Genomic DNA, 55,905 nt, shown 5'->3' on the forward strand with positions numbered 1-55,905 from the left:
GCGCCCTCGCCGCCCGCGGCGGCGCGCAGGCTGCCGTCGTTGAGGATGCCGCGCGACGAGCCGATGCGGATCAGGCCGCCGTCGCCGGCCAGCCGCTGGAGGCGCGCACCGCCGGGCGGCAGGTTGTCCTGCGCCGCGTCGACCTCGGCGTAGGCGCCCGAGGCGTCGAGCCGCGCGCCGGGCCGGATGATCACGTGCGCGCCGGTGGTCTTGAGGAAATCGCGGCTGGCGCGGGTGTAGTCCTCGAGGCCGATGCGGATCGAGCCGCCGTCGGGCGCGATGCCGTAGCGCAGGCCGTCGCCGTCGAAGGCGGTGTACGCGCGGCCGGCGGCGTCGAGCACCGCGTCGCCGCCGATCCAGATCGACGTACCGAGCGGCGCGAGGCCCAGGGCGGTCGTGCCGCGCGTGACGGCGCTGGTCAGCACGATGTCGCCGCCGGGCGCGACCACCCGGCCCTCGACCGTGAGCTGGCCCTGCGCCACCAGCCGCGCCTGGCGGCCGGGATCGACATCGATCTGCACGCCGCCCGGCAGCAGCAGCTCGGCGCCGTGCAGGCTCAGGTCGGCGCCGGTGCGCGCCGTCAGGCGGTGCCGCGGCGCATCCTCCGCGTACAGCGGCGGCAGCCAGCGCTCGAGCGCGCGCGCGGTGTCGGTGCCGCTCGGCAGCTCGCGCGCATCGGCCGCGGCACGCAGCACCGGCACGCGCGGCGCGAGGTCCTCGTTCACCAGGACGCCGCCGAAGCTGGTGAGGCGGTAGCGCGAGAAGCCGCTTTGCAACAGCGCCGGATCGAGCCGCTGCGCCGGCACGAAGTCGACGTCCTGCGCGAAGCGCGTGCCGCCATCGACGATCCGTCCCGGCGCATAGACCGTCGGGATCGCGGCGCGCTCGTCGGCCTGCTGGGTGAAGGTGTAGGGAAAGGTCGGGAGGCCGGCGGGAAAGACCGCCGACGGCAGCACGGTGCCCGGCACGAACTGGCCCTGGACGTAGTCGATGCGGGTGCCGGCGGGCATCCGGCTGCCCGCCTCCAGGGACCCGAGCGAGGTGCCGAGCGTGACACCCACTGGCACGACCCAGTCGGCGCCCGTCACGATCGGCGTCGTGATCTGGGCCGAGACGTAGTCGGCCAGGGCGACGTCCTGCACCGTCACGCTCAGCGTGGTCGAGGCGCGCATCGGCAGCCGCTCGCCGAGCCCGATGCGCACCTCGCGCGCGAGCACCACCGCCAGCGGCACCGCCGTGCCGGCCGCGAGTCGCCCGCTTTCGAGCAGGGCGTGCTCGCCGAACACCACGCTCGAAGGCGACTGCAGCGTCAGCGTGCCGCCGCCCAGCACGCCGCTGGCGCGCAGCTCGCCGTCCAGCCGCAGTTGCACGCCGGCGGGGTTCTCCTCGAGGTTGGTCTCGACGAATGCCGCGCCGGCCAGCAGGCTCGCGCTGCCGCCGCGCCCGCCCGCGAGCCGGCCGTTGCGCGCCAGCGTCGCGCCCGAGGACACGTCCACCACGCTGCCGCGCTCGAGCACGATGCTGCCGTGCGTCATGCGCACCGAGAGGCTGCCGCCGTCGACGAAGGCGGTGCTGGCCTCGCCGTCGACGTCGCCGCCCTCGCGCTGCTGGTTGCTCCACGCGCCGCGCAGGTCGAGCCGCGCGCCCTGCGCGAGCACGAAGCTGGACGACCCGTCCTCGCGCACCAGCAGCGTGCCGAGGCTCGGCGAACTGGTGGTCGCCACCGGCGCGATGTTGCCGACCACGATGCTGCCGGCGCGCGCGCTCACGTCGGCCTCGATGCGCGTGGTGGGCGCGACGATCTCGAGCCGGCCGCCGTCGGCCAGCCGCAGCGCGCGCTCGATGCGCACCTCGCCGTTGGCGACGATCTCGAGCCCGCCCAGGCCGAAGCCGGACAGCCGCGCCGCATCGAGGAAGGCGGTGCCGATGCGTTCGGCGGGCAGCGCGGCGGCCGGATCGCTCGCCAGCGCATCGGCCACGTCGGCGACCTCGCCGATGCGCACCCGGGTGTCGAAGGCGCCATCGACGCCCACGCCGCCCATGCGCCGCAGCGCCAGCGTGCCGGCTCGCGCCACCGCGAGCTGCGACTGCGCATAGCCGTCCTGCGCCGCGCTGCGCGCCTGCGTCTGGCGCGGGCCGCGGAACACCGTCGCCTCGACCTCGCCCTCGAGCACCGCCGTGGGCGCGCTCACCACCAGCCGGCCGGCATCGCGCCCCACCGTGTAGCCGTTCTCGAGCAGGCGCTGCGGGCCGATCAGCGGGTTGTAGAAATAGCCGGTGGTCTTCCTGCCCCAGCGCGCATGCGCATCCTCGAAGCCGCGGTACACGCCCTCGAACAGCATGTCGGCCGGCGCCTTGTCGAGCCGGTACAGCCGCCCGTCGCTGCCCTTGAGCCAGCTCTGGTTGAGATAGCCGGTGCGCACGTCGATCGAGCCGCCCGACAGGTTGATCGCGGCGCCGCGCTGCGTCACGACCTCGGCCGCGCCCAGCGAGACGGTGCCGCCCTGCGCCAGCCATTCGCCGATGCCGTGCGGCTGGTTGCCCAGGTAGCCGCCGACCTCGAGCAGGCCGCCGGCGGTGTAGTAGCGATCGCTGTCGTACACGCCCGGCTTGGCCGGCACGTAGCTCAGGCGTCGGCGATCGATCCAGACGTTGGCGTTGTTGAGCTTGCCGGTGTCGCGGTTCAGCGGCGCGTCGCGCTGCTCGTTGCCCTGGATGTTGACCTGGACGTTGTTCGACGCCATCGCCACGCTCACGCCGACGGCGCCCGCCACGTCGAGCCGTGCCTCGTTCGCCACCAGCACGCGCCGCGCCGCGCTCGCCGCGACCTGGCCGCCGGTCGCCAGCACCAGCGAGCCGCCCTCGAACTGCACGTCGCCGCCCGACACGATCTCCACGCGCGACAGGTCGCGGCGGTCCTGCTGGCGCGAGAGGTTGTCGAACACGCCGGGCGTGGCCTGGGTGCGCAGCCGGTCGAGGCGGGCCGAGTCGGCCATCAGCACGTCGCGCTGGCTGTCCAGCGCGCTGAATCGATCGTCCGCGTCGATCAGCACCGCCGTGACCGCCTCGCGGCCTGTGGCCACGCGTCCCTTGGCATCGGCCGCCGAGTTCAGCAGGTGCACCGTGCCGCGCGCGTTGACGGTGGTGGTGGAGAGCGCCACGCCGTCCTGGCGCACCGTGCGGCCAGCCAGCGTGATGTCGCCCTCGCTCGCGACGATCAGGCCGCTGTTGCGCACCAGCCCGGCCGTGCTGTCGGGCACGAACCGCGGCGCGATCTCGTTGCCGCGCGTGGTCGAGAAGGTGTTGGCGTCGGTGCCCACGCCCTTGCGGATCGCGAAGCTGTCGCCGGCCGCGAGCTGCGCCTGGCCGCGCGGCGTGGCGATGCTGCCGGCGTTCTCGACCTCGTGCCCAAGCAGCAGCACGTAGCCGCCGCCCTGCGTGACCGACACGGGCTGCCGGGTCGCGATGCGCGCGCCGGCCTGCACCTCGACCTTGCCCAGCGCATCGGTGAACACCGGCTGCGGCTGGCCGTTGACCTGGGCGCTGTAGAGGCCGTTGTTCCGGAACTGCTCGTCGCCGATGCGGGCCGCGGCCGCCACCAGGTTGCGCGTGTCGACTTGGCTGGTGCCGCTGAACACCACGCCGTTGCGGTTGGCGATCAGCACCGTGCCGTCGGCCTTGATCTGGCCCTGGATGCGGCTGGGCCGCGCCTGCGGATCGTTGACGCGGTTGAGCACCGCCCAATCGGGCTGCTGCTGGAACTCCACCGTGGTGTTGCGCCCGACGTTGAAGCTCTCCCAATTGAGGATGGCGCGGTCGCCGGTCTGGCGGATCGCGACCGTGGTGCGGCCGTTGGCCTGCGTCTGTTGCGGTGCCTGCGCGTTGAGCCAGCCCGCGCTGAGGCTGTTGCCGTCCACGCGCAGGCCGCCCTCGGCCAGGCCGTCGGGCACCGAGGCCTCGCCCTGCGCCGCCAGCCGCGCCGCGGCCTGGGCCGCCTGCTGGGCCGCGATGCCGCGCGCAGCCAGCTGCAGGTTGTCGAGCGAGCGCTGCAGCTCGGCATTGGCGCGCTGCTGCTGCGCCTGCGGGTGGGTCAGCAGCGCGGCCGGCTGGCCGTTGGGCAGCCGGCCGGTGGCGGTGGCGGTGGCCTGCGCCATGTTCTTCTGCGCCATCCAGCCGGCGCTGAAGGCGCGCTGCGCCTGCGCGCCGCCGGCGGCCAGCGCCATCGCGAGGCCGGTGATGGCCCAGGCGACCGGATGCAGCGGCTGCGCCTGGCGCGGGATGGCGCCCTGGGCGCGGGTTGGATGGTGCGGCGGGGTTCGGTCGGTGGCGCGTCGCGGGGTCGAAGACATGGTGGCGGGTCCGTGTAGGCGTCGGGGTCGGTCGTTGAAGTCCTGACCTAGACGTTGGCGCAGCGAAGACCCGCCAAGGAAATCCGACTTTTTTTGCGCGCCCGCGGCCGCGCTCAGCCCAGCATCACGATCCCGCCCGGCCAGCGTGTCGCGCGCGCGCCGAACAGCACCTCGATCTGCTCGATCGCCTCGTCGAGCGCGTTGATCCGGAAATGCCCGCTGAGCCGGTGGCGCGCGAGCGAATCGCTCGCCAGCACGACCCGGCCGTTGCGGTAGCGGTTGATCTCGTCCACCGCCTCGCTCAGGGGCGTGGCGCGGAACACCAGTTCGCCACGGCGCCAGGCCTGGGTCTGCGCCATGTCCACCTGCGCCACCGGCGACACGCCGGTCGCGCCGCACCAGATCTGCTCGCCCTCGCGCAGCGCGACGGTGCGCGTGGGATGCATCACCTCGACGCGGCCCTCGATGCAGCTCACGCGGTAGCGCTCGTCCTGGCGCCACACGGCGACATTGCCCACGCCGGGCACGATGCGCAGCTCGCCCGCGACCAGCTCGACGAAGGGCGCGCCGGGGCCGCGCCGCAGCGTGGCCTCGCCCGCGATCAGCCGGATGCGCTCGCCGCCGCCGGCCGCGGCGCCGGGCTGCACGGCGAGGCTGGTCTGGGTGTTGAGCATCAGCTCCACGTCGGCCGCCAGCGTCACCGTGGCCTGCTGGCCGGTGCCGGTGCGGTAGTCGGCCACCAGCTCGGACCACGAGGGCCACAGCGCCAGCGGCGGATGCACCACCGCCGCGATGGCCGCGGCGCCCGCGCTCGCGAAGCCCGCGCCGAGCAGCCAGCGCCGGCGCGTATCGACCGCCACCGCGGCCTGCACGGCCGCGCGGCCCGGCGCGGCGGCGGCCTCGGGAAAGAGCCGCTGGTGCGCCTGCGCCACGCCGCCGATCGCCTGCCATTCGCGCTTGGCGCGTTCGAAGGCCTGCGCATGGCCGGGGCCGCGCGCGCGCCACTGCGCGAGCTGGCGCGCGTCCTTGCGCGTGGCCGCGCCCGAGCGCAGCCGGCGCACCCAGGCGCGCGCCTCCTCGTCGAGACGGGAGGCAAGGACTTCGGAATCGTCGTCGGCCATGTTCGAGATCATCGGTGTGCTGCTGACTGGACGTTCGGCGCCGGGGCCGACCGCCAATTCAATCCTTGCGCGGCCCTCGCATCTGTTCGACGCAGAACTCGTGCGCCAGGTGGATCTCGCGCTCGACGCGGCGCAGCGAGATCGCGTAGCGCTGCGCCAGCTCCTTCTGCGGAATGCCCTCGACGCGCGAGGCGAACAGCAGTTGCCGGCGCAGCGGCGGCAGCAGCTCCATCGCGCGCGCCACCGCCTCGAGGTCGATGCGCGCCTCGACCGCGACCGCCGGGTCGATGGCCTTCTCGTCGGTCATCAGCAGCTCGTCGATCTCCTCGCCCGAGAGCTCGAGCCGGTCGGCGCGGATGCGGTCGATCGCGATGTTGACCGCGGTGCGCAAGAGGAAGCTCTGCGGGCTGTGCACCGGGCCGGCCGGCGCGCGCACCGAGAGCTTGACGTAGGTGTCGTGCAGCACGTCCTCGGCCAGCTCGACCGAGCCGAGCCGGTGCGAGAGCTTGCGGCGCAGCACGTCGTAGCGCTCGACCAGGAAGTTCAGCAGGCCGGCGCTCATGGGCGGCAGTCGCCGGTCTGCGCCGGCTGGCGCGGCAGAATCAGCAGCGCGATCGGCTGCGCCAGGCCCTCGGGCGGCGCCGACTCGAGCGCCAGGCCGGTGAGCCGCGCGGCGATGCGCGCATCGCGCCGCTCGTTGCCGGTGGCATGCAGCACCACGCGCTCGACCACCGGGGCCCCGGCATCGATCCAGAGATTGAGCGCCAGCCGGTAGCTGCCGGGCATGGTGACGGGATCGCCGCACAGCGCGGCGGTCACGCGGGCCTGCAGCTGCGCGTAGTAGGCGCGGCGCGCGGCGCTCGCCGCGATGGCGGTTCGCGTGTCGGCCGTCGCGGCAACGGGCGACGTCCCGGCGGCGGGCGCCTCGGGCCGCATCAGCATGAAGGCCGCCTGCGAGGTGTAGCGCACCACGATGCCGCTGCCCGCGAGCAGCTCGCGCAGCGCGGCCTCGGGCGTGTGCTCGCCCTGCAGCGGGCCGGCCATGCGGCCGTCGGCGATCGCGTCGTCGTAGAGCAGCGACTGGCCGGTCTGCGCATGGAAGCGGCTCAGCGCCGCAGCCAGCGGCAGGCGCGGAATGTCGAAGTGCATCGGCGCCGCGGGATCGGCCACGGCGGTCCGTGGCGCGTCGGCGCGCGCGGCCGGCATGCCGCCCAGGAGCACCGCCACCGCCATCAGTCCCGCCGCGAGCTGTGAACCCGCTGCGGGCATGCCGGATCGAGGAAGGAGGTGCAGGAAAGGTGCATGCGCGGCGTGTTCGGAGGAGCCGGGCCGTGGACGTCGGGACCATCGCAGCCTGGGCGAGCCGGATGGTGACTGCGCTGCGTGACGGATTCGTGTCGGTGCGATGACAGGCGGCGCCGCGCTGGCCGCCCGGCGCCTCAGCGGCTTGCGCCGGCCTGCCTCGAGCGGCCGCGCACGCGCTCGTAGCGGTAGACACGAAAGCCTTCGTCCTGCACGAAACCCACGGGCTCCCAGCCGCGCGTCAGCGCGCAGTCGGTGATCTGCGCCATCTGCACGCCGAGGTAGTCCTGCAGCACGTCGTCGACCGCGAGTTCGAACTTGCGCAGCTCGCGGTCCAGCGCCTCGATGGCCGCGATCGCGGCCGCGACGCTGGCGAAGGGCCGGCGCCGCGCCAGGCCGAGGCCGGGCGTCGAGGGCGGTGCCTCGCGGCGCGGCTTCGGACCGAAGTCCACGCTGATGCCGCCCTCGACGCTGTCGAGGCTGCCCATCAGTGTCACGTGGCCCATGATGTTCATCCCATGAACCCGATGTCGCGCGGATACGCGATGCCGTTGGCCGTGCGCCCGAAGTTCTTCAGGTTCGGCAGGATCCCGTCGAGCTGGCTGTCGGGCACGCCGAACCAGCGCGCGAGCGTGGCGGCGTACTGGTCGACCGAGGTGGTGGGCAGCAGGCGGCCCTGGCCCACGTGCCACTGGTCGGCATCGGCCGCGGTGTTGCCGATGCTCACGGGCGGTGGCGTGCCGTAGATCGCCCTGCCCTTCACCGCGCCGCCGACCACGAAGTGGTGGCCGCCCCAGCCATGGTCGGAGCCGTCGCTGTTGTACGAGAGCGTGCGGCCGAAGTCGGAGGCCGTGAAGGCCGTGACCTGGTCGCCGAGGCCCAGCGTCGCCATCTGGCGATGGAAGGCGGTCATCGCGTCGGACAGCCGCTGCATCAGGCCGGGCTGGTTGGCGATCAGGCTGTCGTGCAGGTCGAAGCCGCCCATCGAGACGAAGAAGACCTGGCGCTTCACGCCCAGCGAGGCGCGGCCGCGGATCAGGCGCGCGACCATCTTGAGCTGGCTCGCGAGGCCGTTGTTGGCCGGGAAGGCGCCGGCGGGAAAGTCGCTCTGGATCGCCGCCGTGACCTGGCCCTCGGCCTTGACCGCGCGCCGGACCACCTTGCTGTATTCCTCCTCGAGCGTGTGGCCGCGCGATTGCTGCGCGAGCTGCTGCATCGCGGCCTTGACGGTGTCGGAACCGAACAGGTTGCCGGTGTTGGTGCCCACGCTGTAGATGCGCACCGCGCCGCCGGTGCCGACCTGGTACTGCAGCGCCTGGTCGCCCGAGAGGAACACGGCATTGCCCGAGACCGACATGCAGGTGAACAGCGAGCCCGTGTTGCCCGACAGCACGAGGTCGCCGATGTTGCCGCCCCAGCCCACGGTCGAGCCCTCGGGCGAGGACGACTGCCAGACCGACTGCTGGTCGTTGTGCGAGAACAGCTTGGGCGGCACCGGCCAGGACTTGCGGTTGCCGCTGTCGTACTGGGCGCGCGTGATCGGCGTGATCAGCGGGCCGACGTTGAGCTGCACCGCGACCTTGCCCTCGTTGTGGAACAGGTCGGCCAGCGCGGTCATCGACGGATGCAGCGCGTACTGGCGGCCGCCCGGCAATGCCTGCGTGGGCGCGAGCAAGGTGGGCAGCAGCTGGGCGCGCGCGATCGCGATGCCGCCGCCGGCATCGCCGTTGCCGCCGCGGATCTGGCTGTACTTGCCGTAGCTGTCGGTGTCGTAGGTGACGACCGTGTTGGCGTAGTCGTTGCCGCCGTAGAGGAAGACGCAGACCAGCGCCTTGTAATCGTCGCCGGGCGCGGCCTGGGCTGCGGCCTCGCCCATGGTCGCGAGGTTGAGCGCGAACGGCAGCGCGGTGCCGGCCATGGCGAGCTGGCCCGAGCGGCGCAGGAAGGCGCGCCGGGTGTGGCGCGCGGGATCGATCAGATGCATGGGCGCCGCTCCTGGCTGGCCTTGTTCGTCGGGGTCATGGGGTTCATTTCTGCACCAGGTATTCGGGCGCGCCCATTACCAGCATCACGGCCGCGTAGACGCGATTGAGCCGGGCGCCCTCGCTGCTGCTGGCGTTGAGCGCGGGCGTGGCGAGCGCATTGGTGATCAGGCTCACGGTGGCGCTCGAGAGCTGGTTGCCGGTCAGCAGCAGGTTGAGCCGCTTCACGAGTGCCGCGGGGTCGAGCGCCAGCGCCTTCTCGGCCGTGTAGGCGGCGCGCACGTCGCCGTTGTCGATGCCGTAGGGCAGCGCGTTCTGCAGGAAGTTGAGGTAGCCGCCCACGCTGGACTCGTTGACGATCTGGAACTCGGGCGCCACCAGCTTGCGCTCGGCGATGGCGGTGGCCGGCGGCACGTAGCCGGGCCGGAAGTAGTTGAAGACCGAGGGCGAACGCAGCGGGCTCTGGCCCAGGCCGTAGCTGGCATTGCTCTGGTCGCCGATGCGCCAGGTGCCCTTGGTGGAGCTCGCGCCGAAGCTGCGGCCCCATTGCGCCAGCCGCAGCATCGGTTCACGCAGGCGGCCGAAGTCGGGATTGGCCAGGCCGGCCGGCGCGCGCGCCTCGTCGTCGATCAGCACGGCGGCGAACACCGCCTTCATGTCGCCGCGCACGCCCGCGCCGTTGTCGGCGAAGGCCGCGGCCACGCGCTTCACGTAGGCCGGGCTCGGGTTGCTCGTGACCAGCCGCTGGATCAGCTGCCGCCCGATGAAGGGGCCGACGTTCGGGTGGTTGAACAGCGTGTCGAGCGCGATCTTGAGCGCGGCGGCGCCGGGCGTGTTGGCGGGCACGGTGGCGCCGAGGAACTTCGCCTCGAGCATCGAGTGGCGGCTCGCGACGAGCACCATCGGCCGCGTGGTCCAGTCTCGGGTCTCGACGGTGTAGCTCGCGCCCGGCGGGCGGAAGCCGTTCTCCTCGCCGGGCTTGATGTCGAGGTCGTAGCCGGTGAAGACGCGCGCGAGCTGGGTCACGTCGTTCTGCGTGTAGCTGTCGAGCGGCTGGCCGTCGGCGCCGGTCTTCGGCGTGCCGTCGGCCTCGAGCTGCTGCAGGCCGATGCTCATGAGCTGCATGACCTCGCGCGCATAGTTCTCGTCGGGCTGGCGGCCGCGGTTGTTCTCCTTCTGGTTGCCGCGCGTGTTGAGGTAGAAGCCCATCGCGGGATTGAGCGTCACGGCCTCGAGCAGCTGGCGGAAGTTGCCGCTGCTGCCGGCGGCCAGCATGTCCCAGTACTGGGCCATCATGTGCGTCGGCCAGCTCGAGCCGATGTCGTTGGCCGAGACCACGAAGATCTCGCTGAGCGCGAGCGCCATGCGCTTGCGCACCGCGTCGCCCGACAGCATGAGCTGGCGCCAGACGGTGGCGTCGATGTCGGTGGCGTTGTAGGGCTGGCTCTCGACCCATTCCCAGGCGGTCTGGGTGCGCGGCGCGCTGAACTGCTGTTCGAGCCAGGGCAGGTAGCCGAGGCTGCGCACCGCGGCGATCTCCGGCTCGGAGGCCGAGAACTGCGCCTGCAGCAGGAAGCGCGCGGCTTCGGCGTCGCTCTTGGCCTGCAGGTAGTGGTAGGGGCCGGTGTCGGCCGGCGTGGCCGAATCGGGCTGCGGGTTGGCGCCACCGCCCGCGCCCGGGAAGATGCCGCCGCCCGCGCCACCGCCGCCTCCTCCGCCGCCACAGCCCGCGATCAGCGCCGGCATGGCGAACAGCGCCAGGCCCTTCAGCGCCTTGGCCGATCCCTCGTGGGCGGGCGTGCCGTGGCCGTCCCCGTCCCGCGCCAGCGGCGCATCCCCCGTCTCATGAGCCGCTGCCTGCTGGCCGGCTTCTTCCGTGTCGAACATGACCCTCGCTCCTGCGGCGCCCGCGCGCCGATGGGGCTCAGGAGGCAAGGGTCATGCCCTACCGGTTTCCGTGGATCGAGGGGCCGGAACCGGCGGACTTTCGGCTTAGGAATGTGAACTTGTGTGACTTTTTCGTCGTTAAAGAAACACAATTTGACAATTCCTGTCGCGGATTGTCTTCAGCAAGCGCTCAGGCGGACACGGCGCGCGTCAGTCGTCGTCCCCGTCGTCGTTGGGCGCGCGGTATGGGTAGCCGGGGCCGTAGTAGAGCCGGCCCGGCGGCGGCGCGATCAGCGGTGCCGGCCGGTAGTACACGGGCGGCGGCGGGCGGTAGTACACCGGCGGGGGCGGCGCGTAGTAGATCGGCGCGGGCTCATAGTAGACGGGCGGCGGCGCGTAGTACGGCGGCGGATAGCCCACGCCGGGCGTGCCGATCTCGATCGACCAGTGGCCGCGCGCGTTGGCGGCACCGGCCGCGAACAGCGAGGCGAGCGCCACGGCGGCGAGCGCGGCCAGGTGCAGGCCGCGGGACGAGGAAGAAGAAGGCTTGAGGTTCACTGAGGGCTCCCGGTCCAGGCTGGCTGGAAACGACCGCGAACGGCGGTCCGATGCACGAGCAACGCCCGGCCCCCGCGCCCCGTGCACGCCCGGCCACCGCTTCTGGTAGCCAAACGTGACGAGGCGGCCGCCCTTCAGCCGACCGAGCGGCGCGACAGCAGCACGTCGCCGCCCATGGTGTTGAAGGCGATGGTCGGCGCGCTGAAATCGCTGAGCGGCGCGCCGAGCCCGATCTCGCCGCTGCCGTGCAGCACGCATTCCTCGCGCCGCAGCGCGATCTCGCTGCTGGGCCCGGCATTGCCGTGGAAGCGCACCCAGGTGCCGTAGGTGCTGATGTCGGTCAGCACGCAACTGCCCTGGCGCAGCTCGATGCGCGCATGCAGGCGCGACACGCGCGGGTCGTTGACCACGAATTCGGCGTCGTCGACGCGGCCCAGGTGGATCGGCAACTGCTCGGTACGGAACATCGAGCGCACGTCGAGCCAGCTCAGCTCGATCTGGCCGAAGTTCGAATCGGCATGGCGGCTCGCCATCAGCGCGGCCGGCACCGTCAGCGAGGCGGTCACGTCCTCCTGCCAGTCGATGCGATGCACCACCGAGAGCTCGCTGCGGCCGCGGATGTTGATCGGGCCGAGGTCGCGGTGATGGACCGAGCCCTCGGGCAGTTGGGCGATCACCGACTCGGTGGCCCAGATCTGGCTCGGCCCCGCGAGATCGCTGAGCCGCGAGGCCAGGTTGACCGCGTCGCCGAAGCAGTCGCCGTCGACCTCGAGCACCTCGCCGCTGGCCACGCCGATCTGCAGTTCCATGCGCAGCGGCGCGGGCCAGGCCAGCAGGCGCTTCTGGTGCTGGCGCTGCAATTCGATCACCGACTGGATCGCGCCCGCGCCTTCGGCGAAGAGCGCGAACACGCCATCGCCCAGCGACTTCACCACCCGGCCGCCATGCTTTTCGCACACCGCCCCGATCCATTGCGTCAGGCGCGTCACCGTCTCGGTGGCCCGGGCATTGCCCATCGCCTCGAAGACCCGGGTGCTCCCGGTCAGGTCCGCAAACACCACAGTGGAGTTGACAACCATGTTCTGAATTCGGCCTCACCGCCGTTGTTTTGAGTTTTCTTATCTCCGACCGGACACGGAGAACGCCGAAATCCGGTCATCCCTGGACGGGTTTGTACCGTCAAATCCTTCACCAAGTCGCACTATTCTGAAGAGGAAGAGTGAGCTGTCGGATAAATACTGTGGGCCATGTAGGAAAAGTCCTGCATTTACCTTAATACTTTAGAAAACACTCCTCAGTTTTTTCTCGAACTGCTACGTAAAGTGTGTTGTTTTCAAACAAGAAACAATGTTCCACAACTTGTGTCTTGATCATCGCCCGATTAAGGTAACCGCCACCTTTGCTCCTGGTGTTACGTAACTCGCCATGTCGATCATCCGTCGTCTGCTTCGTCTGCTGCACCTTTCGGGTGGTGCCAGTGCGCGCACCAAGGATCTGCAGCTCGGCCGCATCCGCAGCGCGATGCTGTCGCTGCTGCCATCGCACGGCGGCCACTCGGTGCAACGCGTGAGTCAGCGCGTGCGCTTCGCCGCCGATGTCGAAACCCTCTGGTATCTGCGCCAGGACGTGATGACCGCGCTGAGCGCGGTCGACGGCGAAACCGCCGCGCGCCGCAAGATGAAGGGCATCAACAGCATGTTCGAAGGCGGATTGCCGGGCTCGATGGGACCGCGCACGCACCAGCGCATTCCCCACCACTGATGTAACGGACGGCAGGCGGTCGCGAGCTGCCTGTCGTTCGCTTCGAGGCGGCCTCCGGGCCGCCTTTTTTTTGGCGCGCTTGGCGCCTCAGTGCGCGTGGCCGTGGTCGGCGTGGTCGCCGTGCGCGTGGCCGTGATCGTGGCCATGCGCATGCCCGTGCGGCCTGGCGCTGCCGTGCGGGTGATGGCCCCAGACCATGAACACGTCGCGCCCGTCGGCCGCGAGCTCGACCTTCGCGCCCACCGGCAGCAGCACCTTGGTCGGCACGTGGCCGAACGGCAGGCCCGCGATCACCTGCACCTTGCGCAATTGCGCGCGCAGCCGGTCGATCACGGTGTCGAGGCCGAAGCCGCGGTCGTAGCCCGGCACCTTGCGCATGCCGGTGAACTGGCCGAAGACGATGGCGCGCTGGCGGCCGAGCACGCCGGCCATGCGCAGTTGCTCGAGCATGCGCTCGATGCGGTACGGGTGCTCATTGGTGTCCTCGATGAACAGCACGCCCTGGTCGACCGCCGGGAAGTACGGCGTGCCGAGCAGGCTGGTCAGCACGCAGAGGTTGCCACCCCACAGCACGGCGTCGTGCACGGGCTTGAGCTTGAGCGCCGCGTCGCGCACCGGCATGCGCCAGCCCGTGCCCTCGCCCTGCCCGTTCGCGAGGTCGTCGAAGCAGGCTTCCATGATGTCGTCGGGCCCGGCCTCGGCGCCGAAGTCCTCGCCCACCGCGGGGCCGGCCCAGGTCACGGCGCCGGTCTTCGCGAGCAGCGCGTTCTGCAGCGCGGTGAAGTCGCTGAGGCCGACGAACTCGGTGCCGCGCTCGATGGCCTTGGCCACCTTCTTGAACGGCACGCCGTCGAGGATGCGCGTGAGGCCATAGCCGCCGCGCGCGATCAACGCGATGTCGGCCCCGCTCGCGGCCGCGCGGCCGATGGCCGCGAGGCGGGTCGCGTCGTCGCCGGCGAAGCGCTGGTGGAAGGACAGCGCGGCCTCGTCGACCTCGACCTCGTGGCCCAGTGCCTTCAGGCGCGCCACGCCGCGCCGGAACGCGGCCTTGTCGCGCACCGCGCTGGAGGGGGAATAGATGTAGATGTGCTTGTTGCTCACGGCGTCGAGTATCCCATCGCGGCGCGCGCCGCCCCGGCCAGCGCCAGTGCCTGCGCGCGATCCGGTCCCGAGGACCGGGCCAGCGGGCCGAGCGCGCGCAGCGCGGCCTCGAAGCCGCGGTCGGGGAACGGCGCGCGCCAGGCATCGCGCACGCGCTCGCCGCCCTCGGGCGCGGCCAGCAGCGCCGCGAAGCGGCCCGCGGGCGCGGCCGCATGGAGCGCGGCCGCCAGGTCCGCGCCGGCCTGCGAGTGCAGCAGCACCATCGGCGCGGGCGGCAGCCGGGCCAGCCACTCGAGCAGCAGGTCGCGATGCCACTCGAGGCTGTGCGCGGCCTCGCGCTTGGGCTTGTCGCTCTTGCCGAAGCCGATCAGATCGGGCACCCGCACGCGCAGCCCGGGCAGGCCCACGAGATGGCGAAAGGCGTAGCCCCATTCGCCGGGGCCATGCAGGCACAGGCAGGTCGCCTCGATGGCGCCGCCATCGGCCGGCCCTTCGTCGACGTAGTGCAGGCGCCAGCCGCGCTGCGACGGCAGGTCCTGCACGTGGTGCGGCGCGAAGGCGTAGTCCGCCAGCGCCTCGAAGCGCTCGGGCGGCGTGCGCAGCGCATCGTCGCGCAGCGGCTGCGCCTGCTCGCGCGCGGCCGTGCGCCGGCGCTGGAAGAAGTCCTGCAGCAGCGCCGCGCAGTCGGACGCCAGCACGCCGCCTTGCACCTGCGTCTGGTGATTGAGCTGAGGCAGCGCGAACAGGTCGAGCACCGAACCGGCCGCGCCGGTCTTGGGATCGGCGGCGCCATAGACCACGCGCGCGAGCCGCGCATGCAGCATCGCGCCCGCGCACATCGCGCAGGGCTCGAGCGTGACGAACAGCTCGCAGCCCTCGAGCCGGTAGTTGCGCAGCGCCTCGGCGCCGGCGCGCAGCGCATTGATCTCGGCATGGCCGCTGGGGTCGTGGCCGCCCACGGGCGTGTTGCGGCCGGTGGCGATCACGCGGCCGTCCTTCACCAGCACCGCGCCCACCGGCACCTCGCCGGCCTCGGCCGCGCGCCGCGCCTCGGCCAGCGCGAGCGCCATGAAGCCGTCGTCGTTCAGGGGCTCACTCGTCATCGGGCATCTTGCGTTGCGACTGCTGCATCGCGGCGTCGAGGGCCTGCTTGTACTGGTCTTGCACCTGGCGCGCCTGGTCGCGCACCGTGGCATCGCCCCCGGTGGACACCACCGGCGCGGCCGCGCCCGCGAACTGCTTCTTCGCCACCAGCGCGACGATCGCGAGCGCGACCACGAGGCCGATCAGTCCGAGTCCGCGCATCTCAGGCCGCGCCCTTCGCGGGCGCCTCGGCGCCGGTCAGCCCGAGCCGCTCCATCCACACCGACAGCGCACGCTCGTCGCCCGACCCGGCCGCGTAGCGCTCGTGCATCGCCGCATGCGATTCGCGCCGGTGCTGGTTGAGCTTGATCTTGCATTGCAGCGCGGTCACGCGCAGCTCGAAGCCCACGATGCCGGCCAGCATCTTGAGCTGGAACTCCTCGCCGAGGTCGCGCCACTGCTGCGCATAGGCGGGCTCGTGCTCGCCGATCAGGCGCTTGAGCAGCGCATCCTTGGCCGGTGCGTCCTCGACCAGCCGGGCCTCGACCGTGCAATGCACCGCGAGGTAGTTCCAGGTCGGCACGCGCGCGAGGTCGGGATAGACCTGCGGCGACAGGTAGGCATGCGGCCCGAGAAAGGTCGCGACCGCGCGCGGCCGCGCCTGCAGGTAGCGCCAGTGCGGATTGGGCTTGGCGCAGTGGCCCCACAGCACCAGCCCGCCGCCCTCGCCCGTCCTCTGCTCGGCCACCAGGGGCAGGTGCGTCACGTACGGCAGGCCGTCGTCGTCGGTCGAGATCAGGCTCGCGAACGGATGGGCGCGCATCAGCTCGAGCGCGACGGCGGGATCCTTGGCGTTGAACTGCGGGGGCATGTACATGGGACGAATCCTTGGGACGGCGAGGCTCGATTGTCCCCGAGCCGCCCGGCGCCCGCGCCCCGCGTTCTGCTCAAGGCGCGCCGGCGGCCCGCAACTGGTCGGCCATCGCCGTGTAGCCGCGCGCCACCGCGAGCTGCAGCGGCGTGCGCCCCTGCCGGTCGGCCAGCGAGAGCCTGGCGCCGGCGCCGATCAAGGCCGCCAGCGTGCGCTGGTGCCGCGCGCCGCCGTCGCCCAGCACCACGGCCTCGATGGTGGCGGTCCAGTGCAGGTTGTTGACGTGGTCGAGCGGCGCGCCGGCCGCGATCAGCTGGCGCACCACCTCGTCGTGGCCCAGGTGCGCGGCCGCGATCAGCGCGGTGCCGTCGTAGCGGCTCGTGACCTGCTTCGCGCTCGCGCCCAGCGACAGCAGCAGCGCCAGCGTGGCCGGATCGTCGGCCACCGCGGCGATGGTCACGGCGTCGTAGCGGTCGTCCTCGAGCAGGTCGAGCGAGGCGCCGGCCTGCGCCAGCAGGCGGATCGCCTCGCGCTGGCGCGCATGCGTGGCCACCTGCAGCGCCGTGCGGCCACGGGCATCGCGCGCATCGAGCGACGCGCCGCCCGCGACCAGCGCGCGCAGCCGCGGCAGGTCGCCCTGCCAGGCCGCGCGGTGCAGGCCCTCGTAGGCCTTGGCCTCGGCCACGCTGGGCGCGACCTGGGCCATGGCCGCGCCCGGCACGCCCGCGGCCAGCGCGAGCGCCAGGCCGGCGGCGAGCCGAAGCGCGCGCGGCGTTCTCATCCCAGCAGGCCCTTGACCTTCTCGAGCGCGGCATTCGCGCACTGGTCGTCGAGGTGGCCGCCGGGCGCGCCGCCCACGCCCACGGCGCCGATCACCTCGTTGCCCGACTTCACGGGCACGCCGCCGCCCAGCAGCAGGAAGCCCGGCAGGTAGACCAGGTTCGCGGCGCCGGGGTTCTTCTGCGCGTTCTCCATCATGGCCTGCGTGGGGCTCTTGGCCGAGGCCGAGGTCCAGGCCTTGCGCTCGCTCGAGGCCAGCGTGTGCGGGCCGGCGTTGTCGGCGCGCTGCACGGAGCGCACGGTGCCGGCGCGGTCGACCACGGTGGCGGCCACGTTGTAGCCGTTGGCGGCGCAGGCGGCGACGGCCTCGGCGGCGATCTGGTTGGCCAGCGCGAGCGAGATGTTGCGCTCGGTGCGCACCGCGGCGGGCGCGGCGGTCTGGGCTTGGGCCAGGGTGGAGGCGGCCAGGCCGACGACGGCGGCAGCGAGGGTGGCGAGGCGAAGCGACGAATGCATGAAGGGGTCTCCAGTGAGTGGCGCCGGCCCGTTGCCGGCGGCTGCGCCACTGTAGGAAAGGCGCGCCGGCGCGGCCATTCGTACGGCTGCGGGCCGCGCTCCGTAGTTCTACGGAGCGCCGCTCAGGCCGCGTCGCCGTCGACCAGCAGCGCGTAGCGCCGGATCAGCTGCGCCAGCGAATCGCTCTCGAGCTTGGCGAACAGGTTCGCGCGGTGCGTCTCCACCGTGCGCGGCGACAGCGCGAGCTCGCGCGCGATCTCCTTGTTGGTGAGGCCGGCGACGATGAAGGCCAGCACCTCGCGCTCGCGCTCCGACAGCTGCGCGACCTGCTCGCGCGCCGCCTGGTCGGCCTGCGAACGCTCGCGCGAGCGCACGTGCTGGCGCACCGCCTGCTGCAGCGCCTCGAGCAGTTGCTCGTCGTCGACCGGCTTCTCGAGGAACTCGGCCGCGCCGGCCTTGAAGGCGCGGCGGCACATCTCGACCGTGCCGTGGCCGGTCAGCATGATCACGGGCTGGTCCACGCCCTGCACCACCAGCCGGTCGAGCACGGTCAGCCCGCCGATGCCGGGCATGCGCACGTCGAGCACGATGGCGCCGATGCCGCTGCGGTCGAAGCCCGCGAGAAAAGCCTGCGGATCGGCCCAGGCCTGCACGCGCAGGCCCACGGTGCCGATCAGCAGCGCGAGGCTGTCGCGCACGGCCTGGTCGTCGTCGATCAGGTGCACCAGCGGGGATTGGGGCTGGACGTTCATCGGGCGCTTTCTTCCAGCCGCAGCCGCAGGGTGAAGCGCGCGCCGCGCGGCAGTGCATGGGCCGCCTCGAGGCTGCCGCCCATGCCGCTGGCCAGCGTCTCGCTGAGGCTCAGGCCCAGTCCCAGGCCGCCTTCGCGCGTGCTGAAGAAGGGTTCGAACAGCCGCGGCAGCGCCTCGGGCGCGATGCCCCGGCCGCTGTCGACGATGGCCAGCGTGCCCTCCTCGCCCTGGCGCGCGAGCTCGACCTCGATGCGCCGTTCGCCCGCAGGCACGCCTTCGAGCGCCTGCAGGGCGTTCATCAGCAGGTTGTGCACGATCTGCTCGAGCGCCACCGGCTCGCCGAGCACGCGCAGCGGCGGCTGGGCCGCGGCATCGAAGCGCACCGCGACACCGCGCTGCTCGAACTCGGGCGCCAGCAGGTGCATCGCATCGCGCACCACCTCGTGCAGCGCCAAAGGGCGCAGCTCGCCGCCGGCCTCGGGCCGCTCGATCACGCGCCGCAGCCGCCCCACCACGCCGGCCGCGCGCCGCGCCTGTTCGACCGCCTGGCCCATGGCACCGCGCGCGGTGGCGATGTCGGGCGGCTCCTCGTCGAGCAGCCGGCGCGCGGCCTGCGCATTGGCGAGCACGGCCGTCAGCGGCTGGTTGAGTTCGTGCGCGAGGCCGGCCGACAGCTCGCCGAGCGCATTGAGCCGCGCGACCTGGCCGAGCCGCAGCAGCTCTTCCGCACGGCGGCGCGCCACGCGCTGGCGCTGCGCGGTCCACAGGCCCGCGACCAGCAGCGCCATCGCCAGCGTCCACAGCGCGATCGCGCGCCAGGGCAGTTCGGACCAGCCCACCTGGCGCTGCGCGACGAGGTCGAAGGGCTGGCTCGGCGAGGCCAGCACCTTGGTGAAGTCGAAGCGCCAGCCGTCCTCGCCGATGCGCCCCGGCTGCAGCACCAGCTGCTGGCCATCGCGCTGCAGGCTCAATCGAACCGGGCTTTGCTGCGGGTTCATCGGCCAGTCGCGCCAGGGCACGGTGCCCGCGAGGTCGATGGCCAGCGCATAGCTGACCGGGTCGGCGCCGATCGCCAGCAGGTAGCGCCCATGCGGCAGGTCGAGCGCTGCGTATTCGGCGCGGTGCAGTTCGCGCGAGCGCGCCTCGGCCCGCGCCAGCGCCTCGGCCTGCGGACCCGGCGGCCAGGCCTCGTCGCGCGCGCGCCGCTGCACGCCGAGGATCGACGCGTACACCGCGGGCAGCCGCTGTTCGGGACGGTCGGCCGCGCCGCTGCCGCTCGCGGGCTCGAGCAGCGCGAGCGTGGCCAGCACCGCGTCGTACTGCACCACCTGCTGGCTCATCAGGCGGTGCGCGATGCGCGCGTCGGTGTCGAAGGCCTGGTGCAGTCGCTCGATCTCCGCGCGCGCGAGCCAGACCGCGCCGATGGCCGACAGCGCCAGCCAGGCCAGCCACCATCCGCCGCGGGTGCGCAACCACTGTTTCATGGCGCGGATTGTGCCCGGCGGGCAAGCGCCGGCCGGGCGAGAATGCGCGCCCGAGGCATCAGTGCAATGCAGGACCATCTTTTCCCCGACCTCCCCGGATCTCCCCCTTCGGCGCCTCCCGCGCCCGCGGCCGATGCGCCGGCCCCGAAGAAATCGCGCGGCGGCACCGTGCAGCCGGCACCGGCCGATCCCGCGCTGGTCGACCTCGCGCTGCAGCTGCCGCCGCAGTTGCGCTTCGGCGGCTCGTCATGGAACTACCCGGGCTGGGCCGGCCTGGTGTGGGACGGCGAGTACGCCGAGGCCGTGCTGTCGAAGAACGGCCTCGCGGCCTATGGCCAGCATCCGCTGTTCCGCACCGTGAGCCTGGACCGCAACTTCTACCGCGCGCTCACCGCGAGCCAGTACGCGCGCTACGCGGCGATGGTGCCCGACGACTTCCGCTTCGTGGTGAAGGCACCGAGCGTGGTGACCGATGCCACGGTGCGCGACGAGAGCGGCCGCGGCACGCAGATCAATCCGGCCTTCCTCAGTGCCGACCTCGCGGTGCGCGAGTTCGCCGAGCCCGCGCTGCAGGGCCTGGGCCACCGCATCGGCGCGCTGGTGTTCCAGCTGAGTCCGCTGCCGCGGCCCGTGCTGGCCGATGTGCCGCTGCTGCTCGAGCGCCTCGCCGCGATGATCGCCGCGCTGCCGGCGCTCACGTCGACCGCGCCCGACGCGGTGGTCGCGGTCGAGGTGCGCGACCCGCAGCTCATGACGCCCGAGTTCGCCGCCATGCTGCGCAGCGTGGGCGCCACCTGGTGCCTGGGCCTGCACGCGAAGATGCCGCCGATCGAGGACCAGCTGCCGATGCTGCGCGCGCTGTGGCCGCGCCCGCTGGTGTGCCGCTGGAACCTGCACCGGCGCCACGGCCGCTACGGCTACGAGGACGCCGAGAAGCTCTACGGCCCGTTCGACAAGATCGTCGACCCCGATCCCGAGACGCGCCAGGCGCTGGCGCGCGTGATCGCGGGCACCGTGAAGGCCGGGCAGAACGCCTTCGTCACCGTGAGCAACAACGCCGAGGGCTGCGCGCCGCGCACCGTGGCGACCCTGGCGCAGGAAGTGGCGGACCTGCTGCTGCGCTGAATCAGTCGACCGCCACGGTCATCTCGACCTCGACCGTCGCATTCTTCGGCAGCGCATAGACGCCGACCGCCGTGCGCACATGCACGCCCGCGTCGCCGAACACCTCGTGCAGCAGGTCCGAGGCCGCGTCGGCCACCTCGCTGTGCTGCGTGAAGTCGGCGCTGCATTGCACGAACACGCCCACGCGCAGCACCTGGCGCACCGCGTCGAGCGAGCCGAGCTCGCGGCGCAGGATCGCGAGCGCGCGCAGCGCGCAGATCTGCGCGCCCTCGCGTGCCTGCTCCAGCGACACGGTATCGCCCGCGCGGCCCGTGACCATCACCGTGGTGCCCACGCGCGGCACCTGGCCGCTGATGTAGACGGTCTGCCCGTCGCGCACGGCCGACGCATAGTGGCCGCCGACGCGGATCTCGCCCTCGAAGCTGTGGCCGAGCGCGGCGGCGATGCGGTCGGCGGTCTGTTGGCGATGGGCGGAGGCGGTCATGGGCGGAATTTCCAGCTGAAAGAAAAGGCGCCATCTTCGCCGCACCGGCGCGCCGCGAACAGATACAGAGCCCGCGAAATGCAGCCGCAACAGAGGCCGCGCGCAAGCCCTGGTCCGAGGCTTCGAGGGGCTTGTCGAAGCGCTCGCTTTCACTCGTGCGAGACTCGTCGCTGAAGGAGAGTTACAGATGAATACATTTCTATTCGTGGTCGTTCTGGCGACCCTCGCCCTGCTCCTGTTCGTGCTGATCGCGCAGAAACGCAACGACAGCCGCGGCGGTTTCGTCGAACGCCCGCGCCCGCGCGCGCCGCTCAACGAACGCCAGCAGGCCATGTACCACCGCCTGGTGCAGACGCTGCCCGACCTCGTGGTGCTGCCGCAGGTGAGCTTCGGCGCCCTGCTCACGGCGCGCACCCGCGCCGCGCGCAGCGGCTTCGGCCGCAAGATCGCCGACTTCGTCATCTGCGACCGCAACTTCGAGGTGGTGGCCGTGGTCGGCCTCGACGAGAAGGCCGGCCGCAAGGAGCGCGCGCTGCGCGAGGCCCACGACGCGCTGCTGGTCGATGCCGGCTACCGCGTGCTGCGCTATGCGCGCGTGCCCGACGTGGGCCGCGTCGAGGCCGACTTCGATCCCTCGCTGGCCACGCCGCGGCTGCAGATCGGCCCGCGCTTCCTCGAGGCGATGACGCTCGAGCGACCGGCCTTCAAGCCCTCGACGCACCAGTGGCATCCGTCGAAGGCCAAGCGCCGGCGCCGCGAGCGCCCGCGCGAGCTGCCCGCCGATCAGCCCTCGAACGCGAGGTAGACCCGCCCGCCCTCGATCTTCACCGGGTAGCTGCGCAGGTCCTCGGTGAGCGGCGCGCACATCGCCTTGCCGCTGCGCACGTCGAAGCGGCCCTGGTGCAGCGGGCACTCGATCTCATGGCCCTCGAGGAAGCCGTCGCACAGCCGCGCATGGCCGTGGGTGCAGATGTTGTCGGTGGCATGGATGCCGTCCTCGGTGCCGTAGAGCGCGATGTCGCGGCCCTGCACGTCGATGCCGATCACGTCGTCGGCGGGGACGTCGTCCACCGCGGCGGCGTCGATCCAGGTGATCGTGGTCATGTTCTTTTCCTTCGTGGCGTGGGTGGCTGTCAGTCGGGCTTGAGGCCCGTGCGCTCGATCACCGGCTTCCAGCGCCGCAGTTCCTCGCCCATGAACTTCGCCAGCGCCTCGGGCGTGCTGCCCACGGGATCGAAGTAGGCGGTCTGCAGGCGCTTTTGCACCTCGGGGTCCTTGAGCACCGCGGCGATCTCGCGGCTCATGCGCTGCACGATCGCATCGGGCGTGCCCTTGGGCGCCATGTAGGCGAACCACGGCACGGCCTGGATGTCGGGCAGGCCCGATTCGCGCAGCGTCGGCAGCTCGGGCAGCAGCCCCGAGCGCTCGGCCGAGGTCACGGCGATGGCCTTGAGCCGGCCGGCCTTGGCCTGCGGCATCACCGACACGGGCGGCAGGCAGGCGAACTGCACGTCGCCCTGGATGATCGCGGTGACGGCCTGGCCCGAGGACGCATAGGGGATGTGGACCGCGAAGGACCGGGTCTTGAGCTTGACCAGTTCCACGCCCAGGTGCGAGATCGAGCCGTTGCCGGTCGAGGCGAAGTTGAACTGGCCGGGGTTGCGCTTCAGCGCCTCGAGCCAGGACTTGACCGACTCGACGTTCATGCCGTTGGACACCGCGCACACATTGGGCGTGGTGGCCGCGAGCGACACCGGCACCAGGTCCTTGAACGGGTCGTACGGCAGGTTCTTGTAGAGGATGGTGTTGTAGACCAGCGGCGCGTTGACCGAGAGCAGGAAGGTGTAGCCGTCGGGCGCCGCCTTAGAGGCCTGGTCGGTGCCGCTGTTGCCGCCCGCGCCGGGCTTGTTCTCCACGATCAGCGGCTGGCCGATGCGCGAGGCGAGCTTGTCGTTGACGATGCGCGCGAGGATGTCGGGCGAGGCGCCCGCGGCGAAGGGCACGATCACGCGCACCGGACGCTGCGGCCAGTCCTGGGCCTGGGCCGTGATGGCGATGGCGGCCGTGGCCGCGAGCACGAACAGGGTCTTCATGGCCGGGCCTCCACGTCCACCATGCCCAGGTGGTCCTGCTGCTCGCGCGCGATGAAGCCCGCGATCAGCGCGCGGTAGGCGGCCTCCACCACTTCGGGATAGGCGCCCTCCTGCTCGGCCAGCGCCCTCACCTTGGCTATCACCTCCTGCTGGCGCTGCGGCGCCGAGACCTGGAAGGCATCGCGCTTGAAGCGCGCCGCGTCCTTCACGTAGCGGCCGCGCTCGGCCAGCAGCGCGACGATCCTGCGGTCGAGCGCATCGATGTTCTCTCGCACCTCGGCGAGGTTGGCGCACAGCGGCCGGTAGGCCGGGTCGGTGAAGCGGCGCAGCGGCGCGCCGTGGGTCTCGGGTTCTTTGTCCTGCATGGCTCAGATCGGATAGATGATGGAATTCGGGATCATTTCGCTGTCGAACACGCACAGGCGCGACGCGAACTTCAGGCCTTCGGCCGTGGGCACGATGCGGTCGATGTAGCGGCCCACGTTGAACACGGTCGAGGGCCCGTCGAGCTTGGTGCGGAACACCGCATAGTTGGCCTCGCTGTGGATGGCGCCGTCGTCGTCGACGCCGTGCACCACCGGCAGGCCGACCACATGCCGCTGGTAGTACGGGTCGTGGAACAGCGTCTCCTGGATGCCGTAGACGCGGTCCTCGAGCATGCCGCGGCTCTCGAAGGACAGCGTGGCCAGCGGCAGGCCGCGCTCGTGGTTCTCGCGCGGCTGCAAGCGGTAGCTGCACTGCTCGGTGAAGAAGGCCGGCCACAGGCTCCACTGGCCCGAATCGACCGCATGGGCATAGGCCGCGTAGAGCCGGGCCAGGTCGAGGTAGGCGGCGGGGTCGAGCTGCTTCATGCGGCCTCCATCACTTCGCGCCAGTAGCGGTACATCCCGCGGATCAGCGTCTCGGTCACCATGTGGTCGGTGTTCTCGACCTCGCGCCCGCCGAGCTCGGCCAGCGTGCGGTGGTAGGGCTTCTGCTCGAAGCCCTGCTGCGAGAACTCGATCACCTCGCCGTCGTCGGCCGACACGAAGCCCGCCGGCCCGAACAGGTTGGCCTGGCGCAGGCGGCGCTGCGTCATCTCGGCGCTGTCGTCCTCGAAGCCGAAATGGGTCCAGACGAAATCGAAGGCATCGTGGCCCACGGGCTGGATGTGGCGCGTCGACACGCTGTTGACCTGCTGCTGCAGGATCAGGCTCGGGAACAGCGTCATCATCACCGCGGTCGGCCCGCCCCACCAGGGCTCGGGCACGATGTCGAGGAAGCGCGGGTCCTTGAGCTGCATGCTCTCCTTGAAGCTGGAGACCTGCGTCACCTGCGCGGCCTTGCCCGCGCTGCCGCGCGTGGAGATCATCGCGGCGTGGCGCCCGCGCGCATCCATCTTGAGCTCCGACTTGTTGTCAGCGCGCCAGAGCCCGAAGGTCACGAACCAGGTATGGAGCAGGCCCGGGTGGTACGGGTCCTTGATGTTCTCCTGCATCAGCTTCCAGTTGCCCGGGATGCGCTGGCGGCTGTAGCCGAGGATGGTGAGCTTGCGGCCGTCGAACAGCCGGTCGAAGTAGTGCAGGATCTCGGGGCCGAGGAAGTCTTCGAAGGACTCGATGTCGTGGTCGAAGGAGGCGAACACCACGCCGCCGCGCCGCGCGACCTCGAGCTTGTTGAGGCCGTTCTCCTCGAGCTTGAAGTCCCCCGGCATGCCGCCGTTGACCTTGCCATCCTGCTTCACGCCGCGGCGGAACGGCACGCCCTGCAGGTCGCCCTTGAGCGAGTAGTTCCATTGGTGGTAGGGGCAGACGAAGTCCTTGCGGTTGCCCTGGCGCTCGCGGCAGAACTGCATGCCGCGGTGCGCGCAGACGTTCTCCACCACGTGGATCTCGCCCTCCATGTCGCGCACCAGGATCACCGAGCGCTCGCCGACGGCGGTGCGCTTGAAGTCGCCGGGGTTCGGGATCTCGGCCTCGAGGCCGACATAGCACCAGTGCTTCTCGTAGAAGAAGCGCTGCAGCTCCTTCCTGTGCAGTTCCTCGTCGGTGTAGGCCTTGAACGGGATGCGGCTGGTCTGCTCGTTCTCCCAGCGCAGCTCGATGGGAAACACGGCTTGCGTTGTCATCGCGGGTCTCCTTGTCTTTCTCCGGATTCTTCAGGTGCCTTGCAGGTAGAAGGCATCGGCATGGATCTGCTCGGGCGCAAGGCCGCGGCCGCGCACCAGTTGCGTCACGGCCTCGACCATCGGCGGCGAGCCGCAGAGGTAGGCGCGCCAGCTCTCGAGGCTGCCGGGCCAGTCGGCGCGGATCGCGTCGGTGATCAGGCCCAGGCGCTGGCCGGCCTCGGCCGGGCCGGCGACCACCACCACCTGCACCGTCAGGCGCGGATGCAGCGCCTGCAGTTCACGCAGCTCGGCGAGGCCATAGACGTCGGCACCCGAGCGCACGCCGAGGTAGAGGTGGATCGATTGCTGCGTGAGCCCGGCCTCGATGGCGCCGCGCACGATCGACAGGATCGGCGCCAGCCCGGTGCCGCCGGCCGCGCAGAGCATCGGCCCGCGGTGCTTCGCGCGCAGGTAGGCGGTGCCCAGCGGACCGCTGACGCGCACCGCGTCGCCCACGCGCAGTTGCTCGAACACATGCGCGGTGACGCGGCCGCCGGGCACGCGGCGCACATGGAACTCGAGTTCGTCGTCGCGGCCGAGGCCCGCCATCGAGTAGGGCCGTGCGAGTCCCGGCGCGAACTGCAGTTGCGCGTACTGGCCGGGCGAGAACTCGAGCGGCTTGTTGGGTTTCAGGCGCAGGCGGCGGATGTCGTGGGTCAGCGTCTCGATGCCCGTGACCGTGGCCTTGAGCACCCGCGCCGGATGCACCACCACCTCGTCGGGCTCGGGGATCTCGATCGCGCAGCTCTCGGTCAGGGTGGCCTGGCAGGCCAGCACGTAGCGCTCGCCCTGGCCGTCGGGACGGATGGCATCCTGGCCCGCGTCGAGCACCTGGCCCGACACCAGCTTGCAGCGGCAGGTGCCGCAGCGCCCGGCCATGCAGCTGTACGACACCGGCACATGGTGCTCGCGCAGCACCTCGAGCAGGTTCGCGCCGGGGCGGACCTCGAGCGTGCGGGCCAGGGGGTGGATGTGCAGGTCCATCGGATGTTCTTCTCGTGGGCGGGCGCGGTGCGCCGGTTGTCTCGGGGACGGATGATGCGCGGCCGTCGCCGATTGACCAATAGAATTCCGTGAATCCTCTTCATCACCCAAATGAATAAAGGTCCGGCATGCAGCTCAAGGACATCGACCTCAACCTGTTGCTGGTGTTCGACCGCATGCTGGCCGAGAAACGCGTGTCGGCCGTGGCCGCATCGCTGGGCCTGTCGCAGCCCGCGATCAGCAACGCGCTCGCGCGGCTGCGCAAGCTGCTGGGCGACGAGCTGTTCCTGCGCACCGCGCGCGGCATGGAGCCCACGCCCTTCGCGCTGCAGCTGGCCGAGCCGGTGGCCTATGCCATGGGCGCGCTGCACACCGCACTCAACCAGCAGGTGGTGTTCGACCCGGCCACCAGCACGCGCGCCTTCGCGCTCGCGATGACCGACATCGGCGAGATCTACTTCACGCCGAAGCTGATGGCCGCGCTGTCGGCGGTCGCACCGGGCGTGACCATCAGCACCGTGCGCAACAACACGGCCACGAATCTGCGCGAGGAGCTCGAGGCCGGCCATGTCGACCTGGCGATCGGGCTGCTGCCGCAGCTCAAGTCGGGCGTGTTCCAGCGCCGGCTGTTCCGCCAGCGCTACGTGTGCCTGTTCGCCGGCAGCCATCCGCTCGCGAAGAAGCGCAGCGTGTCGCTCAAGGACTTCGTCGCGGCCGACCACGTGCTGGTGCAGGCCGCGGGCACCGGCCACGGCAAGGCCGACGACGTGATGGCCGCGCAGGGCATCCAGCGGCGCATCCGGCTGCGCGTGCCGCACTTCGTGGCCATCGGCCACATCCTGCGTTCGGGCGACATGATCGCCACCGTGCCCGAGCGGCTCGCGCAGAGCATCGCCGAGCCCTTCGGGCTGGTGTGGCGCCCGCACCCGGTGGCGCTGCCGCAGATCGCGATCAACCTGTTCTGGCACGCCAAGCTGCACCGCGACCCGGGCAACCAGTGGCTGCGCGGCCTGTTGTTCGACCAGTTCGCCGACGGCGACTGAGCACGGTCTTCGGGTTCGGCGTACAAACACGGCCATCGCCCTTTTTCGCATCACGATGGCGCCCTCCCCCCGCATCCGGATCGCTCCCGGCACCGAAGGCATCGAACGCCTCGAGGCCCATCTGCACGGCCAGGCCTTCTCGCCGCACCGCCACGACACCTATGCGATCGGCATCACGCTCGCGGGCGTGCAGCGCTTTCGCTACCGCGGCACGCAGCAGCAGTGCCTGCCGGGCCAGTGCCACGTGCTGCATCCCGACGAGCTGCACGATGGCGGCGCGGGCACCGACGACGGCTTCGGCTACCGCATCCTCTATGTCGATCCGGCGCTGGTGCAGAGCGCGCTGCAGGGCAAGCCGCTGCCCTTCGTGGCGCAGCCGGTGCTCGATGCGACGCGGCTGCGGGCCCTCGGCACGGGCCCGCGCACCGCGCGCGAGCTCTGGGACTTCGACGCCGCGATCGACGACGAGGTGCTGCGCACCGAGTTCGCGGTCGCGGTGGCGCAACTGCTGGCCAACGCCGCCACCGGGCAGCCCCAGGCCCCCGGCTCGCTCGAACTCGCGGGCCTCACGCGCGTGCGCGACCACATCGCCGCCACGCCGACCGAGCGCCCCGCGATGGTGGCGCTCGAACGCCTGGCCGGGCTCGACCGCTGGTCGCTCGCGCGCCAGTTCCGCGCGGCCTTCGGCACCAGCCCGAGCCGCTTCCGCACGCTGCGCCAGCTCGACGCGGTGCGCCAACTATTGCGGCGCGGCAGCTCGCTGGCCGATGCGGCCGATGCAGCCGGCTTCGCCGACCAGAGCCACATGTCGCGCCAGTTCAAGCAGGCCTACGGCCTCACGCCCGCGCGCTGGAGCGCGGCGCTGGGCTGATCAGCGCGCGCCGGCGTCGGTGCGCGCCTCGATCGCGCGCACCACGGCCGCCATGTCGAGCGCGCCCAGGCCCAGTGCCTGCGTCTCGCCATAGAGCGCGTGGCAGGCATCGAGCAGCGGCGAGGCCACGCCGGCCGCGCGCGCCGCCTCGGCCACCAGCCGGTTGTTCTTGAGCACGTCGGTGATCGAGGCCTGCACCTCGAAGTCCTGCGCGAGCAGCTTCTGCGCCTTCATGCGCGACACGGCGCTGGCCATCGGCCCGGCATCGAGCACCGACACCAGCTTGCCCGTGTCGAGCCCGTGGCGGTCCGCGAAATGGAAGGCCTCCGCGAGACCCGTGACCATGGTGATCAGGAACAGGTTGACCGAGAGCTTCATCAGCAGCGCCTGCGGCACCGGGCCGCAGACCACGGTCTCGTGGCACATGGGCTTGAGCAGCGGGCGCAGCGCTTCCACCGCGTCCGCGTCGCCGGCCAGCATCGCCACCAGTTGCCCGGCCTCGGCCGGCTTGCGCGAGCCCGAGACCGGCGCCTCGACATAGCGCCCGCCCGCGGCGCGGACCGCGTCGGCCAGCGCCTGCGAATACGCGGCCGAGGTGGTGCCCATGTGGACGATGGTGCGCCCCGCCACGTTGTCGGCGAAGGCCGGCGTGCCGCGGCCCAGCGCCTCGTCGATCGCCTCGCCGTGGGCCAGCATGAGGATCGCGATGCGCGTGCGGCGCAGCACCTGCGCGGGTGTGTCCGCGACCTGCGCGCCGGCCTCGCGCAGGGGCTCGGCACGCGCGGGCGAGCGGTTCCATACGACCAGCGGCGTGCCCGCGCGTGCGAGGTTGAGCGCCATGGGCTGGCCCATGACGCCGAGTCCGATGAATCCGAGGGGTCCGATGTCAGTCAACCGTGTCTCCGTGAATGCATGAATGGGTGGGGAATGGCGTGGCACCTTAGCCCTCGGTGCACGCGGCGTCTTGAAGCTTTGTGCAGCGGCCACCTTCACGAAGCCTTCAGGGGAGGCGCAGCCTTTCTTCAGGCTCGGTTTCGAGAATGAACGCAACCACCGGCGCACCGCGTGCCGCCGTTGGCTCCCTTCTTTTTCATCCCACTTTTCCAGGCATTCCATGCATTCGAACCCCGCCTCGCTTCCGAAGACCTCGTCCCTGCGCACCGCCCTCCTCCTGTCCGCCCTGCTGCTGGGCGCCGCCGCGTCGATGAAGGCCGGCGCCGCCGAGTACGGCAAGGAACCCACGCGCCTGTACGTCGGCGGCGCCATCGGCCGCTCGAGCTACAGCCTGCCCTCGTCCTCGCGCGTGCCCGTGCCCTGGGGCGGCGAGAAGAACAGCAAGAGCGGCACCGCGTTCAAGGTCTATGGCGGCTACCGCTTCACCGACACCTTCGGCGTGGAAGGCGGCTATGCGCGGCTGGGCCGCGTGAAGCAGTGGAACACCAGCTACAGCGCGTTCGGCGCGAACTCGGTGCTCGAGAACGGCACCGGCCAGGTGTTCTACGCGGCCGCCACCGCGCGGCTGCCGCTGGGCGAATCGTTCGCGCTCAACGGCCGGCTCGGCGTGGCGCATGGCCGGGTCTCGGCCGGCAACAACCACCGCCTGTTCGGCGGCGAGAGCATCGGCGGCAACGGCACAGGCCTCATGGCCGGCTTCGGCGCCGAGTACGCCGTGACGCGCAATCTCTCGATCACCGCCGACTACGACTACTTCGGCAAGGTCTCCAAGCACGCCAAGGCCGGCCTGCTGACCGTGGGCGTGCGCGCGAACTTCTGACGCTGGCGTCAGCCCGGCAGCGCCCAGCGGCCCAGCACCTCGTGCACGCCCTCGGCGCGCCGGCTGTCGATCAGCGCGAAGCTCGCGGCGGTCCAGCGCACCGGCTCGACCGTGGCCGGCTCCATCGCGCCGCGCATGTACGACACCGTGAGGTGGGGCGTGAAGGCGCGCTTGGGCGCGAAGCCCGCATCGGCCAGCACCTCGCCCAGGCGCTGCCTGAAGGCCGCGAGCGCGGCCACCTCGGCGTTCTCGCCGCCGAGCAGCACGCAGGCGCCCTTGGCGAAGCGCATCGCGCTGTCGAACGCCACCTCGAAGCGCGGCAGGTGCAGCCGCGAGGCGGCCGCGATCGCGAGCCCGACCTTGTCGCGCGGCAACTCGTCGTGCTCGCCCAGGTCATGCAGCGTGACGTGCAACCGGTCGGGCTCCACGTGCATGGCGCGGAGGTCCCGTTCCGCATGCCATTGCGCGCTCCAGGCCGCGATGCGCGCGGCATCTTCCTCACCGGGGTGGATCGCGAAGAACAGTACGTGTGCCGGCGGCGGCTTGCGCGGCGCGCGTTCGCCGGGCGTGGCGCGGCTGCGCGTGCGCAGCGGTGGCGGCGGCGCGTCGATGCCGGGCAGCAGCAGTTGCTGTTCGCTCGCGGGGGCGGTGCGGCGGGACTTCATGCGCGTCGGCCCTCGTGCGGGGACGTGGGTGCGCGGCGGCGGGTGTGGCGGATGGCGGCAGTCAAGCGTGGGGGCGCGTGCGGTGGCGGTCGAGGACCGCACGGCGGATGGCATTCGTTGGGGGGCTGAATGGTACAGATGCCCGGCGCGATCCGGGACCGCCGCGCGAAGAAATTTCAGCGTTGCGCGCCGATCGCCTCGCCGGTCCATTCGCGCACGAACGCGTCGGGCGCGCTGCGCTCGGGCGCGCGGGTCGCCTCCTTCGCCGTACCGACGTAGAGGAAGCCCAGCAGCCGGTCCGCCTCGCCCAGGCCCAGCGCGCGCTGCACCCGCGGGTCGTAGCTGTTGAGCCCCGTGGCCCAGAAGCCGCCATAGCCCAGCAGGTGCAGCGCATTGAGCATGTTCATCGCGGCGGCGCCGACCGCGAGCACCTGCTCGGACTCGGGGATCTTATGCGGCGCCAGCACGCGCGCGCAGAGCGCGATCAGCAGCGGCGCGGCCATCGCCTTGTTGCGGAAGCGCTCGCCGTCTTCTTCGGGATCGCGCTGGCGCGCGGCTCGTGCGAACACTTCGCCGAGGGCGATGCGGGCATCGCCGCGGATGGTGAGGAAGCGCCAGGGTTGCAGTTGGCCGTGGTCGGGGGCGCGCAAGGCGGCCTGGAACACCAGGTCGAGGTCCTGGGCCGAGGGCGCGGGGTCGGTCAGCGGCCAGGGGGAATGACGTTGCAGCAGCAGGTCGAGCGCTTCGCGCCGGACGGAACGGGAGATGGAGGTGTCGGCGTGCATGTCGGCGTCCTTCGAAACGAAACGAGGAAGCCGCCCCGCGGGAACGACAGGTGCTGCAAGGGTTCAGTGGCGGGCTGTCCCGCCGCGTCGGGCGAGATGGCTGGCATCCGGCTCCTCGTGCGCGACGAAGAGAGCGGTCACCAATTCGACGGGGCGGCGAACGAGCGGCCATCGTATCGGCGCCGCATTGCCCATGCACCGGGTGCGCCTAAGGCACCCGGGCCGGACGCTCAGAAGTTCATGTCCTTCTCGACCTCCTGCAGCTTGCGCCGGGCCAGCGCCAGGTTCGACTTGGCCTTGTCGAGCACGAAGTAGACGAACACGCCTTCCTTCTGCGCCATCGGGCGCAGCAGGTGGTACTGCTTGCCGAGCGTGATCAGGATGTCTTCGATGCTGTCGTTGAGGCCGAGGGCACGCATCGTCTTGAGCTTGGCGCGCATCACCTCGGTATTGCCGGCGGCCGCCACTTCGAGGTCGACGCCGGAGCCGATGGCGCCCAGCATCATGCCGCTGGCGGAATCGACCACGGCGGCGCACAGCGCGCCATCGGCGGTCATGAGGTTGTCGAGGCTGTTCTGGATCGTGGCCATGTGTCTTGTTCCCTGTGGATCATGCGAATGAAAGGATGAAGCGGCGGCGTCGCATGCAACCCGCCTCCGCCGGAAATTGCGCTCGACGCCTCAAGGCGCCTCGAGTGCCCGCACGCAGGCGGCGGTCCGGTACATCGCCTGCGCGAGCACCGCGCCGGCGTCGGCGATGACGTTCACCACCAGTTCCGTCTCGCCGTTGCGCACCGGGCTGACCAGCGCGAAGCCCTTGTCGGTGGCCACCGTGATGCAGGTGCAGCGACCGAGGCGCGCCTCCTGCGAGGCCACGGCGCCGATGGCGGCCATCGAACTGGCCATCGCGGCGATGCGCGAGGGGTCGAAGTCGCGCAGGCTGGCATGAGCGATCTCGAAGCCGTCGGGCGTGGCGACCACCACCGAGACGACACCGCTCGTCTCGTCGAGCACGCTGCGGGCCTCGGCCGCGGCACGCAGCTTGAGCGCGTGGGGAATCTTCATGGCGCGATCTCCTCGTCGATCACCTCGATCTGCATCAGCAAGGTCTCGATCAAGGCGACGACGTGGTCCTTGCGGCGCGGGTCCATCGCCAGCACCGGCAGCACCAGCCCGCGGGCCGCGAGCGCGCCGGCGTAGTCGTCGAGCGTGGGCGAAGGATGCGTGGGCAGCCGGGTGACGCCGATCGCGCAGGGCATCTTCTCGAGCGCGCCCGCGAAACCGTCGAGATAGGCCACCAAGTCCGCCAGCGGATCGGGCCGGCTGTTGTCGACCAGGATCGCGAGGCCCAGCGCATCGCGCACCAGGATCTTCCACATGAAGTCGAAGCGGGCCTGCCCCGGCGTGCCGTACAGGCGCAGCCGGTCGCCGTTGTCCAGCGTCAGCTGGCCGAAGTCCAGTCCCACCGTCGTGGTGGCCTTGGCCACGGAGGCATCGGCATTGGCGACCTCGGTGGCGATGGGCGCGGTCTCGCTGATGGCGGCGATGGCCGTGGTCTTGCCCACGCCCATCGGGCCCGTGAAGACGAGCTTGAAATCCCTCATGGCGCGAGCCCGCTCAGAACAGGCCGAGACGCTGGCGGATGCGCGAGAGCAGCCCCTGCTTGTGTTGCCGCGCATCGGCGGCTCCGGCCGCGCGAGGCGCGGGAATCGCTTCTTCCCGGACCCAGACCAGGGCCCCCTCTTCGTCGAGCAGGCGAAGGAAAGCGCGGCACACCTCGGCATCGACCTGGCCCAGCACCCCGAGGCTCTCGGCCGACTGCGCGCTCCTGGCGAGCGCCGCCGCCAACCGGACATGGGCCGGGTGGCACTGCAGCGTCGCCTGCGACGGCCAGCGGCTCAGCGAGGCACGCGCACCGGATGGCGCTGCATGGCCCGTCACCGCGCTCGGCGCGATCTGGTTGAGCAGCTCGACCAGTTCCTCGGCGTAGATGGGGCGCGCCAGCGCGGGACTGGGTGGCGTGGCGGCGGCGCCGTGGCGGGGCACCATCGGCACCACGAAACGGGCCGGCGGCGCTTGCCGCTCCGCGGCCGGGCCTTCGCCGTCGATCAGCAGCAGGTCGCAGGACTGCGATTCGCTGACCGTCCAGCGCGAACGGAGATTGGAGCTGAGGCGGACGATAATTCTCAGGAGCTCGACCTCAACCGGAGGGAGCCCCATCACGCCCAGAACGAGTGGCATACCTTCTTCCCTGACTGTCTTTTTTGAATGGTTGCATATTGTTATTGCTGTTAACCAAATGATGTACGGATGTACAAACGCGGTTTCAGATTCGGACAAACACTGAGAACAAATCCACAACACTTGTTGCTGGGGACTCGGTTTCAGGTTGCGATGGAAGCGAACTGTTGCGGGTGAGACCGCGGCCCGAGGCGAATGGAACGCGGATTCAGTCTTCGTCCAGCGCCGCGAAGCGCTCTGCCAGAAAGTCCACCAGCGCCCGCACCGCCGGCAGCAGCCCGCGCCGCGAAGCGAACACCGCGTGGATGATCTCGCGCCGCGGCGCCCACCCCTGGATCACGTGGATCAGCTCGCCGCGCGCGATCTGCTCGCGCACCATCATCGAGGGCAGCTGCACGACGCCCACGCCCGCGAGGGCGGCGGCGCGCAGCGCCAGCATGCCGCGCGTGACGAGGCGCGGCTGATGGCGGATGGCGGCCTGCGCGCCATCGGGGCCGATCAGGGTCCACACATGCTCGTGCTGCGGCAGGCCCAGGTCCATGCTCGGCAGGCCGCCAAGGTCCGCAGGCACGCGCGGGATGCCGCCCGACAGCAGCTGCGGATGCGCCACCAGGCACTGCCCGCGCTCGGCGAGCACGCGCATCACGAGCTCGCTGTCCTCGATCGGCGGCGGCCGCACGCGAATGGCGACATCGACGCCCTCGCCCACCACGTCCACGCGGCGGTTGGTTTCCTCGAGGTGGATTTGCACGCGCGGGTGCGCGACCATGAAGGCAGCCACCATGTCGCCGACGTGCGTGTCGAGCAGCGCCACCGGGCAGGTCATGCGCACCACGCCGCGCGGCTCGGCCTGGGTCAGCGCGATGGCCTCGTCGGCCGCCTCGGCCTCGACCAGCATCGCCTTGCAGTGGCTGTAGTAGGTCTGGCCCGGCTCGGTGACGGCGAAGCGCCGCGTCGAGCGCTGGATCAGGCGCGTGCCCAGGCGCTCCTCGAGCAGCGCGATGCGCCGGCTGAGCTTGGACTTGGGCATGCCCAGCGCACGGCCCGCGGGCGCGAAGCCGCCGTGGTCCACCACCTGCACGTAGTAGTAGAGGTCGTTCAGGTCCTTCATCGCTCGCGCCCCCTCATCGTTCACAAGATAGAACGCTGATGGCAAATGTCGCCATCTACCGCATCCATCGTTCAACCCATATTCTCTATCCATCGGCCAGGACCCTCGTCCTGGCGACGCAAGGAGATGAAGATGAAGAAGGTTCTCGGTGTCTACAGCGCCCCTCGCACGCACTGGGTGGGCGACGGTTTTCCGGTGCGCTCGCTGTTCGGCTACGACGGCCTGGGCAAGCACCTGAGCCCGTTCCTGCTGCTCGACCATGCGGCGCCGACCGCCTTCGAACCGGCCGCCCGCCCGCGTGGCGTGGGCCAGCATCCGCACCGCGGTTTCGAGACCGTGACCATCGTCTACCAGGGCGAGGTCGAGCATCGCGACTCCACCGGCGCGGGCGGCCTGATCGGCCCGGGCGACGTGCAATGGATGACCGCCGGCGGCGGCATCCTGCACGAGGAGTTCCACTCGCGCGGCTTCACCGAGCGCGGCGGCACGATGGAGATGGTGCAGCTCTGGGTCAACCTGCCCGCGAAGGACAAGATGGCCGAGCCCGGCTACCAGACCCTGCTCGACGCGCAGATCCCGTCGGTGGACCTGCCCGAGGGCGCGGGCCGGGTGCGCGTGATCGCCGGCGACTTCGACGGCCACCGCGGCCCGGCGCGCACCTTCACGCCGATGGACGTGTGGGACCTTCGCATCGCCCAGGGCCGCACCGGGCGCTTCGAGGCGAAGGAAGGCCGCACGCTGGCGCTGGTGGTGCTGCGCGGCACGGTGCTGGTCAATGGCGAGACGATCGCGCGTGAAGGGCAGCTGGTGCACCTGGACACCGCCGGCAGCGGCGTGGAGATCGAGGCCAACAGCGACGCGACGGTGCTGTGGCTGTCGGGCGAACCGATCGACGAGCCCGTGGTGGGCTACGGTCCGTTCGTGATGAACAGCGAGGCCGAGATCCGCCAGGCCATGGCCGACTTCAACGGCGGCCGCTTCGGGCGCATGCCGGCCTGAGCGATCGAGCCCCCGCGTTTCGGGAAGACGCGGGGGCTTTTTTTTAATTCATGGGCCGTCGCCGGCCCGCAGATCCGACTCCCGCGTCACCGTCTTCGCCAGCAGCCGCAAGGTGCCCGCACAGGCGGCGACCGCCTCGGACAGCACGCCGCTGCGCCGGTAGGCCAGCCCCAGGTCCATCGACGGCACCGCGCCCGCCATCGCCGTGCGGCGAATGCGCCCGCCGTCGTGCGACCACGGGCGGAACACCAGGTCCGACAGGATCGTCACGCCGACGTTCTGCGCAACCAGGCTGCGCACGGCCTCGATCGACTTGGTACGGAACACGACCTTGGGTTCGAGCTTCGCCGCGCCCCAGTAGCGGCCCACGGTCTCCACGTGCTCGTCCATGTCGAGCAGCACGAAGGGAAGCTCCGCGATCTCGCGCAAAGACACCGACTGCCCGGTGGCCAAGGGATGGTCGAGCGAGGTCCACAGGCGCCGCTGCGACTTCAGCAGGTTCTCGCGCCGGATGTCGGGCGCCTGCGAGAGGTTCGAGACCAGCACCACGGCCAGGTCGAACTCGCCGCTGCGCAGGCCTGCCTCGATCTCCTCGCGGTTGCGCTCGACCGGTTCGAACTCGATCAACGGCAACTGCCGGCGCATGGCGCCGATGATCTTCGGCAGCATGTATTCGGACACCGTGTCCGTGATGGCGATGCGCACGCGCCCTTCGACCGAGGACGCCGAGCCGTGGGTCTCCTCCACCGCCACTTCGAGCGTGCGCAGGATGTGCTGCGCGTGGCGCAGGAAGCCTTCGCCATGCACCGTGAGCCGCAGCCCGTCGGAGTGCCGCGTGAAGAGCTGGACCTTCAGCGCGGTCTCGAGATTGCGCAGCGATGTCGTCAACGAAGGCTGGCTCACGTAGCAGCGCTGCGCCGCGCGCGAGACTTGGCCCGTGTGGGCCGTGGCGACGAAGTGCTGCAGCTGCTTGATCGTGATCGACATAGATCGATCCTATATCACTCTATTAATATTCAATATTTGAATTGGCTCCGGTGTTCGCCCATAGTCGCCCCGCACGACATCCCGGGCGCGAAAGACGCCCCAGGCCCAGCCACTGGAGACACCATGCCCTCGACATCAAGAACAGCCCCCGAGCAAGACGCCCTGCTCCCTTCCGCCGCGCATCCCGGCCATGCGGGTCCCGGCCTGCTGAGCCGCCTGGGCCTGCGCTTCACCGCCTGGGCCGAGCGCTGGTTCCCCGATGCCTACGTGTTCGCGGCCATCGCGGCGGCGGTGGTCGCCGTCGCGGCGCTGCTCAATGGATCGAGCCCGCTGGTCGTGGCCAAGTCCTTCGGCGACGGCTTCTGGAGCCTGATCGTCTTCACGATGCAGATGGCGCTGGTCGCGATCGGCGGCTACGTGGTCGCGACCTCGCCGCCGGCCGCGCGCTTCATCGGTCGCCTGGCATCGGTGCCCATGTCGGGGCGCCAGGCCATCGCCTACGTGGCGGCGATCAGCATGATCCTGTCGCTGTTCAACTGGGGCATCTCGCTGATCTTCAGCGCGCTCTACGTGCGCGCCCTGGCACGCCGGACCGAACTGCGCATGGACTACCGCGCCGCCGGCGCGGCCGCCTATCTCGGGCTGGGCGCGACCTGGGCGCTCGGCCTGAGCTCCTCGGCGGCGCAACTGCAGGCGAACGCCGCCAGCCTGCCCAGGAGCATCCTCGACATCACCGGCGTGATCCCGTTCAGCCAGACCATCTTCCTGTGGCAATCGATGGTGATGGCGCTGGTGCTGATCACCGTCTCGGTCGCGATCGCGCTGTGGTCCGCGCCGACGGCCGAGAGCGCGGTCAAAGCGCAGGAGCTCGGCATCGACCTGACCGAAGTGAAGCCGGCCACGGACGCGACCGCCACGCGGCGCCCCGGCGAATGGCTCGAGCGCAGCCCGCTGCTCACGCTGCTGCTGTGCGCCCTCGGCTTCGGCTGGCTCGCGCAGGAGTTCATGGCCAAGAGCCCGCTGATCGCGATCGCGGGGCTCAACACCTACAACCTGCTGTTCCTGATGATCGGCATGCTGCTGCACTGGCGCCCGCGCAGCTTTCTCGACGCCGTGTCGCGCTCGGTGCCCTCGACCGCGGGCGTGATCATCCAGTTTCCGCTCTACGGCGCCATCGCCGCCATGCTGACCGCCGCCAAGGGCGACGGCGGCCACACGCTGTCGGACCGCATCGCGCACCTGTTCGTGAGCATCTCCAGCGTCGACAGCTTCGCGGTGGTGATGGGCGCGTACTCCGCCATCCTGGGCTTCTTCATTCCCTCGGGCGGCGGCAAGTGGATCATCGAGGCGCCCTACGTCATGCAGGCGGCCAACGAACTCAAGGTCCACCTCGGTTGGGCGGTGCAGGTCTACAACGCGGCCGAGGCGCTGCCCAACCTGATCAACCCCTTCTGGATGCTGCCGCTGCTGGGCGTGCTCTCGCTGAAGGCGCGCGACATCGTCGGCTTCACCTTCCTGCAGCTGCTCGTCCATGCGCCGCTGGTGCTCTTCATGCTGTGGTTCCTGGGTCGCACGCTGAGCTATGTGGCGCCCGTGATGCCCTGAACGAGCCGGACATTCGAATGGACGCGGCCACGACGCAAACCAAGCCCGGCTACTGCACGCTCTGCCGCTCGCGCTGCGGCACGCTCAACGAGGTGCGCGGCGACATGCTGGTGTCAGTGCGCCCCGACACGGCGCACCCGACCGGCCAGGCCATGTGCATGAAGGGCAAGGCCGCGCCCGAACTCGTGCACAGCCCGCATCGCGTGCTGCATCCCATGCGCCGCACGCGGCCCAAGGGCGATCCGGATCCGGGCTGGGTGCGCATCGGCTGGGAAGAGGCGCTGGCCGAGACCGCTCGGCGCCTGGGCGCCATCAGGGCCGAGAGCGGCGCCGAATCGGTGGTGTTCGCGGTCACCACCCCGAGCGGCACGCCTCTGTCCGACAGCATCGACTGGATCGAGCGCTTCGTGCGCCTCTTCGGCAGCCCCAACATCTGCTACGCGACCGAGGTCTGCAACTGGCACAAGGACTTCGCCCATGCCTTCACCTTCGGCTGCGGCATGCCGCCGGCCGACTATGCGCAGGCCGAGCTGATCGTGCTGTGGGGCCACAACCCCAGCAACACCTGGCTGGCCCAGGCCAATGCCATCGCGAAGGGCCGCGCGAAAGGCGCGCGGATGATCGTGGTCGACCCGCGTCCCACGGCGCTGGCGCGCCAGGCCGACGTGTGGCTGCCGGTGCGGCCCGGCACCGATGCGGCGCTCGCGCTCGGGCTGATCCGTCTGTTGATCGCGGACGAGCGCTTCGACGAAGCTTTCGTGCGCGACTGGACCAATGCGCCGCTGCTGGTGCGCGACGAAAACGGGCACCTGCTGCGCGAGCGCGACCTGCGGCCCGATGCCGAGGGTGACCGCTTCATGGTCTGGAGCGATGCGGACCAGGGGGCAGTGCCCTACGACACCGCTCGGGCCGCACAGGCGCAGGGCTCGGCCCACTTCCGATTGCGCGGTGCGGTCACGGTGACGATGGAGAACGGCCAGCGCCTCGCATGCCGCCCGGCCTTCGATCTGCTGGCGCAGGCCTGCGCCGCCTGGACACCACAGGAAGTGGAACGCATCACCGGCGTGCCCGAAGCCCCGCTGCGCGCCGCGGCCGAGCTGTTCGGCGGCGGGCACCGCACGGCCTATCACGCCTGGACCGGCATCGGCCAGCACACCAACGCGACCCAGTCGGAGCGCGCGGTCGCCACCCTGTACGCGCTGTGCGGCAGCTTCGACCGCATCGGCGGCAACCGCGTGCGCACGGGTCCGCGCGTCAACGCGGTCAATGCGCTCTCGCTGCTGCCCGCTGCGCAGCGCGCGAAGGCACTCGGCTTGAAGGAACGGCCGATCGGCCCGCCCGCCCATGGCTGGGTGACCGCGCGCGACACCTATCGCGCGATCGTCGACGGCGAGCCGTACAAGGTGCGCGCGATGATGGCCTTCGGCACCAACCTGCCGGTCTCGCAGGCCGACACCGCGCTCGCGCAGCAGGCGCTGTCGCAGCTCGAGTTCCACGTGCACTGCGACCTGTTCGAGACGCCGGCCGCGCGCTACGCCGACATCCTGCTGCCGATCGACACGCCCTGGGAGCGCGAGGGCCTGCGCATCGGCTTCGAGATCGACGACCGCGCGGCCGGCTGGGTGCAACTGCGCCAGCGCATGGTGGCGCCGCGCGGGGAGTCGCGTTCCGACAACGAGGTGCTGTTCGACCTCGCGCAACGCCTAGGCATGGGCGACGCATTCTTCGACGGCAGCCTGGAGGCCGGGTGGAACCACATCCTCGAGCCGCTGGGTCTCACGGTGGCGCAGTTGCGCGAACGTCCCGAAGGCATGGCCTGCGACATCGACGCGGGCGAGCGGAAGTACGCGCGCGAAACGCCCGCCGGCGTGCGAGGCTTCGACACGCCCACACGCCGCGTCGAGCTCTATTCCGAAACCCTGCTGCGCCACGGCCAGCCGCCCGTGGCGAGCTTCGTCGAGCCCGCCGACACGCCGCGCGACGCCAGGGCGACCGGACAGGGCCGCTTCCCCTACGTGCTGAGCTCGGCCAAGAACGGCCTCTACTGCCACAGCCAGCATCGCAGCCTGCCTTCGCTGCGCAGGCGCGCACCCGAGCCGGTGGCCGAGCTGAGCCCCGCGCTCGCGCAGGCCAAGCACATCGTCGACGGCGACTGGCTGCGCATCCGCACGCGCGTGGGCGAGGCCCGCTTCGTCGCGCGCATCACGCCCGGCCTGGCGGACGACCTCGTCGTGGCCGAGTTCGGCTGGTGGCAGGGCTGCAGCGAACTGGACCGCGAGGGCCTGCCGGTCGATGGTGCGTTGAGCAGCAATTTCAATGCGCTGATCTCGGCCGACCATTGCGATCCGGTCAGCGGCTCGGTGCCGCACCGTTCCTTTCTGTGCGACATCGAACGCGATCCCGCCACGGCGTTGCGACAGCGCGCATGGACGGGCATGCGCCGCTTTCGCATCGACGCACTGCGGCCCGAGGCCGAGGGCGTGCTGGGCATTCGCTTCGCGCCCGTCGACGATGGCGCCCTGCCCGACTACCGGCCCGGCCAGCATGTCGAACTCAAGCTCGATCCCGGCGATGGCACGCCGGTCTCGCGTGCCTATTCGCTCACCGGTGCGGCCGAGCAAGAGGATCGGCACGGCTACAGCATCGCGGTGCGGCACCAGCGCGGCCGCGCGGCCGATGGCACGCCGTACCAGGGGCGCATGTCGGGCCACCTGCATCGCGAGCTGAAGCTCGGCGACACGGTCGAGCTGCGGGCACCGTCGGGCGGCTTCGCGATTCCCCGAAGCTCGCCCCAGCCGCTGGTGCTGTTCGCGGGCGGCATCGGCATCACGCCGTTCATCAGCCTGCTCGAGTCGCTGCCCGATGGCGCCGAAGGCCCCGCGATCCGGCTCTACTACGCAAACCAGAACAGCGCGACGCACGCCTTCCGCGAACGCATCGCACACCACCGCGCGCGCCTGCCCCGACTGCAGGTGATCGACCACTACAACGCGCCGCTGCCCGAGGACCGCCTCGGCATCGACTACCAGTCGGACCGCTACATCGATGCCGGCGTGGTGGACGACGCGCTGATCGCGCAGCGGGCGCGCTTCTACCTGTGCGGCCCGCCCGCGCTGATGGACAGCGTCATCGCGGGACTGGTGGCGCGCGGCGTGCCGCGCTTCGACATCTTCAGCGAGGTGTTCCGATCGCCCGCCGCGCCGCCGACGGACGGTCCCCAGCAGTTCGATGTCCGCTTCGCGCGCTCGGGCCGCGGACCGGTCACGTGGACGCCCAGGCAGGGCACGCTGCTGAGCTTCGGCGAATCGCTGGGTCTGCAACTGCCCAGCGGCTGCCGCGTGGGGCAATGCGAAAGCTGCACCGTGCGCGTGATCGCCGGCAAGGTGGTCCACCTGCATGGCCGTGAACCCGAAGACCCGGCCGTGTGCCTGACATGCCAGGCCGTGCCGCTCGAAGACCTCGTGCTCGACGCATGAGCCCCGCCCTCCGTTTCCACCCACCGCCCCATGAGAACCATCGATACCGAAACCACCCGCCACGCCCTGCGCTTCGAGCGCCTGATCCCCGCGCTGCGCGACATGTTCGTCGCCGGCTGCGAAGTGCCGTTACGGCATGTACACACGCTCCAGAACCAGGCTCCACAAGCGGGCGGAACCGTGCTGATCATGCCGGCGTGGCAGGAAGGCCGCTACCTCGGCATCAAGACGGTGAACATCTTCCCGGGCAATGCCGAACGCGGCCTGCCCGGTCTGTTCTCGACCTACACGCTCTACGACGCAAGCACGGGAGAGCCGCTGGCGCAGATCGATGGCAACGAGATCACCTCGCGCCGCACCGCCGCCGCATCGGCCCTCGCCGCCTCCTACCTCGCGCCCGCGCAGGCGCGCAATCTGCTCGTCGTTGGCTGCGGCCGTGTCGGTGGCCTCGTTCCCGAGGCTTTTCGCACCGTACGGCCGATCGAGCGCATCGCGGTCTGGGATCGCAACGAAGTGGCGGCGAAGGAACTCGCCGCGCGCCTCCACGCGCAAGATATCGATGCGTTCGTCGCCACCGACCTCGGCCAGGCCGCGAGCGAGGCCGACATCGTGAGCTGCGCCACGCTCGCGACGCAGCCGGTGATCGAGGGCGCCTGGCTGCGGCCGCACAGCCACCTCGACCTGATCGGCGGCTTCACGCCGCAGATGCGCGAGGCCGACGACGCCGCGTTCGTCGGCGCGAAGCTCTTCATCGACACGCGGGAGGCGCTGCAGAAGAGCGGCGAACTGCTCGGGCCGATGTCGCGCGGCGTGTTCGCGGCGGCGGACGTGGCGGGAGAGCTGGCCGACCTCGCCGTCGGCCGGATACAGGGGCGAACCGGGACCGAGGGACGGACCGTCTTCAAGGCCGTGGGCACGGCGCTCGAGGACCTCGCGGCGGCGATCCTCGTCTACGAGAGCGTTGAAACCGCGTGAGGAGCGTGGTCTCGCCTCCATACCAAATTGACAAAATAGATCAATACTGTAAAGTCCGATGCCTGTCCTCGCGGATCGGCACCGAGCTTCGTGGTGCGTCGATCGGCGGGGCCCCGAACACCCACCCTCACCGTCGAATTCGCCCATGCCTTCGCTGTCCCCGATCTCCTTCGGCCTTGCCGGAGTGCCCCGCTGATGGCCCCCACCCCCGACCGGCGCGTCGCGATCATGGAGGCCGCAATCGGCGTCTTCCTGCGCTACGGCTACCGCAAGACCTCGATGGACGACCTCGCGCGCGCCGCCGGCATCTCGCGCCAGGGCCTCTACCTGCACTTCACCTCGAAGGACGAACTCTTCAAGCAGGCCGTCACCTGGTTCGCGGAACGCGGCCTCGCGGCCATGCGGGCCGCGCTGGCGCGCGAGGAGCTGCCGATCGAGGAGCGGCTGGTCGGCGCCTTCGCGGCGCTGCATGCGCAGAACGACGGTTCGCAGATGTCGCTCGAGCACATGAACGAGATCGTCGCGACCGCGCGCGAGCTGGTCGGCCCGGTGCTCGAGGAGTTCGACCAGGCCGTGCCCAAGGAACTGGCGCGCGCCATCCAGTCCAGCGGCGATGCCGTGCCCTGGCGCGGCGCCGGCCTCACGGCCAAGGCGCTGGCGCAGCACCTGTATGCCGCCTCGCACGGCCTCAAGCACTATGCCCGCACGCCGGCCGAGTACCAGGCCGGCATCCGCACCGCCGTGCGCCTCGTCTGCGGCCGTCCCGGCCCGGCGGCCGGCGCCTGAGCCCCTTCCACCTGTTCACGAACGGAGTCCTCGCCATGTCCACCTTCTCCCTGTGCGCCTGCGGCTCGCGCCCCACGGCCCATCCCCAGTCGCCGCAGCAGCGCGGCGGCGTCTATCGCAACGTCGTGCCACGCGCGCCGATGGGCTTCCTGAAGACCGTGGCGATCGGCTGGCGGGTCCTGACCGGCAAGAGCGACACCACCGTGCCAAGCACCCCGATCCCGGTGCGGCCACTGACGACCGCGGCGCTGCTGGCGGCGCCGGACCGCAGCCTCTACCGCCTCGGCCATTCGACCCTGCTGCTCAAGCTCGACGGCGAGTTCTGGCTCACCGACCCCGTGTTCTCCGAGCGTGCGTCGCCAGTGCAATGGGCCGGCCCCAAGCGCTTCCACGCGCCGCCGATCGACATCGACGACCTGCCCCCGATCAAGGGCGTGATCCTCTCGCACGACCACTTCGACCACCTGGACCGCGCCGCCATCGCGCGGCTTGCGCCCAAGGTCGAGGTGTTCGTCACGCCGCTCGGCGTGGGCGACCGCCTGATCGGCTGGGGCGTCGACCCGGCGCGGGTGCGGCAGCTCGACTGGTGGGACGAGACCACCGTCGGCGGCATCCGCCTCGCGGCCGTGCCCGCGCAGCATTTCTCGGGCCGCACCCTGCTCGACGAAGACCGCACCCTGTGGGCCTCGTGGGTGATCCTGGCCGGCGACCTGCGGCTCTTCTTCAGCGGCGACACTGGCTACCACGCCGACTTCAAGACCATCGGCGATCGCTACGGTCCCTTCGACGTGACCATGCTCGAGACCGGTGCCTACGACAAGCAATGGGCCGACGTCCACATGCAGCCCGAGCAGACGCTGCAGGCCCACCTCGACCTGCGCGGGCGCTGGCTGCTGCCGGTGCACAACGGCACCTTCGACCTGGCGATGCATGCCTGGAACGAACCCTTCGAGCGCATCCAGGCACTGGCGCGGGCGCGCGATGTGAAGCTGGCCACGCCGGTGATGGGAGAACGGGTGGCGTTGGAGGCGCCGCGCACGGGGCATGCGTGGTGGGTGGCCCCCGGGACTTGAAGGGTCATACGGCATCGGCATTGGGATATCGGTAAATTCCGATATGATTGGCGCATGGAACTGCTCGAAGTCTTCAAGGCCCTCTCGAACCGGACGCGCCTCGACATCCTGAAGGGCTTGAAGGATCCCGCGAAGAACTTCCCGCCGCAGGACGAAGGCGACGTCCTGACGGTGGGGGTCTGCGTCAGCAGCATCCAGGAAGGCGTCGGATTGTCGCAGTCGACGGTGTCGGACTACCTCGCGACCCTGCAGCGGGCCGGTCTCGTCGAAGTCCGTCGCATCGGCCAGTGGACCTACTACAAGCGCAACGAGGCAACCATCAGCGCCCTGGCCGAGATCATCGGCAAGGAGCTTTGACTTTTTTTACCCCGAAACATCGGAAATTCCCGATATCCCTTTTTACAGAAATGAAGGACATGCCATGAAAGCTCTGAGACTCACATCGTTCGGTGGCCCCGAATCGTTCGAACTGTGCGACCTGCCCCGCCCTGTGCCCCAGGCGGGACAGGTCCTGGTCCGGGTCCACGCGACCTCCATCAATCCCCTGGATTACCAGGTCCGACGTGGCGACTATCCCGACCTGGTGCCATTGCCGGCCATCACCGGCCACGACGTATCGGGCGTTGTGGAAGAAGTCGGGCCGGGCGTGACGGCCTTCTCTCCCGGAGACGAGGTCTGGTACACGCCGCAGATCTTCGACGGGCCGGGCAGCTATGCCGAATACCACGTTGCGGCCCAAGGCATCGTCGGCAAGAAGCCCTCCTCGCTGAGCCATCTCGAGGCGGCGAGCCTGACCCTGGTGGGTGGCACGGCATGGGAAGCGCTGGTCGTGCGCGCGGCGCTCAGGGTGGGCGAAAGCATCCTGGTGCACGGCGGCGCGGGAGGCGTCGGCCATGTGGCGATTCAGCTCGCCAGAGCCATCGGAGCCCGGGTGTTCACCACCGTGCGCGAAGCCAACTTCGAGTTCGCACGCAGCCTGGGTGCCGACGTGCTCATCGACTACGAGAAGGAGGACTACGTCGACGCCGTCCTGCGCGAGACGGGTGGCCGCGGCGTCGACGTCGTGTTCGACACCATCGGCGGCGACACCCTGTCGCGCAGCCCCGACGCGCTCGCCCAACTGGGCCGCGTCGTCAGCATCGTGGACATTGCCCGGCCGCAGAACCTCGTCCAGGCCTGGGGCAAGAACGCGAGCTACCACTTCGTCTTCACGCGACAGAACCGCGGCAAGCTCGATGAGTTGAGCGCCTTGATCGAGCGCGGGCAGCTACGGCCGCATGTGGGTGCCGTCTATTCGCTGGCAGACATTCCGCTTGCCCATGCGCGGCTGGAAAGTCCCAACAACGGGTTGCGAGGAAAGATCGCGATCGAGGTCGGGCCATCGGCCTCTTGAAGGCCGATGGGGTTTTCTTCGCGGACGACAGTCCGCGGGCCCCGATCTCACTCCCACTCAATCGTCAATAGCCTACGGCGCTTCTCTATGTACAGAGTGAGTAGGAAGGTTCAGGAGGGGCCTTGTACTGCCCGGTTTACCGTCGCCGCAGGCGATTCGGGAGAAGGCGGCTAAGTCGCCCTTTCTGGGCACCGCTGAGCGGCATCCGATCAGCCTCCTCCTAAGTGTTCTCGCCGGCGGCAAATGGTGCAGTCGATCGCGTGCGCAAACGGTAAAGGCTCGCTTTCGAGCGGAATGAAGTGCGCCGATTTGCGTTTGCCCAGCCCCTATCATCCGGTGCATGGCGATCCCTACATACACCGATTGCACGCAGCCTTTCCTCGCGCTCCTCGAAGATGGAAAGGAATGGCCTATCCGAGAAATCGCTGAAGTTCTTGCAGATCATTTCTCGTTGACCCCCGCGGAGCGAGCACAGCTTCTTCCCAGCGGCCAGACGGCCGTTTTCGTGAACCGGGTTGGCTGGGCCCGGACCTACCTCAAGAAGGCAGCCCTGATCGAAGCGCCTCGTCGAGGAGTCTTCAAGATCACTCCACGTGGCATGAGCGTTTTGGCCGAGGGAGTGAAGGTTGTCGACTCGAAGTACCTGTCCCGGTTTCCCGAGTTCCAGGACTTTCAACGGGCATCGCAACCCCAGGCGGATGGTCAGCCGGCCCCCATTGCGATGAGGCCCACCGAAGCAGAGGCCACGCCCGAGGAAGCCATCGAGAGCGGCTACCAAGGTCTGCGTCAGCAGCTTGCCCAGGAACTCTTGTCCAAGATCCTTGCCTGTTCGCCCACCTTCTTTGAGCATCTCGTCGTGGAACTACTGGTCAAGATGGGTTACGGGGGAAGTCGCAAGGATGCTGGCGAACGAATTGGCCAGAGCGGCGATGGCGGCATTGACGGAATCATCAAAGAAGACCGCCTGGGACTCGACACCATCTTCATCCAAGCCAAACGCTGGCAGGGATCGGTCGGACGCCCCGAGATACAGAAGTTTGTTGGCGCCCTACAAGGACAGCGGGCTAGAAAAGGTGTCTTCATTACCACTTCCGCCTACACAGCGGATGCAACAGCCTATGTAGGGCAGATCGACACAAAGGTGGTTCTTATCGACGGTCAAAAGCTAGCGAGCTTGATGATTGACTTCGATGTGGGCGTGTCGGTCGCCGCGAACTACACGGTCAAGCGCATCGACTCTGACTATTTTGAGGAGGCTTGATTCGGCCTCTTTATCTCTAAGTTCTCGGGCCTGCGTGATCGCGCTCTACCGTCACTTTTACCGTCAATCTGACTCTGAGGATCAGTAGTCCCAATCCTCATGACGGACCGGTAAGGCGCTCAATTCGCGCCGGCGATCCTCCCAATCAGGCAGGAACGTCCGCATCAGAGCCTTGAAGCGATCGTTGTGGGTAGGCTCAAGCAGGTGGACCAGCTCGTGGACAACGATGTACTCCAGGCAACCCGGAGGTTTCTTGGCCAGTTCGGTATTGAGGCGGATCGCGCACCTTGTAGGAGAACAGCTCCCCCATTTCGTCTTCATATGCTGGACGTGAAGACGCGGCGCATTCAACCCGAGCGTACGGCTCCAAACCGCGGCCAATGACCCGGCGCGCTCGCGCACCTGATCGCGGTACCAACGGGAAAGCACGGCCTCCCGCGCCGTTAGGTCGGCGCCCTGTTTCACAGCCAACACCAGCGTGCGGTGTCGGAGCATCACCGTCTGCGGACCGTCGGTCTCCACCAGCTTGAGCAGGTAGCGGCGGCCCCAGACGTAGTGGCTCTCGCGCTCCAGGTATTCGCGTGACGGCTCACGCTCCTGCTCAGCCATGCTTCTGCGCTGGTTCTTGATCCAGGCCAATTTGGATAGGGCGAACACACGAACCGTGTCGAGCGCCATATGCGTCGGGGCGGAAATGCGCACCCGCCCATTTGGCGGCAACACCGTCAGATGGACGTTGCGGATGTCCTTGAAGACCACCTCCGCCTCGATACCGCCAAGCGCAATGCGAGCCGGCATCAGTACTCGCCCTGGGCCTTGAGGATCAGGAAGATGCGCTCCACCTGCTCCGCATCCTGCAGCAACGCATACAGCGCCGCCTTAATGGTGTTCTCTTTCGCCGGATTGCCTCGCCAGCTATCCGGCCTTATCGCCTTGACGGTCTGGTCGATGCGTAGCGCCAACGCAAGCGCCGGGTTCCGGATGTCTCTGTCACTGTAGGGTGGCGTCGGCTCGGCAACGTGATTTGCGGGCCGCGCCGCAAGCCAAGGCTGCAGGTTGTTGTACAGCGCGCGGCGTCCTGGCGTCGTCAGCTCTATCGGCGCATCTTCCGCGCGCCCCGCCTCCACGTCCTTCACCAGTTGCGCAATGCGCAGTAAGTACTGCTCATACTCTTCGGCCTTCTCCTTGCGCAGCTTGATGATGCCGTCTAGCAGTGCCGACATGCGCTCGTAGAACGCCGGATCGTTCAGGTGCTCCTTGACGATCTTGCTGCGTACGTTGTTCTCGATCGTCTCGGCGATCGCATCGCGGTTGCCCTTGAGCTCGCCGAGCTTCGCGGCGATGGCATCGGCGATGCCCGTCTTGACGATCAGGTCCAGCAGGCCCACACCCTCGAACGGCGAAATCTGCCGCGGCTCTTCGGCCTCGATGTAGGTGTCGATCAGGTGCCGCATGTCGGCCTCGTACGGCTTCAGGTCCAGCGTCTCGCCGCTGGCCTTGCGCACGATCTCGCGCAGCTTCACGTAGTGGTCGAGCAGCCCTCGCAGACGCACACCGTCGGCCTCGGCGTAGCCGGCTGCCCCCAATTCGTCGGCCACATTGGCCCAGGCACGCAACAGCGCGACCACGCCCTTGTAAAGCATCACGCGCTGCGGTTCGTGGGCAGCCAGATCGCTGGCGATCTCAGTGTTGCCGCAGAAATAGCGAATGTGCTCCAGCTCACTGCGCGGTGGCGCCACCGGCTCACATAACAGAGCCAACGCTTCCACCGCATCCTCCAGGCGCTTGCGGCCGATCTCCAGCCGGTTCTGCATCAGCACTTCGGGGTCGGCGCCACCCGAGCTGTGGTCCAGCTCCGAGGTGTAGACGGCAATCGCCTTCTCCACCTTCTTGAACAGGTCCTTGTAGTCGACGATGTAGCCGAAGTCCTTGTCATCGCCGTCCAACCGATTGGTGCGGCAGATGGCCTGGAACAGGCCATGGTCCTGCATCGATTTGTCGATGTACAGGTAGGTGCACGGAGGCGCGTCGAAGCCGGTCAGCAGCTTGTCGACCACCACCAGCAGCTTCATATTCGCAGGTTCATTGGAGAACAGCGCCTTCGCCCATTCCTCGTAGGTCTCGGTGGCGCTCATTCCCGGCTTGGCCTCGACACCCTTCAACAGCTCGGTGTAGGTGTTGAAGATGAACTGCTTGTCGCTCTCGGTGTTGGCACCAACCTCTTCGGTCGTCACATCTTTGGCTTGCGGGTTGTACGAGGTGACAATGGCGCACTTGCCCTTGAAGCTCGTGCCGACTGCATTGAACAACGTGAAGTACTTGCATGCCTCATAGATGCTGGAAGCAACGAGGATGGCATTGCCACGACCGCTGGAAAGCCGAGGCTTGCCGAACTTGGTGACGCTGAAGTCGAACTTAATGTCGTCCACCACACGCTGCATGCGCGACCGCGAACTCAGCACCTGCTGCATCGTCCCCCACTTGGCCTTGAGTTCGTTCTTCTGCCAGTTGTTCAGGTCTTCGGTCGCGGCCTCGAACCAAGCGTCGATCCTCGCGGGCGAACCCAGCCGCTGGTCGATGTCGCGGGCCTCGTACACCAGGTCCAGCACCACCTCATCTTCCACCGCCTCGCCGAATTTGTAGGTGTGGATGTAACCCCCGAACACCTCCAAGCTGGACTGCTTGTCGGCCTTGAGCAGCGGCGTGCCGGTGAAGCCAATGAATACAGCTTCGGGCAGCAGTGCCTTCATCACGCGGTGCAGCCGGCCGCTTTGGGTGCGGTGGCATTCGTCGACGAACACGAACAGTTCGCCCACGGCCGTTGCCGGCTGGGTCTGGAGTTCTTCCAGAAAGGCCTCGAACTCCTTCTTGTCGCGCCCGCGCGCTTCCACACCGAACTTGTGCACCAGCGAGCACAGCAGCCTGGGGGCGGGCTGCGCCAGCTGCATCATCAAGTCGCGCCCGCTGCGGCTGCGGTGCAGCTTCTCGCCCGCATCGGTGAACACGCGCTGGATCTGCTTGTCCAGCTCGTCGCGGTCGGTCACGATCACCACGCGCGCCTGCGGCCGGCTCTCCAGAATCCAGCGCGCCAACAGCACCATCACGATGCTCTTGCCGCTGCCCTGGGTATGCCACAAGATGCCGCCCTTGCGCTGCTTTACATGCGCCTGCGCCGCCTGAATGCCGAAGTACTGGTGCACGCGCGGCAGCTTCTTGATGCCGCCGTCGAACAGCACGAAGTCGTGCATCAACTCGATCAGCCGCACCTTGCCGCACATCTTCAGCAGGTACTTGTCGAGCTTGAAGCGGCTGTCGTCGGCCTCGTCTTCCTTCCACTTCAGAAACATCTTCTCTTCGGTCTTGATCGTGCCGTAACGCAGCCCTTCCGAATCGTTGCCGGCAAACACGAACTGCACCGTGCTGAAAAACGCCTCATGGAACATCGGCAACTGGTTCGATAGGCACTGACGGATGCCTTCACCCACCGACACGCGGCTGTTCTTCAGCTCGATCACGCTGATGGCGATGCCGTTGACGTACAGCACCAGGTCAGGCCGCCGCGTGCGATCGCCTTTCAGCGTCACTTCCTCTGCGATGGCGAAATCGTTGGCCTCCGGATGCTGCCAGTCGATCAGCTCGAGGGTCTGCGTCTTGGCGCCTGCAGCCGTCAGCACCTGTACGCCGTAGCGCAGCAGGCCGTACACGGCCTTGTTGTTCGCATAGAGCGTGCGATGGTGGTTACCGGCCTCGCTGCGCAGGCGCAGTAAGGCGGCGCTGATCTGCGCGGGCGTGAAGCCTCGCTTCGCGAGCCAAGGCGTGAGCAAGCTCTCTTCGATGTTGGCATTGCCCTCGCGGTCCGACCAGTCACCCGCGTAGCGCCAGCCCAGTTCGTCGCGGAACAGTGCGACTACGCGGTCCTGCGTGGCGCGTTCTGGTTGTCCGATCGGGGGCATGGGGCGGCTCCTCCTAGGGGTCTGGGGCGGTCAGCCGCCGAACAGTGTCTGGCACTCGGCGATGGTGGCGGCGATGCGCTCGTCCGAGAACAACTCACGCGACAGCTTGGGCAACCATTCCGGATGCGCGGCGATGATGCGTTTAACGCTGGCCACGTCGGCTGGCTCGCCATTGGCTGTCAGATCCACCATCGCCATGTCCACGGTCGCCAGCAGTTCCAGGTCGTCGGTCTTGCGGTAGTGGAATCGCTCCAGCCATTCAAGCGTTGCAGAGCCATACCACTGCTCGAAGTAGCGCTGCGCCTGCTCGATCTTTTCGCCGGCGACGATGCCTTCATAGGTGTCTTTGCGCAGCGCCCGCACGTAGCCGTTCTTCAGCGCGATCTGCTCCGGGCCCTTGTACTTGGTGTTCGGGTCGTAGGGGCCGGCAGCCTTCTTCAGGTAACCCTCGGCGCAGCCTTCGGCATGGCGGTGCAGCAGGTAGGTCAGTTTCACGCGCCGCTTGCGCGGCAGCGGGAACTGCTCGCTGCCGAAGCGCTGCGCCAGCACGCCGATGACGACGGCTTCGTTGATTTGCCAGTTGTGGTTGGGACGTGCGGGAGGCAGATTCGCTGCTGGCTTGGTGGGTAGCGGGAGGGCGTTCGAGGCAGGTTGCACCAGACGGATGCGGCCGGTGAGCAGTGTTTGCATCATGCCTTGCTTCAATTGCCGAGCTTTGACAAGCCTGTCCTCGATGCCGTCGATATCAAGATCCAGGTCAGCAAGAATCCGAGCTATCGCTGACTGCTCGTCGCGACTCCTCGGAACTGTGACCGTGACCGACTTCAAGGACTCACTGTTCAGCGTGTAGCCCTTAACCGCTTGCTTCCCGAAAAGGGAAAAATCGACACGCTGCAATGCGTAGTAAAGGAACTCGGCATTCGTGGCGGGGCTTCGAAAGGCGCAAATCGCTTCGTTCGTGAACAGGTCACACCCTGCGAAAGCCAAGCGCCCAATGGACAGCTTGAAACTCATGAGCAGCGTTCCCTCGGGAATGACCGTCATGTCCGCTGCGCCCGCTTCCGTAATCTCTTCCTTCGACTCCCGAACAACCTTCTCTCTTAGGTCTGCAATCGACAGCCACTTCTGACCGTTTCCCCAAAAATCTGGTCTGAGCCGCGACGGCGTTCTGCCCATCGTTATCGTGGCCACTGATCCGAGGGAAACCTCATTCCAATCATCGGTGAACCCCGGCAGCCGCTTCTTGCCGGTGAGCAGTTCCTGCATGGCGCCTAGTTTGATCTGGCGCTTCTTGGCCAGCAGCAGCGACAGGGATGCGATCAGGGCATCCGCATCAGAGAGCGCTTCGGTGATGGCTTTCTGCTCAGTTTTCGTAGGCGGAAGAGGAACCGGAAACTGTCCCAATGAAGTCTTGTTGATCGAGGCGAGATTCGTCGTTTGGCGCCCCGCCAGCATGAAGAACCGGCGCGCGTTTGTCGAACCAGTCCAAGCACTGAGGAAATCCGGTAGCAATTGAGCTCCGCAGCGCACGACAAAGACATGGTTCTGGTGAACGCAGGGGTCGAACTCGCCCCTCCACAGTGCGCCACGCCCGAGTTTGTCGAGGTCACCCCCCTCGTTCATCAGCATGTCGCCGGGAAGGACTGCGTATCGCTTGACGTCTTCCGCGCGGACCTTGAGCTGACTCATCTCGGACAGATCTAGGTATCCGTCCTGAACGTTTGCCACGCGCAGATAGTGAACGAGGACTGGGTTGTCGATCTCTGCGCCGCCATTCTTCGCGATGCCTGTTCTTATCGTCGCGAGCTCATGCAATCGACCAACACGCCAATCCTTCGGCAAGGCACCGACATCGGTATCCTGCCGTTCGCTGGCGCTCCGATCCAGAATTCGATAGACGGCGGTGGTCTCCCTCACCTCCATGCGAACCCCATCCTTTCCAGATGCCGGTGCACCCGCGTCTCCAGTTCCGCCACCCGCTCGTTCAACTGCGGCAGCGACGACTCGTAGCGCTCCGCCAACTCCTTCACCCGCGCTGTGAGCTGCTGACTCAGCCGGTCCATCTCGCCATGCACCGCCGCGTCCAGCGTGGCGAGCCATTTATCTTCCACCACCAGCGCCTGCACCTCGACCTCGCTCAGCTTCGGGTACTTCGCATACGCCGCCGCATCCAGCGCCGCATCGGCCTCCTTCACTCGCTTCTTCAGCGCCGACTCTTCGGCCGCGAGTTTCATCCACTCCAGCAGCACGCACAGTTCTTCGGCGACCGGCTCTCCGGCCTCGCCACCGTCAGCCGCCAGAGCTTTGCCTGACTTGCCGCCCTTGGCCGCCTTGATCTCCGCCTTCACCTCGCCTTCCATCTCGCGCAGCCGCTCCTTCACCGCCGCGACGTTGACCTTGTCGAAGCTGGCAAAGGCTGCGTCCTCGCCCCCGTGCTCCTCTTCCAGTTCGGCCAGCTTGGAGCTCGTGCCTTCCAGCTCAGCCTGCAGCGCCTGCAGCGCGGCCTGCTCCTTCGCGAAGTAGCGCGCCACGATCAGCGGCTTGGGCAGCAGGTCGCAGGCCCAGCCCTTGTCCTTCTGCTTGCCCTTCTTGTCGGTCTCGATCACTCGATAAGCCTGCGCTTTCCAGCCGTCGGCGGCGATGGCGTAGCAGTCGTCCTGCATCGTCTGCGCCCAGTAGTCCATAAGGTGCTGGTAGACCGCGTAGGCGTCGATCAGCGGCTGGTCAAGGTAGTGGGCGAGCAGGCTTTCGGAGAGTTCAGCGATCACACGCCGGGGCTTGGCTTCAGGCGTGTGGGGGCGCAGCGCCTTCATCGCCTTGGCCTGCACGTCGCGCCAGGCGGTGAAGTGCGCGTTCATGCGTGCGATGAAGCCGGCGAATTCGGGGTGGCCGTGGATGGTGGACTTGATCGCCGCCTTGTCCACCGCCAGATCGACGTAGCCGGGGCGATTCTCCCGAAACAGTGATCGTTCGAGCTGCGGGCACACGGCCCAGTAGCGGCTGACCAGGCTGTCGGCCGCCGTGACGTCGGCTTCGGGGATGCCGCCGCGCAAGTGGCCTTCGATGTCCTGCCGGTCTTCGGGCAACTGGCTGTCGATGTAGCGCGGCAGGTTGAGGTTGTACTCGTTCTTCTCGATGTCGTGCAGGCTCACCTGCCGGGCGTACCGCGGGACAAGCGGCACGTCCTGCCGGCGCTGGAAGGTGTCGACGATGCGGTGAATGTCGCGCTCGCGCAGGCGGTTCTTGGGGCCGTCCTTCATGAAGGCCTGGCTGGCATCGATCATGAAGATGCCGGTGCCGGCGGCCACGCGCTCGGCCGCGCGCGACTTGTCGATGACAACGATGCAGGCCGGGATGCCCGTGCCGTAGAACAGGTTGGCCGGCAGGCCGATGATGGCTTCGAGGTAGCCCTTACGGATCAGCGCGCGCCGGATATCGGCCTCGGCGTTGCCGCGGAACAGCACGCCGTGCGGCAGGATGCAGGCCGCTCGGCCGGTGCTCTTGAGCGAACGCACGATGTGCAGCAGGTAGGCGTAGTCGCCCTGCTTGGCCGGCGGTACGCCGAAGCTTTCGAAGCGCTGCCAGGGATCATGCAGCGGGTCGATGCCGGTGCTCCAGCGCTTGTCGGAGAACGGCGGATTGGCCACCACGTAGTCGAAGACCTTGAGGCTTTCATTACCCGCCTTGCCGTCGCGGAACTTCGGGTCGGCCAGCGTGTTGCCCTGCTTGATCTCGGCTGTTGGCTGGTCGTGCAAGATCATATTCATGCGCGCCAGGCCGCTGGTTGCGGCGTCCTTCTCCTGCCCGTACAGCGCCACCTTGGTCGGCGCCGCGTCAGCCACTTTCAGCAGCAGCGAGCCCGAGCCGCAGGTCGGGTCGTACACGGTGGTCTGGTGCGTGGTCGGCGCGGTGGCGATGCCCAGCGCCGCCGCGACGATGCGGCTTACCTCGGCCGGCGTGTAGAACTGGCCCTTGCTCTTGCCACTTTCGGTGGCAAAGTGCTGCATCAGGTACTCGTAGGCGTCACCGAGGATGTCGTCGCCGTCGGCGCGGTTCTTCGAAAAGTCGAGCGCTTTGTTCTCGAAGATCGCGACCAGGTCGGTCAGTCGGTCCACCATCTCCTTGCCGGTGCCGAGCTTGGCAGCGTCGTTGAAGTCCGGGAAGTCGGACAGCGACAGCTGCGAGTTGGCCGCCACCAATGGCGCAACGATCTTCTTGTTGATCTGGTCGCCGATGTCGCTCTTGCCCTTGAGCGCCACCATTTCAGCAAAGCTGGCGCCTGGCGGGATGGTGAGCGGCTGGTACGGCCTGCCGGCGTATTTGTCGCTAACGTACTTGATGAACAGCAGCACCAGCACGTAGTCCTTGTACTGGCTGGCGTCCATGCCCCCGCGCAGCGCATCGCAGCTTTGCCAGAGCGAGGAATAGAGTTCTGATTTCTTGAGAGCCATTTATTTCGCGATCGGCTTCCACCGTAAGACGGACAAAGCCGTTGAATGTACAAAAAAATAGCCGCTGAGGACCGCGGC

The 55,905-nt window shown here is 69.2% G+C and carries 52 protein-coding genes (1 of these 52 cut by a window edge); 15 read left to right on the top strand and 37 right to left on the bottom strand.

Going from position 1 to position 55,905, the window contains the following annotated elements:
* The 9 genes from AC07PU_RS26105 to AC07PU_RS26145 all read right to left on the bottom strand — a co-directional run.
* Positions 1–4,349: the 5' end (the start) of a putative filamentous hemagglutinin family protein gene (locus AC07PU_RS26105; RefSeq protein WP_495321464.1), read on the bottom strand. The gene continues 7,636 nt to the left of window position 1, outside the view; only the first 4,349 of its 11,985 coding nucleotides appear in the window; the start codon lies at positions 4,347–4,349; its stop codon lies off the left edge, out of view.
* Between the two features lie 113 nt (positions 4,350–4,462).
* Positions 4,463–5,482 carry a FecR family protein gene (locus AC07PU_RS26110; protein ID WP_296787944.1) on the bottom strand — a complete coding sequence of 340 codons (1,020 nt, stop codon included), beginning with the start codon at positions 5,480–5,482 and terminating at the stop codon, positions 4,463–4,465.
* Positions 5,483–5,528: 46 nt separating this feature from the next.
* A complete protein-coding gene (locus AC07PU_RS26115; protein WP_208508040.1) occupies positions 5,529–6,032 on the bottom strand; it encodes a sigma-70 family RNA polymerase sigma factor in 504 nt (167 codons plus the stop codon).
* Positions 6,029–6,739, bottom strand: coding sequence for an STN domain-containing protein (locus AC07PU_RS26120; protein WP_495321465.1), 711 nt, complete (start codon positions 6,737–6,739; stop codon positions 6,029–6,031). The genes AC07PU_RS26115 and AC07PU_RS26120 overlap by 4 nt, the downstream gene beginning before the upstream one ends.
* A 170-nt stretch (positions 6,740–6,909) precedes the next feature.
* A complete protein-coding gene (locus tag AC07PU_RS26125) occupies positions 6,910–7,278 on the bottom strand; it encodes a hypothetical protein (protein ID WP_495321466.1) in 369 nt (122 codons plus the stop codon).
* Positions 7,279–7,283: 5 nt separating this feature from the next.
* Entirely contained in the window at positions 7,284–8,756 is a 1,473-nt protein-coding gene (locus AC07PU_RS26130) for a DUF1501 domain-containing protein (RefSeq protein ID WP_495321467.1), read from the bottom strand.
* Positions 8,757–8,799: 43 nt separating this feature from the next.
* Positions 8,800–10,641: a DUF1800 domain-containing protein gene (locus AC07PU_RS26135; protein WP_495321468.1), complete on the bottom strand. Its 1,842-nt coding sequence runs from the start codon at positions 10,639–10,641 to the stop codon at positions 8,800–8,802.
* A 210-nt stretch (positions 10,642–10,851) separates the two neighbouring features.
* On the bottom strand, positions 10,852–11,199 hold the full coding sequence (locus tag AC07PU_RS26140; protein WP_296787933.1) for a hypothetical protein: 348 nt from the start codon (positions 11,197–11,199) through the stop codon (positions 10,852–10,854).
* A 134-nt stretch (positions 11,200–11,333) separates the two neighbouring features.
* Positions 11,334–12,278: an adenylate/guanylate cyclase domain-containing protein gene (locus AC07PU_RS26145; protein WP_093341862.1), complete on the bottom strand. Its 945-nt coding sequence runs from the start codon at positions 12,276–12,278 to the stop codon at positions 11,334–11,336.
* A 346-nt stretch (positions 12,279–12,624) separates the two neighbouring features.
* Between AC07PU_RS26145 and AC07PU_RS26150 the strand changes: the two genes are divergently transcribed.
* Positions 12,625–12,960, top strand: coding sequence for a hypothetical protein (locus AC07PU_RS26150; protein ID WP_093341860.1), 336 nt, complete (start codon positions 12,625–12,627; stop codon positions 12,958–12,960).
* Positions 12,961–13,047: 87 nt separating this feature from the next.
* Here the strand turns inward: AC07PU_RS26150 and AC07PU_RS26155 are convergent, their stop codons facing one another.
* The 8 genes from AC07PU_RS26155 to AC07PU_RS26190 all read right to left on the bottom strand — a co-directional run bounded on the left by AC07PU_RS26155 (position 13,048) and on the right by AC07PU_RS26190 (position 19,547).
* Positions 13,048–14,061 carry an LD-carboxypeptidase gene (locus AC07PU_RS26155; RefSeq protein WP_495321469.1) on the bottom strand — a complete coding sequence of 338 codons (1,014 nt, stop codon included), beginning with the start codon at positions 14,059–14,061 and terminating at the stop codon, positions 13,048–13,050.
* Positions 14,058–15,164, bottom strand: a complete 1,107-nt coding sequence (gene tadA, locus AC07PU_RS26160) for a tRNA adenosine(34) deaminase TadA (RefSeq protein ID WP_495321470.1) — start codon at positions 15,162–15,164, stop codon at positions 14,058–14,060. The genes AC07PU_RS26155 and tadA overlap by 4 nt, the downstream gene beginning before the upstream one ends.
* Positions 15,154–15,366, bottom strand: coding sequence for a hypothetical protein (locus AC07PU_RS26165; protein ID WP_495321471.1), 213 nt, complete (start codon positions 15,364–15,366; stop codon positions 15,154–15,156). The genes tadA and AC07PU_RS26165 overlap by 11 nt, the downstream gene beginning before the upstream one ends.
* A gap of 1 nt (position 15,367) precedes the next feature.
* On the bottom strand, positions 15,368–16,021 hold the full coding sequence (locus AC07PU_RS26170; protein ID WP_296787924.1) for an FMN-binding negative transcriptional regulator: 654 nt from the start codon (positions 16,019–16,021) through the stop codon (positions 15,368–15,370).
* Positions 16,022–16,091: 70 nt separating this feature from the next.
* Positions 16,092–16,796: an ankyrin repeat domain-containing protein gene (locus tag AC07PU_RS26175; protein WP_495321472.1), complete on the bottom strand. Its 705-nt coding sequence runs from the start codon at positions 16,794–16,796 to the stop codon at positions 16,092–16,094.
* Positions 16,793–17,311, bottom strand: a complete 519-nt coding sequence (locus AC07PU_RS26180) for a GlcG/HbpS family heme-binding protein (protein WP_495321473.1) — start codon at positions 17,309–17,311, stop codon at positions 16,793–16,795. Before AC07PU_RS26180 ends, AC07PU_RS26175 begins: the two co-directional genes overlap by 4 nt.
* A 122-nt stretch (positions 17,312–17,433) precedes the next feature.
* Positions 17,434–18,063, bottom strand: coding sequence for a response regulator transcription factor (locus AC07PU_RS26185; RefSeq protein WP_495321474.1), 630 nt, complete (start codon positions 18,061–18,063; stop codon positions 17,434–17,436).
* Entirely contained in the window at positions 18,060–19,547 is a 1,488-nt protein-coding gene (locus tag AC07PU_RS26190) for a sensor histidine kinase (protein ID WP_495321475.1), read from the bottom strand. The genes AC07PU_RS26185 and AC07PU_RS26190 overlap by 4 nt, the downstream gene beginning before the upstream one ends.
* A gap of 66 nt (positions 19,548–19,613) precedes the next feature.
* On the opposite strand from AC07PU_RS26190, the gene AC07PU_RS26195 reads away from it, so the two are divergent.
* On the top strand, positions 19,614–20,672 hold the full coding sequence (locus tag AC07PU_RS26195) for a DUF72 domain-containing protein (RefSeq protein ID WP_495321476.1): 1,059 nt from the start codon (positions 19,614–19,616) through the stop codon (positions 20,670–20,672).
* A gap of 1 nt (position 20,673) precedes the next feature.
* On the opposite strand, the gene AC07PU_RS26200 is transcribed toward AC07PU_RS26195, so the two are convergent.
* The gene (locus tag AC07PU_RS26200; RefSeq protein ID WP_093341840.1) at positions 20,674–21,156 is read right to left on the bottom strand and encodes a RidA family protein; all 483 of its coding nucleotides are present in this window, start codon (positions 21,154–21,156) and stop codon (positions 20,674–20,676) included.
* 187 nt (positions 21,157–21,343) lie between these two features.
* Here AC07PU_RS26200 and AC07PU_RS26205 point away from each other — a divergent pair, with 187 nt between their 5' ends.
* Positions 21,344–21,961: a DUF2726 domain-containing protein gene (locus AC07PU_RS26205; RefSeq protein ID WP_495321477.1), complete on the top strand. Its 618-nt coding sequence runs from the start codon at positions 21,344–21,346 to the stop codon at positions 21,959–21,961.
* Here AC07PU_RS26205 and AC07PU_RS26210 read toward each other — a convergent pair.
* From AC07PU_RS26210 to AC07PU_RS26235, 6 genes are read right to left on the bottom strand one after another with little or no spacing between them, the layout of a single operon-like run.
* Entirely contained in the window at positions 21,940–22,260 is a 321-nt protein-coding gene (locus AC07PU_RS26210; protein ID WP_093341836.1) for a non-heme iron oxygenase ferredoxin subunit, read from the bottom strand. The genes AC07PU_RS26205 and AC07PU_RS26210 overlap by 22 nt on opposite strands.
* A 29-nt stretch (positions 22,261–22,289) precedes the next feature.
* Positions 22,290–23,249 carry a Bug family tripartite tricarboxylate transporter substrate binding protein gene (locus tag AC07PU_RS26215; RefSeq protein WP_495321478.1) on the bottom strand — a complete coding sequence of 320 codons (960 nt, stop codon included), beginning with the start codon at positions 23,247–23,249 and terminating at the stop codon, positions 22,290–22,292.
* Positions 23,246–23,614, bottom strand: a complete 369-nt coding sequence (locus tag AC07PU_RS26220) for a chorismate mutase (protein WP_093341832.1) — start codon at positions 23,612–23,614, stop codon at positions 23,246–23,248. Before AC07PU_RS26220 ends, AC07PU_RS26215 begins: the two co-directional genes overlap by 4 nt.
* 3 nt (positions 23,615–23,617) lie before the next feature.
* Entirely contained in the window at positions 23,618–24,100 is a 483-nt protein-coding gene (locus AC07PU_RS26225) for an aromatic-ring-hydroxylating dioxygenase subunit beta (RefSeq protein WP_495321479.1), read from the bottom strand.
* Positions 24,097–25,356, bottom strand: coding sequence for an aromatic ring-hydroxylating dioxygenase subunit alpha (locus tag AC07PU_RS26230; RefSeq protein WP_495321480.1), 1,260 nt, complete (start codon positions 25,354–25,356; stop codon positions 24,097–24,099). Before AC07PU_RS26230 ends, AC07PU_RS26225 begins: the two co-directional genes overlap by 4 nt.
* A 30-nt stretch (positions 25,357–25,386) precedes the next feature.
* On the bottom strand, positions 25,387–26,379 hold the full coding sequence (locus AC07PU_RS26235) for a 2Fe-2S iron-sulfur cluster-binding protein (RefSeq protein ID WP_495321481.1): 993 nt from the start codon (positions 26,377–26,379) through the stop codon (positions 25,387–25,389).
* Positions 26,380–26,507: 128 nt separating this feature from the next.
* Between AC07PU_RS26235 and AC07PU_RS26240 the strand changes: the two genes are divergently transcribed.
* Complete coding sequence (locus AC07PU_RS26240; protein WP_093341826.1) at positions 26,508–27,422, top strand: LysR family transcriptional regulator; 915 nt, start codon at positions 26,508–26,510, stop codon at positions 27,420–27,422.
* 55 nt (positions 27,423–27,477) lie between these two features.
* Positions 27,478–28,293 (top strand): AraC family transcriptional regulator, encoded by an 816-nt coding sequence (locus AC07PU_RS26245; protein ID WP_495321482.1) that lies wholly within the window; start codon positions 27,478–27,480, stop codon positions 28,291–28,293.
* Here AC07PU_RS26245 and AC07PU_RS26250 read toward each other — a convergent pair whose 3' ends face one another.
* The gene (locus AC07PU_RS26250; RefSeq protein ID WP_495321483.1) at positions 28,294–29,187 is read right to left on the bottom strand and encodes an NAD(P)-dependent oxidoreductase; all 894 of its coding nucleotides are present in this window, start codon (positions 29,185–29,187) and stop codon (positions 28,294–28,296) included.
* Between the two features lie 220 nt (positions 29,188–29,407).
* On the opposite strand from AC07PU_RS26250, the gene AC07PU_RS26255 reads away from it, so the two are divergent.
* Positions 29,408–30,067, top strand: a complete 660-nt coding sequence (locus tag AC07PU_RS26255) for an outer membrane beta-barrel protein (RefSeq protein ID WP_495321484.1) — start codon at positions 29,408–29,410, stop codon at positions 30,065–30,067.
* Between the two features lie 8 nt (positions 30,068–30,075).
* On the opposite strand, the gene AC07PU_RS26260 is transcribed toward AC07PU_RS26255, so the two are convergent.
* The 7 genes from AC07PU_RS26260 to AC07PU_RS26290 all read right to left on the bottom strand — a co-directional run bounded on the left by AC07PU_RS26260 (position 30,076) and on the right by AC07PU_RS26290 (position 34,868).
* Complete coding sequence (locus tag AC07PU_RS26260) at positions 30,076–30,732, bottom strand: 2'-5' RNA ligase family protein (RefSeq protein ID WP_495321485.1); 657 nt, start codon at positions 30,730–30,732, stop codon at positions 30,076–30,078.
* A gap of 176 nt (positions 30,733–30,908) precedes the next feature.
* The gene (locus AC07PU_RS26265; protein WP_495321486.1) at positions 30,909–31,517 is read right to left on the bottom strand and encodes a nitroreductase family protein; all 609 of its coding nucleotides are present in this window, start codon (positions 31,515–31,517) and stop codon (positions 30,909–30,911) included.
* A 230-nt stretch (positions 31,518–31,747) separates the two neighbouring features.
* Positions 31,748–32,107, bottom strand: coding sequence for a hypothetical protein (locus AC07PU_RS26270; protein ID WP_495321487.1), 360 nt, complete (start codon positions 32,105–32,107; stop codon positions 31,748–31,750).
* A 90-nt stretch (positions 32,108–32,197) separates the two neighbouring features.
* Positions 32,198–32,581 (bottom strand): roadblock/LC7 domain-containing protein, encoded by a 384-nt coding sequence (locus AC07PU_RS26275; RefSeq protein ID WP_495321488.1) that lies wholly within the window; start codon positions 32,579–32,581, stop codon positions 32,198–32,200.
* Positions 32,578–33,120 (bottom strand): GTP-binding protein, encoded by a 543-nt coding sequence (locus AC07PU_RS26280; RefSeq protein WP_495321489.1) that lies wholly within the window; start codon positions 33,118–33,120, stop codon positions 32,578–32,580. Before AC07PU_RS26280 ends, AC07PU_RS26275 begins: the two co-directional genes overlap by 4 nt.
* Positions 33,121–33,133: 13 nt before the next feature.
* Positions 33,134–33,757, bottom strand: coding sequence for a hypothetical protein (locus AC07PU_RS26285; RefSeq protein ID WP_495321490.1), 624 nt, complete (start codon positions 33,755–33,757; stop codon positions 33,134–33,136).
* Positions 33,758–33,965: 208 nt separating this feature from the next.
* Complete coding sequence (locus AC07PU_RS26290) at positions 33,966–34,868, bottom strand: LysR family transcriptional regulator (protein ID WP_495321491.1); 903 nt, start codon at positions 34,866–34,868, stop codon at positions 33,966–33,968.
* 132 nt (positions 34,869–35,000) lie between these two features.
* On the opposite strand from AC07PU_RS26290, the gene AC07PU_RS26295 reads away from it, so the two are divergent.
* Positions 35,001–35,867 (top strand): pirin family protein, encoded by an 867-nt coding sequence (locus tag AC07PU_RS26295; protein ID WP_495321492.1) that lies wholly within the window; start codon positions 35,001–35,003, stop codon positions 35,865–35,867.
* A 48-nt stretch (positions 35,868–35,915) separates the two neighbouring features.
* Here AC07PU_RS26295 and AC07PU_RS26300 read toward each other — a convergent pair whose 3' ends face one another.
* Positions 35,916–36,854, bottom strand: coding sequence for a LysR family transcriptional regulator (locus tag AC07PU_RS26300; protein ID WP_495321493.1), 939 nt, complete (start codon positions 36,852–36,854; stop codon positions 35,916–35,918).
* A gap of 123 nt (positions 36,855–36,977) precedes the next feature.
* Here AC07PU_RS26300 and AC07PU_RS26305 point away from each other — a divergent pair, with 123 nt between their 5' ends.
* From AC07PU_RS26305 to AC07PU_RS26340, 8 genes are all read left to right on the top strand, one after another.
* The gene (locus AC07PU_RS26305; RefSeq protein ID WP_495321494.1) at positions 36,978–38,459 is read left to right on the top strand and encodes a short-chain fatty acid transporter; all 1,482 of its coding nucleotides are present in this window, start codon (positions 36,978–36,980) and stop codon (positions 38,457–38,459) included.
* A gap of 17 nt (positions 38,460–38,476) precedes the next feature.
* Positions 38,477–41,935: a molybdopterin-dependent oxidoreductase gene (locus tag AC07PU_RS26310; protein WP_495321495.1), complete on the top strand. Its 3,459-nt coding sequence runs from the start codon at positions 38,477–38,479 to the stop codon at positions 41,933–41,935.
* 30 nt (positions 41,936–41,965) lie between these two features.
* Entirely contained in the window at positions 41,966–42,910 is a 945-nt protein-coding gene (gene lhpI, locus AC07PU_RS26315) for a bifunctional Delta(1)-pyrroline-2-carboxylate/Delta(1)-piperideine-2-carboxylate reductase (RefSeq protein ID WP_495321496.1), read from the top strand.
* Between the two features lie 195 nt (positions 42,911–43,105).
* On the top strand, positions 43,106–43,696 hold the full coding sequence (locus AC07PU_RS26320) for a TetR/AcrR family transcriptional regulator (RefSeq protein WP_398500144.1): 591 nt from the start codon (positions 43,106–43,108) through the stop codon (positions 43,694–43,696).
* A 35-nt stretch (positions 43,697–43,731) separates the two neighbouring features.
* A complete protein-coding gene (locus AC07PU_RS26325) occupies positions 43,732–44,769 on the top strand; it encodes an MBL fold metallo-hydrolase (RefSeq protein ID WP_495321497.1) in 1,038 nt (345 codons plus the stop codon).
* 54 nt (positions 44,770–44,823) lie between these two features.
* Entirely contained in the window at positions 44,824–45,126 is a 303-nt protein-coding gene (locus AC07PU_RS26330; protein ID WP_093341792.1) for an ArsR/SmtB family transcription factor, read from the top strand.
* A 64-nt stretch (positions 45,127–45,190) separates the two neighbouring features.
* On the top strand, positions 45,191–46,162 hold the full coding sequence (locus AC07PU_RS26335) for a zinc-dependent alcohol dehydrogenase family protein (RefSeq protein ID WP_495321498.1): 972 nt from the start codon (positions 45,191–45,193) through the stop codon (positions 46,160–46,162).
* A 340-nt stretch (positions 46,163–46,502) separates the two neighbouring features.
* The gene (locus AC07PU_RS26340; protein WP_495321499.1) at positions 46,503–47,423 is read left to right on the top strand and encodes a restriction endonuclease; all 921 of its coding nucleotides are present in this window, start codon (positions 46,503–46,505) and stop codon (positions 47,421–47,423) included.
* An 81-nt stretch (positions 47,424–47,504) separates the two neighbouring features.
* Here the strand turns inward: AC07PU_RS26340 and AC07PU_RS26345 are convergent, their stop codons facing one another.
* From AC07PU_RS26345 to AC07PU_RS26360, 4 genes are read right to left on the bottom strand one after another with little or no spacing between them, the layout of a single operon-like run.
* On the bottom strand, positions 47,505–48,221 hold the full coding sequence (locus AC07PU_RS26345; RefSeq protein ID WP_495321500.1) for a M48 family metallopeptidase: 717 nt from the start codon (positions 48,219–48,221) through the stop codon (positions 47,505–47,507).
* Positions 48,221–51,376, bottom strand: coding sequence for a type I restriction endonuclease subunit R (locus tag AC07PU_RS26350; RefSeq protein ID WP_495321501.1), 3,156 nt, complete (start codon positions 51,374–51,376; stop codon positions 48,221–48,223). The genes AC07PU_RS26345 and AC07PU_RS26350 overlap by 1 nt, the downstream gene beginning before the upstream one ends.
* A 30-nt stretch (positions 51,377–51,406) precedes the next feature.
* Complete coding sequence (locus tag AC07PU_RS26355) at positions 51,407–53,299, bottom strand: restriction endonuclease subunit S (RefSeq protein WP_495321502.1); 1,893 nt, start codon at positions 53,297–53,299, stop codon at positions 51,407–51,409.
* Positions 53,290–55,827 (bottom strand): type I restriction-modification system subunit M, encoded by a 2,538-nt coding sequence (locus AC07PU_RS26360; RefSeq protein ID WP_495321503.1) that lies wholly within the window; start codon positions 55,825–55,827, stop codon positions 53,290–53,292. Before AC07PU_RS26360 ends, AC07PU_RS26355 begins: the two co-directional genes overlap by 10 nt.
* Between the last annotated feature and the right edge of the window lie 78 nt (positions 55,828–55,905).

The sequence above is a fragment of the Variovorax sp. GW821-FHT10D07 genome, assembly GCF_059415325.1.

Bases quoted from the DNA above. Each gene is read 5' to 3' on its own strand.
- AC07PU_RS26110 (WP_296787944.1), bottom strand. From the start codon at position 5,482: ATGATCTCGAACATGGCCGACGACGATTCCGAAGTCCTTGCCTCCCGT.
- AC07PU_RS26115 (WP_208508040.1), bottom strand. From the start codon at position 6,032: ATGAGCGCCGGCCTGCTGAACTTCCTGGTCGAGCGCTACGACGTGCTG.
- AC07PU_RS26120 (WP_495321465.1), bottom strand. From the start codon at position 6,739: ATGCCCGCAGCGGGTTCACAGCTCGCGGCGGGACTGATGGCGGTGGCG.
- AC07PU_RS26125 (WP_495321466.1), bottom strand. From the start codon at position 7,278: ATGGGCCACGTGACACTGATGGGCAGCCTCGACAGCGTCGAGGGCGGC.
- AC07PU_RS26130 (WP_495321467.1), bottom strand. From the start codon at position 8,756: ATGCATCTGATCGATCCCGCGCGCCACACCCGGCGCGCCTTCCTGCGC.
- AC07PU_RS26135 (WP_495321468.1), bottom strand. From the start codon at position 10,641: ATGTTCGACACGGAAGAAGCCGGCCAGCAGGCAGCGGCTCATGAGACG.
- AC07PU_RS26145 (WP_093341862.1), bottom strand. From the start codon at position 12,278: ATGGTTGTCAACTCCACTGTGGTGTTTGCGGACCTGACCGGGAGCACC.
- AC07PU_RS26150 (WP_093341860.1), top strand. From the start codon at position 12,625: ATGTCGATCATCCGTCGTCTGCTTCGTCTGCTGCACCTTTCGGGTGGT.
- tadA (WP_495321470.1), bottom strand. From the start codon at position 15,164: ATGACGAGTGAGCCCCTGAACGACGACGGCTTCATGGCGCTCGCGCTG.
- AC07PU_RS26165 (WP_495321471.1), bottom strand. From the start codon at position 15,366: ATGCGCGGACTCGGACTGATCGGCCTCGTGGTCGCGCTCGCGATCGTC.
- AC07PU_RS26170 (WP_296787924.1), bottom strand. From the start codon at position 16,021: ATGTACATGCCCCCGCAGTTCAACGCCAAGGATCCCGCCGTCGCGCTC.
- AC07PU_RS26175 (WP_495321472.1), bottom strand. From the start codon at position 16,796: ATGAGAACGCCGCGCGCGCTTCGGCTCGCCGCCGGCCTGGCGCTCGCG.
- AC07PU_RS26180 (WP_495321473.1), bottom strand. From the start codon at position 17,311: ATGCATTCGTCGCTTCGCCTCGCCACCCTCGCTGCCGCCGTCGTCGGC.
- AC07PU_RS26185 (WP_495321474.1), bottom strand. From the start codon at position 18,063: ATGAACGTCCAGCCCCAATCCCCGCTGGTGCACCTGATCGACGACGAC.
- AC07PU_RS26190 (WP_495321475.1), bottom strand. From the start codon at position 19,547: ATGAAACAGTGGTTGCGCACCCGCGGCGGATGGTGGCTGGCCTGGCTG.
- AC07PU_RS26195 (WP_495321476.1), top strand. From the start codon at position 19,614: ATGCAGGACCATCTTTTCCCCGACCTCCCCGGATCTCCCCCTTCGGCG.
- AC07PU_RS26200 (WP_093341840.1), bottom strand. From the start codon at position 21,156: ATGACCGCCTCCGCCCATCGCCAACAGACCGCCGACCGCATCGCCGCC.
- AC07PU_RS26205 (WP_495321477.1), top strand. From the start codon at position 21,344: ATGAATACATTTCTATTCGTGGTCGTTCTGGCGACCCTCGCCCTGCTC.
- AC07PU_RS26210 (WP_093341836.1), bottom strand. From the start codon at position 22,260: ATGACCACGATCACCTGGATCGACGCCGCCGCGGTGGACGACGTCCCC.
- AC07PU_RS26215 (WP_495321478.1), bottom strand. From the start codon at position 23,249: ATGAAGACCCTGTTCGTGCTCGCGGCCACGGCCGCCATCGCCATCACG.
- AC07PU_RS26220 (WP_093341832.1), bottom strand. From the start codon at position 23,614: ATGCAGGACAAAGAACCCGAGACCCACGGCGCGCCGCTGCGCCGCTTC.
- AC07PU_RS26225 (WP_495321479.1), bottom strand. From the start codon at position 24,100: ATGAAGCAGCTCGACCCCGCCGCCTACCTCGACCTGGCCCGGCTCTAC.
- AC07PU_RS26230 (WP_495321480.1), bottom strand. From the start codon at position 25,356: ATGACAACGCAAGCCGTGTTTCCCATCGAGCTGCGCTGGGAGAACGAG.
- AC07PU_RS26235 (WP_495321481.1), bottom strand. From the start codon at position 26,379: ATGGACCTGCACATCCACCCCCTGGCCCGCACGCTCGAGGTCCGCCCC.
- AC07PU_RS26240 (WP_093341826.1), top strand. From the start codon at position 26,508: ATGCAGCTCAAGGACATCGACCTCAACCTGTTGCTGGTGTTCGACCGC.
- AC07PU_RS26245 (WP_495321482.1), top strand. From the start codon at position 27,478: ATGGCGCCCTCCCCCCGCATCCGGATCGCTCCCGGCACCGAAGGCATC.
- AC07PU_RS26255 (WP_495321484.1), top strand. From the start codon at position 29,408: ATGCATTCGAACCCCGCCTCGCTTCCGAAGACCTCGTCCCTGCGCACC.
- AC07PU_RS26260 (WP_495321485.1), bottom strand. From the start codon at position 30,732: ATGAAGTCCCGCCGCACCGCCCCCGCGAGCGAACAGCAACTGCTGCTG.
- AC07PU_RS26265 (WP_495321486.1), bottom strand. From the start codon at position 31,517: ATGCACGCCGACACCTCCATCTCCCGTTCCGTCCGGCGCGAAGCGCTC.
- AC07PU_RS26270 (WP_495321487.1), bottom strand. From the start codon at position 32,107: ATGGCCACGATCCAGAACAGCCTCGACAACCTCATGACCGCCGATGGC.
- AC07PU_RS26275 (WP_495321488.1), bottom strand. From the start codon at position 32,581: ATGAAGATTCCCCACGCGCTCAAGCTGCGTGCCGCGGCCGAGGCCCGC.
- AC07PU_RS26280 (WP_495321489.1), bottom strand. From the start codon at position 33,120: ATGAGGGATTTCAAGCTCGTCTTCACGGGCCCGATGGGCGTGGGCAAG.
- AC07PU_RS26285 (WP_495321490.1), bottom strand. From the start codon at position 33,757: ATGCCACTCGTTCTGGGCGTGATGGGGCTCCCTCCGGTTGAGGTCGAG.
- AC07PU_RS26290 (WP_495321491.1), bottom strand. From the start codon at position 34,868: ATGAAGGACCTGAACGACCTCTACTACTACGTGCAGGTGGTGGACCAC.
- AC07PU_RS26295 (WP_495321492.1), top strand. From the start codon at position 35,001: ATGAAGAAGGTTCTCGGTGTCTACAGCGCCCCTCGCACGCACTGGGTG.
- AC07PU_RS26300 (WP_495321493.1), bottom strand. From the start codon at position 36,854: ATGTCGATCACGATCAAGCAGCTGCAGCACTTCGTCGCCACGGCCCAC.
- AC07PU_RS26305 (WP_495321494.1), top strand. From the start codon at position 36,978: ATGCCCTCGACATCAAGAACAGCCCCCGAGCAAGACGCCCTGCTCCCT.
- AC07PU_RS26310 (WP_495321495.1), top strand. From the start codon at position 38,477: ATGGACGCGGCCACGACGCAAACCAAGCCCGGCTACTGCACGCTCTGC.
- lhpI (WP_495321496.1), top strand. From the start codon at position 41,966: ATGAGAACCATCGATACCGAAACCACCCGCCACGCCCTGCGCTTCGAG.
- AC07PU_RS26320 (WP_398500144.1), top strand. From the start codon at position 43,106: ATGGCCCCCACCCCCGACCGGCGCGTCGCGATCATGGAGGCCGCAATC.
- AC07PU_RS26325 (WP_495321497.1), top strand. From the start codon at position 43,732: ATGTCCACCTTCTCCCTGTGCGCCTGCGGCTCGCGCCCCACGGCCCAT.
- AC07PU_RS26330 (WP_093341792.1), top strand. From the start codon at position 44,824: ATGGAACTGCTCGAAGTCTTCAAGGCCCTCTCGAACCGGACGCGCCTC.
- AC07PU_RS26335 (WP_495321498.1), top strand. From the start codon at position 45,191: ATGAAAGCTCTGAGACTCACATCGTTCGGTGGCCCCGAATCGTTCGAA.
- AC07PU_RS26340 (WP_495321499.1), top strand. From the start codon at position 46,503: ATGGCGATCCCTACATACACCGATTGCACGCAGCCTTTCCTCGCGCTC.
- AC07PU_RS26345 (WP_495321500.1), bottom strand. From the start codon at position 48,221: ATGCCGGCTCGCATTGCGCTTGGCGGTATCGAGGCGGAGGTGGTCTTC.
- AC07PU_RS26350 (WP_495321501.1), bottom strand. From the start codon at position 51,376: ATGCCCCCGATCGGACAACCAGAACGCGCCACGCAGGACCGCGTAGTC.
- AC07PU_RS26355 (WP_495321502.1), bottom strand. From the start codon at position 53,299: ATGGAGGTGAGGGAGACCACCGCCGTCTATCGAATTCTGGATCGGAGC.
- AC07PU_RS26360 (WP_495321503.1), bottom strand. From the start codon at position 55,827: ATGGCTCTCAAGAAATCAGAACTCTATTCCTCGCTCTGGCAAAGCTGC.